The sequence below is a fragment of the Shewanella colwelliana genome (assembly GCF_001735525.1).
Lineage (GTDB): Bacteria > Pseudomonadota > Gammaproteobacteria > Enterobacterales > Shewanellaceae > Shewanella > Shewanella colwelliana.
Map to the genome: position 1 here is coordinate 1 of NZ_MCBT01000040.1, position 57,671 is coordinate 57,671.

Genomic DNA, 57,671 nt, shown 5'->3' on the forward strand with positions numbered 1-57,671 from the left:
GCGAAACCACATACCCCCGACGTCACCCCGCCGCTAAGCGGGCTCTCCAGCTTCGTAACAAGTTACTTGCGCTACTTAGCTCCTGAATGCGTTGCATACATAGCGGAGCTTCTTCGCCCCCATGTGGGTCTGCGCGAACTAGGAGAGTAGGTCATTTCCAGACGCATAATTAAGTAGAGAAGCCACCTTATTAAGGTGGCTTTTTTGCGTTTTGCGTTTTATAAGTTTTCAACGTTGCTTTCCAAAGCCAATTTCAATGTAGGTAGGTGGTTTTTCCACTTAAGCACTTACGTGTAATGTTTACTCCCGATGTCTGTGGATAAATGTTTCAGACAATGTCTACACTTCCGCCATCCTTGGCCGTCGCCCCACCGCTGAACTGGCTCCCCAGCTAGCATCAAAGCTGCTAGGCGCTACGAATCTGCAATGTACTTCGTACATTAAGCGCAATCTCTTCGCCCCATGTGTTCGCTGCGCGAACTAGGAGAGTAGGTCATTCCCAGGCTCCTAATTTCTCGTAAAGAGAGTCTATAAAACCCGCTTGTGAAATAATTACGCGAGCAATGGGGGCTATTGTGGATGTTATACAAGGCTGCTATCTGTGTGATGGGCAGTAGATAGTGTCTGCACTGACTTTACTTCCTACATTAGCTCATAGGGATAAGGCTCTGTGGTGTTAAGGCTAAACTGGATGTTGGCCTGGTCGGAAATAGTTCCCAACCTTTTCGACACTGCACATCCCCTTGTTAGTCAACACGAAGACCTTGTTCTAAGCTGATCATGCCTAGTTTCTAGTTATAGACTAGATGAGGTCAATTACTATGGTGATGGTTTCGTTCGTATTCGTTCAGCCCTATTCGCTTCATGTGTAGTGGCATAGTGAATTTGCCCACCTGATTGAGGGGGATTTAGTTTTGGTGATGAGTGTATTAACCCCTTTCAAGATAGAGGGACTAGGTGGGATCTTTACTTTATAGAACTCCAGTAGTGATTCTATAGTGAGACCAATATTAACTAGCGAGAGTGTGATAGAGGTGATGCTAGCAGGCCCACAATACTCGCTACTATATTGCAATATAAAACGTTGGATAGAATTGCTTGGTGCATTTTGAGTGTTCCATGATTTTGCGAGAAAAGAGTATATAGCGTGCGGGTTGGTAAGTTACTAAACAGAAAGCTAAGCGTGCTGCTCTCGCTTTTTTGCTTAAAATCCGTATCCACGCTGGGAATATTAACGGTCTTGCATGAAAAAGCCGCAGTTAAGCCATTTAGTCATAAAAAGTCCTTTACCTTTTAGAGTCATTTTTGCATAATGCCCCACGTCAACAGGGGTGTAGTTCCAATTGGTAGAACAGCGGTCTCCAAAACCGATGGTTGCGGGTTCGAGTCCTGCCACCCCTGCCAAACTTAAAGAAGCCGTTCAGAAATGAACGGCTTTTTGCTTTCTGTTATTGGCTGTTTCTAGCTATTGAAAAAGAACTTCAGCTATCTTGCTAACTAACCGTGACAGTGTTTACCACTAACGTTATCCTATCCATATTGATATAGGCTGCGGAGTTTACGTGGATAAACAGGCTTACCTGGATGCAATGGGAATATCTCGCTGGGTTAGACAAGAGATGCAGTTAAACCCTTGTGTTATTTTGCACGATCAAGGCGTGCAACTTAATCTTGAGCATCCTATTGTGACGAGCGTTTTGGCGCTATTAGAGGTCGATGTGAAGCAGGTTGTTACAAGCAACAATGGGGCAAAGTTATCGCAAGTATGTTGGGATATGCGTAGTGTCAAACGCCCCCAGATTGATACGCTGATTAGCTCGGCGCCTATTGCGGTATTAGAGCAGCAATCGTCCGCAAAACAAGCCTTATGGCAGTCGATATGTCAGCGAGAGATAAGCGATGCGTGAGCTTAAGTTACTGACACCTGAGGCTATAGCAGAGGTATATGAGATTGAGTTAGCATGCCATCGTTTTCCTATGTCGCTTAGAAATGTAGAAAGTTGCTTTGGCCGTTTTTACCATGTGTTAGGGGTATTTGAAGATGAACAGCTGCAGGGTTTTGCAATTGCTCATATCCTATTTGAAGATGCAACCTTAATGGATATTTGCGTGCTGCCTGCGAGCCAAGGAAAAGGGTATGGCAAGGCTCTGATGGCTGCGGTTGTGGATTTGGCGGCAGTGAATAGCGCAGAGAGATTGATGTTAGAGGTTAGAGCGTCAAGTGCTGGCGCAATTGGGTTGTATCGAGCTTATGGTTTTGAACAAACAGGTACGCGCCACGCCTATTATCAACATGAGCAAGGCAAAGAGGATGCAGTATTGATGGAGCGGTTATTGTAATCCTTGTCTAAACGATTTCTGATAAAAAAATAGCGCCGAAAGGCGCTATTTTTTTATCAAGCTAAGCTTATTTCACTTCTTTGCCTTGGGCTTGTAAATCTGCATGATAACTTGAGCGGACCATGGGGCCACAAGCGGCATGGGTAAAGCCGATTTTTTCAGCAAACACTCGCAGTTCATCAAATTCAGCTGGCGGCACGTAACGTTCAACAGGCAAATGGAACTTGGAGGGTTGGAGGTACTGGCCAAGCGTCAACATCTCAACGTTGTGAGCTCGTAGATCTTGTAAGACTTCAGCGATCTCTTCGTTGGTTTCTCCTAAGCCCATCATCAGGCCCGACTTAGTCGGTACGTTGGGGTGGCGCTCTTTGAACTTTTTAAGCAGATCCAGCGACCATTGGTAGTTGGCTCCTGGACGCGCTTTACGATAGTGCTTTGGTGCAGTCTCTAGGTTGTGGTTAAACACATCTGGTGGCTCAGTCGCCAAAATATCTAGGGCGGCGTCGATACGACCACGGAAATCAGGAACCAAAATTTCGATTTTGATTTCAGGATTTAGGATACGAATCTCTCTAATACAGTCTGCAAAATGTTGTGCGCCACCGTCACGTAAGTCGTCGCGGTCAACCGAGGTGATCACTACATACTTGAGCTTCATGTCTCGAATGGTTTGTGCCAGTTTTAGTGGCTCTTGGGCATCAGGCTTAAGCGGCCGACCGTGGGCAACATCGCAAAACGGGCAGCGACGGGTACAAATTGCCCCTAAAATCATAAAGGTTGCTGTACCATGGTTGAAACATTCTGCTAAGTTTGGGCATGAAGCCTCTTCGCAGACTGAGTGCAGTCCATTTTTTCGCAGTGCTGATTTGATATCGAGAATGCGCTGGTTTGACGCTGGCAGTTTGACTCGAAGCCAGTCAGGTTTGCGCAGCATGGTTTCGCGCTCAGAAGGCACGACCTTGACAGGAATACGAGAGACTTTGTCTGCGTCGCGTAACTTAACCCCTGGTTGTAATCTTTCAGGCCTATTCATATGACTTCGCTAACCCTTGGTGATGTGCTAAATGTTGATAGCCAAGTGTTTGGCTAAAGGTTTGTATTAATTTATCGCCGGCTTCGATAACGGTCTGCGGCCCATTAAGTGGCTTACACTGCGCCATCTCAAGCCCTGCATACCCACACGGATTGATGCGTTGAAATGGTGACATGTCCATGTCGACATTCAGTGCCAATCCATGAAAAGAGCACCCTTTGCGGATACGTAACCCTAATGAGGCAATCTTTCTTTCATTGACGTAGACGCCAGGTGCATCGGCCTTTGGATAAGCCTCTATTTCGTAGAGCGCTAACATCTTAACGATGCTTTGCTCTATGTCGGTGACCAGCTGTCTAACGCCTATTTTTAAGCGTTTGATGTCGAGTAGAGGATAGGCAACGAGTTGTCCAGGACCATGGTAGGTGACTTGACCACCTCGATCGACTTGAATTACTGGGATGTCGCCAGGATTAAGAATATGCTCGCTTTTACCTGCTTGTCCTTGGGTAAAAACTGGTGGATGTTCCACTATCCACAGCTCATCTTGGCTATTCTCATCGCGATTATCTGTGTAGTGCTGCATAGCGTGCCACACAGATTCGTAATCTTGCTGACCAAGATGACGAATGTGTAAAATCTTATCCTTCAAGGGCAACCTCTCCCCTCATCATTTGAGTGCGCTCATTATACGCTTGAAATTAAGAAATGTAAGATGGATCACACTTCTTGTTAGAGCCGTTCTAGGCTAAAGCACTCGTTTCACGCCTTCGATTGCGGCGAGGTCAATATAGAGCTGCTCAATTTGCTCTTTACCGTTAACGATGACATTAATGGTTATTGAGTTATAAGTCCCTTTGCTCGACGCTTTGGTGGTTGGCATATAGTCGCCAGGCACAATCTGCTGCACAACGGCGACGACATCATCGGCTAGCGTGGGTCTAGCGTCACCAACAACTTTGTATGGAAAAGAAGCTGGGAACTCCATGAGTTCGTGGAATTTGGTATCTAACATTTGCGTGGTCTCTTGCCGAATCTGATGGCTTATAAAGTGGGGGGTATTATACCTAATTCAACCCTAGGAGGCTAAAAACAAAAAAAGCCACCCTAAGGTGACTTTTTTTCAATTTGATAAAATTAACTAAACCAACCAGCAAACAGTTGCTTAAAGTAGTCCATCAACTTGCTAAACCAACTTCCTTCATTAACTTCTTGTAGTGTCACCAGTGGGAACTGAGCGATATCTTTGCCATTGAGTTGGAAATAGATACGTCCTACCGTTTCGCCTTTAGCGATAGGAGCGGTCAGTTCTTTGTTTAGCTCGAAGTTAGCTTGCAGGTTTTTAGCTTGTCCGCGACTGATAGTGATAGGAGTGTCAGTGGTCACACCTAAATCGACAGACTCTCTATCGCCATACCAAATCTTTTGGGTGACAAAACTATCGCCAGCTTTGTAAGGAGTGATGGTTTCGAAGAAACGGAAGCCATAGTTAAGCAACTTCTTACTTTCTGCTTTACGCGCGCTTTCGCTTGCAGTGCCCATGACGACAGATACGAGTCGCATGCCATCTTTTGTGCCTGAAGTAACTAGGTTATAACCAGCGCCTGATGTATGGCCTGTTTTGATGCCATCGACATTTAAGCTCTTATCCCACAACAATCCGTTACGGTTATATTGTTTAATGCCATTGTAGGTAAACTCTTTTTCCGAGTAGACGCGGTATTCCTCTGGGACGTCACGAATGAGGGCAGCACCAAGAATCGCCATGTCATAAGCGGTGGTTTTATGATTATCAGAATCTAAACCATGGGAGTTCTCAAAGTAGCTGTCACGCATGCCAAGTTGTTTGGCCCAAGAGTTCATTAGGTCAACGAAACCATCTTCGGTGCCCGCAATGTGTTCAGCCATAGCAACACAGGCATCATTACCCGATTGAATGATGATGCCGCGATTAAGATCTTCTACAGATACTTGCTTACCCACTTCGATAAACATTTTTGATGAGTCTGGAAAGTTCTTAGACCAGGCTTTTTTGCTGATAGTAACTTGATCTTCTGGTGAGATATTTCCCACCTTAATTTCATGACCAATAACATAACTGGTCATCATTTTTGTCAGGCTGGCAGGATTCAAACTTTCGTAGGCATTTTCTTCGGCAATAATCTGCCCTGAATTGTAATCCATCAAGATAAACGCTTTGGCAGCAACTTTGGGGGCATCTGGTGTGACGACTGGCGCAGCAGATGCAGCAGTTGCAGATAACGAGGTCACAAGGAATAGGGTTTTCAAACCATTATTTAAAAATTTCATATTAACAAGGCACGTCTTATGGTTGAATGCAAAAAGATGATATTCGCGAGAGTATAACATTAGTCGACAAGGGAATTCAGTGAAGGTTCATTAATCTGCGGTAAATTAATGGACTAAATTCCCTCGTCGTTACTATTCGGTGATCAGATAACTTTGTGGATAGCCATTTTGTTGCAAGGTTTCGCTTAGCTGCGCCGCGATAGGCTGTCTGCCAATGGGGCCCAGTTGCAGTTTATATAGGTTTCCAGTTTGTTGAATACGGGTGCTAACTTGATATTGAGTCGCTAACTGAGTTGCGAGCGTGTCGATACGGCTTCGATCTGATGAGGCTACCACTTGCACATAGTGCAGGTTGGTATCTTTGAGCTTGGCAAGCGCTATCGATTCAGGGCTTTCAATGTAGATCACTTCAAGTTGTACGTTAGCGGTGCCAGTTTTGAGCATGTCAAGACGATGAGCCGCAGCGTAGGAAAGATCGATTATCCGGTTGTCGTGAAACGGACCTCTATCATTAACGCGAACGATGACCGTTTTGTTATTGCTTAAATTGGTGACCTTAACATAGCTAGGCAGTGGCAATGTTTTATGGGCCGCAGACATAGAGTACATGTCATAGGTTTCGCCATTAGACGTGAGGTGGCCATGAAACTTCGCGCCGTACCAAGATGCAACACCGGTCTTTGTATAACCTTTTCCAGTGTCGAGCACCTGATATTCTTTACCTAAGACAGTGTAGTTTTTGCGATTTCCCCCACGGCTGTAGGGTTCATATTTGGGGTGTGCATCTTCCACAATCGACACATCTGGTGCATCGGTTGGGGCAACATCATCACGTATATGATAACGGCTGTCAGGTTGAGACGAACACGCACTCAAGATGAGGGCAATGGCTAAAATAACCCATAAAGTGATGGTTTTACTGTTTAGCATAAGCGTCTTTTAGTTGTTGGCTAAATTGATAAACCGCCATCGCATATAGCGGGCTGCGGTTATAGCGGGTGATCACATAAAAGTTTTTCAGGCCCAGCCAATAATCTGTTTGCTCAGCTTGAACCAATTCAACAATCATCGCCGGCTGACTAATATCGAGATCGCTGTTTTTGGCTAAGGCTATGTCGGGAGATAAAATATCAGCCACTTGGTAATGAAGCTTTTCACCTTTCCACACTTTGAGATGCTCTGGCAGCTGATGGGTGGTCAGTGGCAAAGTGACTAATGCGCCTTTTTGCCAACCATGTTGATGGAAGTAGTTGGCGACGCTGCCGATGGCATCGATAGGGTTACCAACAAGGTCACGTTTACCATCATGATCAAAATCAACCGCATAATGGCGGTAGCTAGATGGAATGAATTGACCATAGCCCATGGCACCAGCATAGGAGCCTTTTAGGTTATCGACATCAAGTTGTTCCTCTTTCGCTAACGTCTGCAGGTTAGCCAGCTCTTTCCTAAAGAATGTTGCCCTTGGAGTGTAGTGAAAGCCTAACGTATAGAGCGCGTCAATCACAGGGTAGGTGCCCATATATCCACCATAAAAGGTTTCGATTCCTATAATGGCGACAATGATCTCTGGGTCCACCTGGAACTGCTGCGCGGCGTTAGCGATGGTTTCGTGGTGAGTTTGCCAAAAGGTGAGCCCTTTTTCTAAGCGTTTATCCGTTAAGAAAATGGGTTGATAAAGGTGCCAGGGCTTGGCTTCCCAAGGCGTGGTGATAGCGTCAATCACTTTCTGGTTGTAGTTGGCTTTATCAAGGAAGTTCCCGATCTCTTGGTCGCTAAAGCCTGCTTGTTTTTGGCTGGCGATAAACTGCGCCGTGAGCGCGCTAATATCGCCATCTTGGGGAATGATATTGCTGTCAGCCAAGACTGTTAGACTAGATAAACCTAGCGTCAGCGAGGTGATTAAGCGGGTAAGATTGTTCAATCTTAAGTCCTCTATCTATCGATAAATCGCCTGTGGGTATGGATACTCATTAAGATGCCAAACCCGGTCATGAGCGTCAGCATTGAGGTTCCCCCGTAACTGATCAAGGGCAGTGGTACACCAACCACTGGCAACAGACCAGACACCATACCTATGTTGACAAAAATATACACAAAGAAGGTTAAAGTAATACTGCCAGCGAGTAAACGGGCAAAACTGGTTTGTGCGCGAGAAGCAATGACCAAACCGCGGCCGATGACATACAGATAGAGTGCCAGCAAGACCAGACTGCCGATTAAACCAAACTCTTCACCTATCACTGCAAAAATAAAGTCAGTGTGACGTTCAGGTAGAAACTCCAGTTGAGATTGCGTGCCATCTAGCCAGCCTTTGCCCCATAATCCGCCGGAGCCGATAGCAATTTTTGATTGAATAATATGATATCCCGCCCCTAAGGGATCCTTCTCGGGGTCGAGTAGAGTTAACACTCGGGTTTTTTGATAGTCATGCATCAAGAAAAACCACAGGACGGGTAACATAGCTAATACGCCACCGACCACACTGCCGACGATAGCCCAGCTCATGCCAGATAGAAACAGCACGAAAATACCTGAAGCGGCAACTAGGATTGAGGTGCCTAAATCCGGTTGTTTTGCGATCAATAAAGTGGGGATCAACAAGATAATACCGCCCCCCGCAAGGTAACGCTTTTTTGGGGGCAGTGGAAATTTACTGATATACCACGCCATAGTAATGGGGAAGGCCAGCTTAATGAGCTCCGAAGGCTGAAATTCCATAAAGCCTAAGTTAAGCCAACGCTGGGCGCCTTTATTGATCTCACCAAAAAAGTGTACCCCGAGTAGCAGCATTATGCCGGCGATATAGATGGGGAAGGCCCATCGGCGCAGTACCTCTGGATTGATCTGCGCGACAAATAGCATAATGGCGAGGGATAACCCCATGCGCACCAGTTGTCGTTCCATCAGCGCAAGATCTTCGCCACCGGCAGAGTAGATGACGAATAGGCCGTAGCCCATGAGCGCCATTATACCGAGGAGCAGTGGTAGGTCGATATGCAATCGCTGCCAGATATTAGGGCGGTGGTTATGAGCGCTCATTAATTAGGCTCCCAGTTATCTCTAAGGATATATTCATCGAGTAAGGCTCTTGCGACAGGACCAGCATTCACGCCACCCCAGCCTGCATTTTCTAATACTACGGCTAAGACGATGGTGGGGGCCTCATAGGGCGCATACGCAACAATTAGTGCGTTATCGCGCAGATGCTCATCAATGGTGTCAGCATCATATTTTTCATCTTCGGCGACACTAAATACCTGTGCAGTACCCGTTTTCATGGCGGCGTTGTAGCCAGCATCAATAAAGCGAGACTTGTGGGCGGTATCTTTCATTGCCTCATTGATGATGTCCCAGTTTTTGGGATCTTTAATCACGACAGGTGGCATCTTATCGATGGGCGAATTGACCTGCACTGTGTCATTCTTAATGGTCTTTAACAGATGCGGCACGAACCGTTCGCCTTTATTCGCTAAAATGGCGGTCGCGTTGGCTAACTGCAATGGTGTCGTGGTCCAGTAGCCTTGACCAATCCCCACTGAGATAGTATCACCGATATACCATGGCTGGTTGTAGCGTAAGCGCTTCCAGTCTCGCGAAGGCATGTTTCCTGCTGACTCTTCAAAGATGTCCACGCCAGTGCGCTCACCAAAACCAAATTGGGTCATAAAATTGCTGATTTTATCTATGCCCGTTTTGTAGGCGAGATCATAAAAGTAGGTGTCACAAGAGTGCACGATAGCGCCGTTAACATCGACCCAACCATGTCCCCAACGTTTCCAGTCGCGATATTTACGCTCGACACCTGGGATTTGCCAAAAACCAGGATCCCATACACGGGTTTTAGGTGTCACGACCTTGTCATCCAATCCCAGTAAGGCGATATGCGGTTTGACTGTCGACGCTGGTGCATATTGCCCCTGCGTTGCACGGTTAATCAGCGGTCTCGAGCGTGAGTTAAGTAGCTCGCTGTACGCTTTAGAGCTAATACCGTGGACAAACTGGTTCGGGTCGTAGGTTGGACTCGATACCATGGCCAATATGCCGCCGTCACGAGGATCGATGGCGACAATGGAGCCGCGACGACCTGCCAGTAGCTCCATCGCCTTTTTTTGTAGTTGGAGGTCGAGGGTTAAATAGATATCTTGTCCAGGTTCTGGCGCGACCGATTTTAGGGTACGAATAGTGCGCCCGCGGTTGTTGACCTCTTCTTCTAAGTGGCCAGGTTTGCCATGAAGCAGGCTTTCATAGAACTTCTCGATACCTTGTTTGCCAATATCCTTTGTTGCTGCGTAATTTGGCCATTCGCCATTGGCTTGTAAGGCCAGCTGGTCGCGGTTGTTGATCCGTCCGACATAGCCTAAAACGTGAGTTAGTAACCCTGCATGAGGGTAATAGCGTTTCAGGCCTGCATCAATCGAAAAGCCAGGGAATCTATGCTGATTAACACTAAATTCAGCGACTTGTGTTTCGCTGAGGCGGTTTTTTATGGTGATAGGTTTAAATCGGCGATGATATTTGAGCGACTCAAGTAATTTTTCACGCTCATCGGTGCTGATGTCGATGACTTTACTCAGCTCATCTAATGCGGCTGAGATATCTTTGACTTTTTCAGGGATCAGCTCTAAGGAGTAAAATGGTTGATTTTCAGCAAGCAACTGTCCGTGTCGGTCATAGATAAGACCGCGGCTGGGCGCGACTGGGACAACACGAATGCGATTGTCGTTAGAGCGAATTTGATAATCTTTAAATGATAAGATTTGTAGCTGATAAAGGTTGCCGAGTAAAATTCCGAGCAAAATTACCACGCACACAAAGGTGAAAATAGCTCTACGCTTGAACAGCGAAGCTTCGGCGGCGTGGTCATGCATTGCCATCCGCTTACGTGGCGCCAATTACATTGTCTCCGGCGATGTGATTTGGCTCAGCGTCATGAGCAGATCCTTGGTTTTACGCAGGGAACAGTTGGATTAACAACTACTCTCTATGATAGGGATGGTTATTGTTGACGCTCCATGCGCGGTAAAGGCTCTCAGCAACGAGCACTCTAACGAGCGGGTGCGGCATGGTTAATGCGGATAAGCACCAACTCTGAGATGCTGCTTGCTTACAGGCTGGGGCGAGTCCCTCTGGACCACCAATCAGTAAGCTCACATCTCGACCGTCAAGTTGCCAGCGACTTAATTGTGTCGCTAACTCTGGCGTGGTCCAGTTTTTACCCGGTAAATCTAAACTGACAATGTGATTCCCTTTAGGGATCGCGGCCAGCATGAGTTCACCTTCTTTATGTAAGATGCGCGCGATATCGGCATTTTTCCCACGCTTACCCGCTGGGATCTCAGTTAATTCGAAAGGCATATCGCGGGGGAAACGCCGCTGGTACTCTTCAAATCCTGTGGTAACCCAACTGGGCATGCGGGTGCCTACGGCAACTAACTGTAACTTCATTACTCTGGCTTTTCAGACCACAGCTTTTCAAGCTGATAAAATTCACGGGTCTGATCTTGCATCACATGTACAATCACATCGCCTAAGTCAACTAAGACCCATTCGCTGCTATCACGGCCTTCAACACCATGGATATGCAGATCAGCGCGTTTGGCTTCAAGCACAACGTTTTCAGCAATAGCTTTAACGTGAGTTTTTGATGTACCAGAACAAACGACCATGTAATCAGTAATATTTGACTGCTCGCTAACTTCTAATACGGCAATATCTCTGGCTTTAAGATCTTCGACTTTATCGATGACAAACTGTTTTAACTCGGCGCTTTGCACGCGGCTTTCCTCATTCATTTTTGACAGCGAAGTAGTATAGCAGGTTCTCTTTGGCAAAGTAATTGCCAAAACAGTAAAGGCACTAGGTTTTGGGGACCGAGTAAGCAAAAGGTTGGCTTGGGTCGATGAAGAGTGCTATCGGTAGAGCTGATGCTGCTGAATATATTGGGAAACTTCGTCCGGTAACCCCGCAATAGTTAACTCGCCTGTAAGCAGTTGAGCGCGAATCGCTGTAGACGAGTATGGTTGTGGGGTGATCGCGACAGGTAAAATCAGTCCTGCTTGCTGGCCTTGAGCCACTGCGCTATCCAGTTGGGACTTATCAGCCTGACGCGCGGCTAAGATTGTGTTCATCTCGCTGCGATTGTCCAGGCTCCAGCCCGGTCGTTGGCATAGTACGATATGGCAAAGCGAAAATAGGCGTTGCCAATGGTACCAACTGGGTAATGAAGCAAAGGAGTCCATCCCCATGATAAACAGAAAATGATTGTTTGGGTGAGCGCGCCTTAGTGTCGCGAGTGTTTCAACTGAGTATGACGGTGTTTGTCGTTGAGTCTCAATATCACACAGTTCTAGCCAGTCGTATTGCTCACACACCAAACGTGCCATGGCTAATCGGTCTGCAGTACTGCTATTAGGTTGTTGTTTATGAGGAGGAATATGGTTAGGCATTAACCAAACCTTATCGAGGGCCAATGCTTCTTTTACCTCTTGCAATGGCTGGATATGCCCCAAGTGGATGGGGTCAAATGTGCCGCCGAGTATGCCTATCTTCATGTTAATCAATATCTATGTGTGCAAGCGTATGATGGGCTTTAGGATCGTACAGTAAACAAAGGTGGCTGAGTGAAGTCCAATCTTCAATACCTTGCTGTTTTAGCTTTAGCTCCAATTTGGAGGCACAGGCCAACATCACCTCAATCTGCTTGAGGCTTAAACGGGACAGTGCGTTTTGGTAGAGGTTTTTACGTTTATCCCAAATCCTCAGTTTGCCCCATAGGCTTTGTAGGCCACCCGTCTCTTGTGCTTGCTTTAGCTGAAGCAGGGTGGTGAGCTCTTTAAATTGCCCCCAGAGTAAAATAGGCATAGCAACGCCTTCAGCTTGTAGTTGGGACAAGATGTGTTGCGCTTTATCTTGTTGATTATTTAGTAAAACATCGGCGAGCTGGAACACGGTAAAGCGTGATTGATCTTCAAAATACTGCGATAGCTGTTCACTACTTATTACCTCGTTTGGATTCAACAATTGCAGCAATTGCAACGCCTGATCGGCGGCGAGGAGATTACCTTCGTACAGGTTATAAAGTAGCTGCTGTGCGTCGGGAGTCAGGTTGAGGCCAAAGTGACGAATCCGCGTTTGTAGCCAACGACTGAATTGCTGGCCTTCAGGTGTAGTGCACGGAATATAAACCCCATCGGTGTCGAGCACCTTAAACCATTTCGATTTCGTCTGTTCGCTGGCCAGTTTGGGTCCACTGATAAGCAGTAACACGTCAGGGTTAGGCGACTTCATTAACTGCTGTAGTATTGTGCTACCTTCGCTACCGGGTTTAGCTTGTGGCAGCACTAACTCAATAATACGTCGACTGGCGAACAGACTCATCGAGTTCCACTCTTCGATGAGCTCATTCCAATTAAAGCCACTTTCTTGGTTGAGCTGAACCGCCTCTTCGAACCCATCTCGTTTGGCTTGACTAACGATCAGTGTCTTAGTGGTTTCACATAACCAGGGATCGTCGCCAAACACTAAGTAACACTGTTTGAGTGGTGTAAGTTGTTTAGCAAGCTGATCTGGATATACCCGCATTAATTGGTCTCGATTGACGCCAAAATTTGAATGATCTGGTCAGCCGCTTGAATTCGCATCTCTTTGACCAGCAGTTCCATCTCTCGACTCTTGGCTAGAGCGGTCCGTGGGTCATCAAGGTAATCACGATGGATGTCGACATCGAATCGTTGCGCTTCACGTTCAGGCAGTTGTACTGCAAATGACACATGATAGTTGAGTTCATATTCAGCGACATTACCGGTAGGGTAAAGTGATAGTGTTGAGCGATCTAATGCATCATCAATAATACGTAGCGTTGGCACAGTATCACTGGGTTTAGTCACAACAATGGCATTTAGCCGCAGTCGTTCGCGAACTAAACGAGTCAGCTCACTATACTCATCTTGACTGCTAAGGTGTAAGGTTTTTAGCTCATCGGGTAGCGAATAACTGCGTTGCAGTTTAAAGCCGCAGCCGCTGGTGGCTAGGAGAGTAAGTGTCAATAAGGCGAAACACAAGCGTTTGATTAGCATAGGCTAGGCCGTCTATTTCCTAAGTTGATGATGCTCAGCCATCATGGCTTGATGGCTGAGCAAATGGCATTTAGTTTGCTACGATGTTAAGTAGCTTACCTGGTACATAAATAACTTTACGAACCGTCTTGCCTTCGGTGTGTTTAATGACGCCTTCTTCGGCCATTCCTTGTGCTTCAACAGTCTCTTTATCTGCATCAGCTGGAACAGTGATTTTAGCGCGGACTTTGCCGTTCACAGAGACGACGATCAGCTTACTGTCTTCAACGAGTGCCGATTCATCGACTTCTGGCCATAGCACTTCCTCAATCGCCTGTTCGTGACCTAAGGCTTGCCATAGGCTAAAACAGGTGTGAGGAATGATTGGATACAGAAGACGAACAACAGCACATAGTGCTTCTTGCATTAACGCACGATCTTGCTCTGTTTCCATTGGGGCTTTCTGCAGGCGATTCATCAGCTCCATCACTGAAGCAATGGCGGTGTTGAACATCTGACGACGTTCAACATCATCGCCGACTTTGGCAATCGTCTTGTGCAATTCGCGGCGCAGCTCTTTCTGTGCAGGGTTGAGCGATGCAAGATCTAGTGCACTGGTTGCACCTAAAGCAACGTGGTCATGGGCCAGTTTCCACAAACGCTTAATAAAGCGGTGTGCACCTTCAACACTAGATTCTTGCCACTCAAGTGTAAGCTCTGGTGGTGCGGCGAACATCATAAATAGACGCACTGTGTCAGCGCCATACTTGTCCACCATCTCTTGCGGATCGATACCATTGTTTTTCGACTTAGACATCTTGCTCATGCCGGTATAAACAAGCTCATGACCTTGGCTGTCTACTGCTTTAACAATGCGTCCTTTGTCGTCGGTTTCGGTGACAGTTGCATCACTTGGTGATACCCAAACGCGTGCGCCTTTCTCGTCGCTATAGTAGAAAGCATCAGCTAATACCATACCTTGAGTCAGTAGACGTTTAGCTGGCTCATCGCTGTTAACTAAGCCGATATCACGTAGCAATTTGTGGAAGAAGCGGAAATAAAGCAGGTGCATACATGCATGCTCAATACCACCGATATATTGATCCACTGGTAGCCAATAGTTCGCTTTTGCGGGATCTAACATCTGATCGGCGTGTGGACTACAGTAGCGCGCATAATACCAAGATGACTCCATAAAGGTGTCGAAGGTATCGGTTTCTTTAAATGCTTCTTGGCCGTTTATTTTGGTTTTTGCCCACTCTTTATCGGCTTTGATCGGGCTTTGGATACCATCCATTACCACATCTTCTGGCAAAATAACCGGTAGCTGATCTTCTGGTGTTGGCATGACGGTGCCGTCTGCCAAGGTCACCATAGGAATAGGAGCCCCCCAATAACGCTGACGTGAAACACCCCAATCGCGAAGACGGAAGTTCACCTGACGCTTGCCTTTGCCTTCGCTTGACAGTTTTGCATCGATGGCGTCGAACGCAGCTTGGAAATCAAGGCCGTCCAGCTCTGGGAATGAGTCGCCAGAATTAAATAGCACACCCTTTTCAGTGTAAGCTTCTTCACTAATGTCTAAATCGCCGTCAACTGGCTTAATAACCCCCTCAATCGCTAAACCATATTTGGTCGCAAACTCGTAATCACGCTGGTCGTGACCAGGTACAGACATTACCGCACCGGTGCCGTAATTCATCAACACAAAATTAGCTGCCCAAATTGGCACTAACTTACCCGTTAATGGGTGAATTGCTTTTAGGCCCGTATCGACACCTTTTTTCTCCATTGCTGCCATAGCGGCCTCAGTGGTATCGGCGTTTTTACACTCTTCGATAAAATCGGTGAGTGTTGGGTTGTTTACAGCAGCTTGTGCAGCGAGTGGGTGACCCGCAGCAATCGCAACATACGTAACCCCCATCACGGTGTCTGGGCGTGTGGTATAAATATCGAAGCTCTGGTCACTGTTGGCGACTTGGAAGGTCATTTCTATACCTTCACTGCGACCAATCCAGTTGCGCTGCATGGTTTTAACTTGCTCAGGCCATTCATCGAGCTGGTCGATATCGTTTAACAGCTCTTCAGCATAGTCGGTGATCTTAATAAACCACTGTGGAATCTCTTTTTGGATCACTTGCGTGTCACAGCGCCAGCAGCAACCGTCTTGAACCTGTTCATTCGCTAACACGGTTTCATCATTTGGACACCAGTTAACAGAAGCCGTTTTTTTGTAGACTAAGCCTTTTTCGTACAGCTTAGTGAAGAACCACTGTTCCCAGCGGTAATATTCGGGCGTGCAGGTGGCGATCTCACGACTCCAGTCATAACCAAAACCCAACATTTTGAGCTGGTTTTTCATGTAATCGATGTTCTCGTAGGTCCAAGGCGCAGGTGCGGTCTTATTGTTAATTGCCGCATTTTCAGCTGGTAAGCCAAAAGAGTCCCAACCTATGGGCTGTAATACGTTTTTGCCTTGCAGACGCTGGTAACGAGCCACTACATCGCCTATGGTGTAGTTACGGACATGGCCCATATGCAGTCGACCAGAAGGGTAAGGGAACATGGAGAGACAGTAAAATTTCTCTTTGCTCTCATCTTCGGTTACTTCAAATGTTTTAGTGTCTTGCCAGTGCTGCTGCACCTTAGCTTCAATCTCTGAAGGTAGATATTGCTCTTGCATTGATGATTCCCGGCCGTGCCGCTTATTATTTGATCTTGCGCACATTGCGCGCGAGTTAGATCTGCATAGAATAAACTAGAAGTGAGTCATTAAAAAGGTTCGCATGAAGGAGTATTGAACATGAGTGAACGAAGCAGTGCGTTACTATCGCTTTATGAGGCCCTGATCACGCAGGTGAAGTCAGATTTTTCTGATGATAACAGTATGACTGTAAAGGAGTTATATAAAGTAGTTACCACTAGCAAGCAGTTCTTAACTCTTAAAGATCAAACCAAAGAGGATGAACTCGCTTTAGTCGAACAATTTTTAAAACGTGACATTGCTAGTTACCTGCAAGAGAAAAACGCGACCGACTTGAGCCATAGTCCGACCATGATAGCGGTTGAAAATACGCTTTGGCATTGGCTGAGTGAAATTACCGACCGTAGTCAGGTTGAATGGCATGAGGTTTCACAAGATTTTAAACATCATGGTTATTATCAAAGTGGTGAAATTGTTGGGCAAGGAACTATGGTTTGTACCAATTGTGGCCATGAAATGCGTATCGAGTTTCCAGGTGTGATCCCTGACTGCCCAGAATGTGATAGCGAACAATTTACCCGAGAAGCACTAGCACCATAACTCGTTCTAGGCTGAATCACGCCTCGTATAACGGCAGCGGGGTGTTGCAGGTTATTGGGGGAACTCTACTATTTGGGGGATGTCTCCCAAGTAAAACTCGCTTTTTAATTTTGTGCTGACAGATACAATTTATGCTGTTTAGCTATTTCTATTGCAGCGGCAGGTAATTAGTCGCTGTTTGTCCTATATTTAATTCATTAACTCGATAGCTGAGTTTGCTCCTTGGTAGTCAGTGTTATTGACGCCAATATCTGTTTCTATCTATCTCTGTTTTGCTGTTGCAGTGTGGCCTAAGTAGCATCAATACGATGTTAGATTGTTATCTCGTTTAAGCGTAGGAATTTTGATTGCTGCGCTATTTAGATATTAGAAAGGAAGTCTGAATGAAATTTGTTCATAAGATCGTTATTGCCGTAAGCCTTATCTTACTAGTGTCCCTAGGTTTTTTGTCTGGTTATCAATATTTTCAGGTGAAGGAGCAAATCGAACAGCAGGTTAACAGCAGCGTTCAAGAGTTAGCAGGCTCTATGAACAGTAATATTCAGGCTGTGATGGCAGAGAAGTCTGATCTGACGACTTACGCTGTTTCAATGCTTGGTAACGACTTAAGTGACAGTCATTTTGTAGAAGTGCTCTCTAAGCCGATAATCAAAAAGCATTTCTTACTGGCGGGAATGGGTTTAGAGAATGGTCACTTTATCGGGAACGACCCTAATTGGAACCCCGGTGCAAGCTACGATCCCCGTAAACGTATGTGGTATCAAGAAGCAAAAAAACAGGGCAAGCAACTATTTACAGAGCCTTACGCCGATGCGTCGAGTGGTGAGATTTTAGTGTCGACGGCTGCGCCTTTATACGATGGTGGTCAGTTTGTTGGGGCCCTATTTACAGATATTAGCCTAAAGAGTCTTGCTGAAATCAGTAATCAAGCGAGTTTGTTCGGTGCTGGTTATGCCTTTATTGTGGGCAAAAATGGCGACTTTATTGCTCATCCTAAAGCGGAGCAAAATGGTCGCTCCATGGCACAATTCTTTGGCGGGAATTTAGATACCAATGCTCAAATGAGTGAAATCGATATAGATGGGGAGCCACATATTATTATTTTCAGTCCGTTAAAAGGGCTTGATTGGAACCTCGGCATTGTGTTGGACGAGAGTATCATTTTTTCTGCTGCCACGGATTTACGCAGCGATGCGATACTCTATCTAGTGTTATCTTTGGTGATCGCCACGCTAGTGATGAGTGGCATCATTAAACGTTTGATGCGTCCTCTTGATGTACTCAATGAGGCGATGGCAGATGTTGCGACGGGTGAAGGGGATCTCACGCGGCGATTAAGTACCGATTCGGATATAGAGTTCGCGACACTTGCGGGTAATTTCAATAGTTTTGTAGTTAAACTGCAGAATCTGATTCAACAGGTTAAGTTAATTGGTGTTGAAGTTACCGCGGGTACTGAGTCGACGGCGAGAGGGGCCAGTGAAGCTACTGAGTCGATGGGGTTGCAAACGCAAGAGGTTGAGCAGTTAGCCACGGCGATGCATGAGATGGCAACCACGGCTTCGGACGTTGCAAACAATGCACAAGGGGCTGCTTATGCGGTCCAACAGGCCGACAATGCGGTAAGTGAAGGTGCGAGTGCGGTGCAGATGACTACCGAATCCATTGCGCATTTGTCTGAGCAGATTGTCCAAGCGGTGACAGTGGTCAAGGAGCTCGAAGAGGATACAGTGAGTATCGAATCTATTTTAAGTGTGATTAATGAGATTGCTGGGCAGACAAACCTGCTGGCGCTGAATGCTGCAATCGAAGCGGCGAGAGCAGGCGAGTCCGGACGGGGTTTTGCTGTTGTTGCCGACGAAGTACGTAGTTTGGCAGCGAGAACTCAAGAGTCAACATCAGAGATTAAACAAAAAATCGATAAATTACAGCAAGGTGTAGCGGCGGTGGTGAATGTGATGGATGATAGCCGCACAACTACAGAGAGCACGGTGACTAAAGCGAATGCAGCCAACGAAACCTTGAGCGACATTCGTCGCAGTATTGAAGAGATCACAGATATGAACTTGCAGATCGCTAGTGCGGCTGAAGAGCAGAGTCAAGTGGCTGAGGAGATGAATAAGAATACCTCCAATATTCGCGACCTTTCTATGCAGGTGGCTGAAAATGCCCAGCTCACCAACGAAGCGATGAGTGAACAGCTCGAGCATGTTAAAGAGCAAGAAAAACTGCTGAATCAGTTTATTGTTTAGCTTTAGTTGTAGAGTGTAAAAAAATACCCGCCTTAGCGGGTATTTTTATCTCTTGTGATCAGCTATCGAGTCGTTGCGCTAGCAACCAGCGTCTATGATGAGATAAACCGGTTGAGCCACTGCGGTTGCTTGGCGATAACTAAAATAACATTGGTCATCGGTGACGCGGCCGTCTTGGTTGTCGTCATAACCAATGTAGGTAAAATTTGGATTGTTATATTGAATAACAAATATTTCGTCCAGATCTAACCATTTTTCAATATCAGTATTATCCAAATAGCCAGATAGTAGGCGGGTATCGATATTGCCATCGCCGTCAATATCGACGTCCAGCAGATCATCGCGGCCAGAAACGCCTTGTGAGACTAAACTTGGCATTTGGGATTTGGCGTAAACAAGGCTGTTTGCCGCTTTAGTGCTGGCTTGTATCTGGGTAATGGCTTGCGCTCTTGCTTCCGTTGACAGCCCGATAAACTTTGGTGCTGCAACCACGGCCAGAATGCCGAGAATAATAATGACAACAACGAGTTCTATAAGCGTGAAGCCTTGATCACTCTTCAATGTGTTTGTTTCCTTTTATCTTAAATCTTTTTCTTACCAGACTAATAAATATGCTGAAGAAGCTCAGCAGCAAAACTGGCCACTGCCCCCATTTAGCAAACACCGTTTCGCCCTCAACGAGTGGGATACTGACATGCAAAACGGCGGTTTCAAATTGGGGTAATTTATCGGTGATCTGACCTTGAGGATTAACTGCTGCCGTGACCCCATTGTTGGTGGCTCTGACCAAAGGGCGACCAAGTTCAATTGCGCGCATTTGCGCGATTTCCATATGTTGCAGTGGGCCATTTGAGCTGCCAAACCACGCATCGTTAGAGACAGTTAGGAGTAGTTCTGTATCGGCATTAACATTGGCGCGTAATTGTTCAGGGAAGGCTATTTCATAGCAGATTGCCGGGGCAACTTGGTGACCTGCCGCATTTAAGTTAGCTTGCTGATAGTCACCTCGGGCAAATGAGGACATAGGTAGATTAAAGAGTGGTGCGAGTGGACGTAGCAGCGCTTCTAACGGAACAAACTCACCAATTGGTAATAGATGGTGCTTTCTAAACTCATTGCTGCCATCGCCGCGATAATCGGCTTCACTTTGCATTGGACTGTTATGGTTACCAAGAACGATTAATGAGTTATAAAAATTATCCTGCTGACGGCTAATGATGCCGGTGATAATAGCACTGTCATTAAGGTTGGCGACCTTGTTGGCATTGTCGAGAAAGTCTTCAACCATATACTCAGGTGCTGGAATCGCGGCTTCTGGCCAAATAAAGATATCGGTGTTCGCAAACTCAGGACGAGACAAGTCCATATATTTGATCATGGTTGGCCACAGTGCTTCAGGTTGCCATTTCATGCTTTGAGCAATATTGCCTTGTACCAAGGTGACATTGACCTGCTTGCCTGTCTGTGAAATCGGAGATAGCACTGTGGCAACCTTGCTACCTATAAGCGCGACAACAATAATGATGACGGTGGGCGCAAATCGTCTTTGCCAGGATGCCTGGTTAGCCTGAAGTAATAGCGCAAGGCTGCCCGCTAACATTGCGAGAAGGTAGCTTAGCCCCAATGCCCCAATGGCACTAGCAAGCGGGCTAAATGGGCCACTGGTTTGGGTGTAGCCACCCCAAAGCCAAGGAAAGCCTGTTAGTACCCAGCCTCTGGCCCACTCAGTCACAACCCACAATGCAGGAAAGAGCAGTAAATAACGCAAATACTTAGATTTTGGAGACATTTTTGCTAATAGAATGCCAGCCAATGCGGGATACAGTGCAAGGTAAAGTGCTAGTAAGGCCATTAACCCTACGGAGGCGATTAAGGGGAGCCCGCCAAAGGTATCCATGCTGACATGTACCCAGCTTATTCCGACAGAGAAGCAGCCAAAACCAAAACTTAGCCAATAGGTAAAAGCTTGTTTAGGTCGGAGTAACTCGCTATGCCTCAGCGCAAAGGCTAATGCAACAAGATAAATGGGCCAAAGGCCATAGGGGGCAAAGGCAAGTGCAGTACTGGCACCCGCTAGATAAGCGAGTACCAGTCTAATCTTGGCATGATGGGCAATAGCCCTAAGTCGTAGCAGCATTAAAGCCTCATCAAGGGAAGGTCACGCGTTATGCGTTATCGTCTTCAGATGGTGGTTCGGGGAGTTTAACTCTGAGTTGAACCAATCTGCGAGTGTCAGCGCTAATCACCTTAAACTCTATATCATCGATAGTGATTTTTTCATTACGTTCAGGTAGATGCCCAAATGCATGAGAAACTAAACCGCCTACGGTATCAAACTCTTCATCACTAAATTGAGTACCAAAGGTTTCGTTGAAGTCTTCGATTGGCGTCAATGCTTTAAGCATATAGATCTGCTTACCAACTTTGCGTATCTCAGTTTCTTCTGCAGAGTCATGATCGAATTCATCTTCGATTTCACCTACGATCTCTTCAAGAATATCTTCAATGGTCACCAAGCCAGAAACACCACCATATTCATCGACTACTATAGCCATATGATAGCGTTGAGAGCGAAACTCTTTTAACAGTACATCGACACGTTTACTTTCGGGAACAACGACAGCCGGACGTATCACTTGTGCTAAGGAAAACGGCTCGTCATTGTTTTTAAAGCCGTATTGAAGCAGATCTTTGGCAAGCAAGATGCCTTCGATATGATCTTTATCTTCATTGACGACAGGGAATCGGGAGTGTGCGGAGCCGATAACGGTGGCAAGGAGTTCTTCTACCGTGTTATCTATCTTCAGCGCCACAATTTGTGCTCGTGGGATCATAATGTCACGCACGCGCAGATCGGAGACTTCTAAAACACCTTTAATCATCTCGCGAGTATCTTCGCTAATCACTTCTCTTAGCTCAGCATCGTGGATAACATCCACTAATTCATCGCGACTCTGTGGTTCGCCCTGGAATAACTGACTGAATTTTTCTAACCAGCCCTTCTTTTGGGCGTTGGTACTCGGTGGGATATCGTCACTCATAGTAGTTTCTTGACCAAATAGGTCAACTATTGTTCCTTGTATGGGTTTGGAAAGCCAATGCTTTCAATTAGTTGAGTCTCTAAAGACTCCATCTCTTCAGCTTCCGCATCATCGATATGATCATACCCTAGCAGATGCAGGCAACCATGTACAACCATGTGCGCCCAGTGTGACTCTAAGGTCTTGTTTTGCTGTAAGGCTTCGGTCTCAACAACAGGTACACAAATGACCAGATCACCTAAAAGAGGCAGCTCGACTTCAGCAGGAGATTCGAACGGAAATGATAGCACATTTGTGGGCTTGTCTTTACCACGATAGGTGTGATTGAGCATCTGGCTTTCACGTTTATCGACAAGCCTTATGGTCATCTCTGCCACCGGCATGGTATTACCCAGTGCTAGGCGCACCCAAGTCTCAAATTGTCCCTGGCTTGGCAGTCTGTCGCTATCTATGGCGATTTGTAGATCTAAGGCTAAATTAAGCGGATTAACATCATACGTCATGATGAGTGCTTTCCTCTGTTTTATACTGGCGTTCTCGTTTGGCTTTTTCGCTGGCCTCTTTCTGTTCATGGGCTTCATAGGCTTCAACGATTCGTGCGACAACGGGGTGACGTACCACATCTTTGGCTTGGAAGAAGTTAAAGCTGACTTCATCTACGCCGCTGAGCACCTCAATAGCGTGGCGCAGGCCAGACTTTTGATGTTTTGGTAGATCGATCTGCGTGATATCCCCCGTGATCACCGCCCGAGAGTTAAAGCCGATACGAGTCAAAAACATCTTCATCTGCTCAACGGTGGTGTTTTGGCTCTCATCTAAAATGATGAATGCATCATTTAGCGTTCGCCCACGCATGTAAGCTAGTGGTGCGACTTCAATGACACTGCGTTCAATGAGACGCTCGACTTTTTCAAAGCCCATCATTTCAAATAGGGCGTCATATAGTGGACGCAGATAAGGGTCGACCTTCTGGCTTAAATCACCCGGTAAGAAGCCCAATTTTTCCCCCGCTTCAACCGCTGGACGGGTCAGAAGAATACGCCTAACCTCTTGGCGTTCCAGTGCGTCAACTGCCGCAGCAACGGCAAGATAGGTTTTACCTGTACCTGCTGGGCCAATACCAAAGCTAATGTCATGGCGCACGATATTGGCGACATAGTCACTCTGGTTTGGGTTGCGTGGCTTAACAACGCCGCGCTTGGTTTTGATATAAAGTTCTTTGTCATCACGAGGGGCCTCAGCTTCTAATGCAATCGCCTCCTGAATAGCAACATGAACGGTATCGGGCTCTAGGTCGGGTGTACTCCCACGAACTGGTTGTGTTTCGACGTAAAGCTCTTTGAGCAAATTATTAACGGTAAGGCAGTTTCTGGCTTGGCCGACAATTTGGAAGTGATTGTTTCGGTAATTAATCTCAACACCAATGCGGCGCTCAAGTTGTTTAATATTATCGTCAAAAGGTCCGCAAAGTGATGCAAGTCTGCGGTTATCAGAAGGCTCTAAGTAGAGGTTTAGGGTGGTTAATTTATTTGACAAAAATAGCTCCAAATGATGTTTGTCTTATCCACGACTTGGGTCAATAGATGATATTGACAGTTTACGAGGCATTAGTTGGAAATGCTAACCCATTTTTAGATTATTCGCATCGGCATCTGAGACGCTTGTGCTGCCGAGTATCGATAAAAAAAGCGGCTAATGAATCAGCCGCTTTTTATTGATTTCTGTCCCGACTTAGGGGATATATTGGGTCACGCCTAAGTCATCATCTTTCTTATGTTTGGCTAAGATGTCAGACGGGCGAAGGTTACGGCGTAAGTCCATCTCATCCTCACCGCGGATAAAGGTGCCGCGAAGCGAGTTGGTGTAGACATCGACAATTTCCACATCAACAAAGCTACCAATATGCTTCGGATCGGCTTCGAAGTTAACTACTCGGCTATTTTCGGTACGGCCGCGAAGTTCCATTGGGTTTTTCACCGATGGGCCTTCAACCAAAATGCGCTGAACAGTACCTAGCATTTGACGGCTGTAACGCATCGCTTGTTGAGTAATGCGATCTTGCAAAATAGCAAGACGCTCTTTCTTCTCTTCAAGTGATACATCATCGGGTAGATCTGCCGCAGGTGTACCTGGACGTGCACTATAGATAAAGCTGAAGCTGTGGTCGAACTGTACATCTTCAATGAGCTTCATCGTATCTGCAAAATCTTGCTTAGATTCACCAGGGAAACCTATGATGAAGTCGGAGCTAATCTGGATATCTGGACGAGCCTTACGCAGGCGACGGATGATTGACTTATATTCAATCGCCATGTGGCCACGTTTCATCTGGGTCAAAATCAGGTCTGAACCCGACTGAACTGGTAGATGTAAAAAGCTCACTAACTCTGGCGTGTCTTCATATACATCGATGATGTCTTGGGTAAACTCTATCGGATGGCTGGTCGTAAAACGAATGCGATCGATACCATCGATGGCCGCAACATAACGTAATAGTTCCGCAAAAGTACAGATATCATCATCATGGGTCGCACCGCGGAAAGCGTTAACATTTTGGCCAAGCAGATTGACTTCACGTACACCTTGGGCCGCGAGTTGCGCGACCTCTAAGATCACATCATCAACGGGACGACTGACCTCTTCACCGCGGGTATAGGGGACTACGCAGAAAGAGCAGTACTTGCTACAACCTTCCATAATCGATACAAACGCGCTTGGACCCTCGGCACGCGGCTCAGGTAGACGGTCGAACTTCTCAATCTCAGGGAAGCTCACGTCAATAACAGCCTTACCACCTTGTTGAATTTGATCGATCATTTCTGGCAGGCGATGCAAGGTTTGCGGACCAAAAATAAGGTCAACGCATTGCGCACGCTCTTTGATTGCCTTGCCTTCTTGAGAGGCAACGCAGCCACCGACACCAATGATCAGGTTCGGATTTTTGTCTTTTAAGGTTTTCCAGCGACCAAGCTGGTGAAACACTTTCTCTTGTGCTTTTTCACGAATAGAGCAGGTATTAAGCAAAAGTACGTCTGCTTCTTCAGCTTCTTCGGTTAAGGTGTAACCTTGATATTCGTCTAATAGGTCGGCCATCTTTGATGAGTCATACTCATTCATCTGACAGCCCCAAGTTTTAATATGGAGTTTCTTACTCATCAGTTTTGCGCCGTGGTTGCAACTACAGGGAAAAATAGCGCGACATTTTACCCTTTGAGCGCAACGCTGGCTAGCTTTTGCACCGACTATCTTAGAAATTACTCTGGGCTAAGGCTTTTTTCTGTTGGCATAGCCGCTATCTCAGTCATTTTGTGCGTTTGTGAGCGATTAAAGGCCTTAGCCATAGCATGGCTATTGTGTTTAGCCTGATGGTAAATACTCGATTGAATTTCGCTACGGTAGTGGCCGAGTAATTCAATAGTATATTGATATAGGGCATAATCTAGCGGTGCACGGTAGGTTATAGTCATTTTTTCCATTTCAGGATTGGTTTGCGCTGACGCTGCTGCAGGAAAAAGTGACGCCGCTAAAATAACTGTTGCTGTGATAATCGTTTTCATAGGGTACTCCGTTACGCGGTTTAGGGTGGTTGACCGATAGTCGGTGTAGCGTTTAGATGCAGTGTAAAGTAGAAAAACGTACTTAATTCGCATGCTTTGTAACCGATTGTGAGTGTTTCCTGTGCCAGCAACATTTGTATACGCAATCGACGATGCAGACATATTTAGACATAGAACCATGGAGCAAATATTGGTGAGCCAGAACGACAAGCAGCAGTTTGATAAGGATGTGGTGATCTTAGGTGGCGGAATGGTGGGGGCTGCGACGGCGATAGGCTTGGCTCAGCTGGGGCTTTCCGTTGCCGTCATTGAGGCTTACGCACCGCAGGAATATGCTGCTGAACAGCCTTTAGATCTTCGCGTGTCAGCAATTAGTGTGGCTTCCGAGCAGCTACTAAAACGCTTAGGGGCGATAGAAGCGATAGCCGCTATGCGCCAGGTCGCTTATAAAGGATTGGAGACATGGGAACTTGATGGCTGTATCACGCAATTTCATAGTGATCAGGTTGGCGCTTCACACCTTGGGCATATCGTTGAAAATAGAGTAGTACAGTTGGCCTTATGGCAGGCATTTACCCAGCATGGCAACCTTGAGTTACTTTGCCCTATAAAAGTAGAGAGTTTTGCTCGAATAGACGACGGTGTTGCGTTGAGTCTAAGTAATGGTTCACAAATGACAACGCGGTTGTTGATTGGCGCTGATGGAGCTAACTCTCAAGTTCGTCAGTGGGCTGGAATAGGTTTGACTGGCTGGGATTATGCCCAGTCGGCGATGCTTATCAATATTGCCACTGACACAGCAGAGCAAGACGTTACGTGGCAACAATTTACCCCAACAGGGCCGCGCTCATTATTACCGTTGCCTGGCAATAATGCTTCATTAGTTTGGTATGACGATGCTAACCGTATTACGCAGTTGTCATCTTTAAGTAACGAGGCATTAGCCCAACAGATTAAACGCTGTTTTCCCGAGCGTCTCGACAGAGGCTTTAAGGTATTGTCGAAAGGGTGCTTTAAATTAACCCGTCGACACGCTCAGCGTTACTACCATGAACATGTTGTCATTCTTGGTGATGCGGCGCACACGATTAACCCGCTAGCGGGGCAAGGTGTTAACCTTGGGTTTAAAGATGTCAATGCGCTGATAGATACCTTTGCAACCGCTATTGCCAATAATCGATGCTGGTGGACAACAGAGGTGTTAGCCGACTATCAATCAAAGCGTTACATCGACAATCAATTGATGATGACAACAATGGATCTGTTTTACGCAAGCTTTAGCAACAATCTATTGCCATTAAAATTACTACGCAATGGTGCCTTGAAGATGGCGAACTTAGATACGCCAATTAAGCATAAAGTACTAAAGTACGCCATGGGGTTATGAGTTTAGGGTAACCCGTTTTTTGAAGCCACTTAAATGACGATATGATTAAGTGGCTTTATTGTTTTATTAGCCTCCAGCTTAGTGCGAACATCTTTCTATTTGCGAAATCCCCTCTATGAGATAACAAATTTGTTGCTGGCCCGATTGAGTGCTAAAATGCCGCGTTTTTATTTACGCGCTTGCGAGATAGGCAAAGATTCTATGGGCAATATAAAACTGATTGTTGGGCTTGCTAATCCCGGTGATAAATATGAGCAAACTCGGCACAACGCAGGCGCTTGGTATGTCAATGAGTTAGCAAGAGTGTGTGGTGTTAGCCTTGTGCCAGATAGCAAATATTATGGATTGACTGCTAGAGCAACACTTTATGGTAAGGATGTTAGATTACTTATCCCAACGACTTTCATGAATTTGAGCGGGAAATCAGTGGGTGCATTGGCGAATTTTTTTCGTATTGAACCTGAGGAGATCCTTGTGGCGCATGATGAGCTTGATATGCCCCCAGGTGTTGCTAAGTTTAAATTAGGTGGTGGTCATGGTGGTCATAATGGCCTTAAAGATATCATCGCTAAGCTTGCTAATGATAAAGGTTTCTACCGATTAAGAATCGGTATCGGTCACCCAGGAGACAAGAGTCTCGTGAGTAACTATGTATTAGGTAAAGCACCACAAGCAGAGCAGCGTTTGATCGAAGAGGTTATCGATGAAGCGGTTCGCGCTACAGAAGTGTTGTTTAAAGAAGATATGAGTAAGGCGATGCACAGGTTGCATTCTTACAAGGCTGGCTAAGCGATAACAAGCTAAATGTTTAATTATTGGGACAACCGATAATATTAATTGGATAAAGGTAAAGATATGGGTTTTAAATGTGGCATCGTTGGTCTTCCTAACGTAGGTAAATCGACATTGTTCAATGCGTTGACCAAGGCGGGTATCGAAGCGTCAAACTTCCCGTTTTGTACGATTGAACCGAATACTGGTGTTGTGCCTGTGCCGGACCTTCGTCTAGAAGCATTGGCTGCAATCGTTAATCCGGAACGCGTCTTACCAACAACCATGGAGTTTGTTGATATTGCGGGTCTTGTGGCTGGCGCATCGAAAGGTGAAGGTTTAGGTAATAAGTTCCTGGCTAATATTCGCGAAACTGATGCAATCGGTCACGTTGTTCGTTGTTTCGAAGATGACAACATAGTGCACGTTGCTAACAAAGTATCACCAGCCAGTGATATTGAAGTGATCAACACTGAGCTAGCGCTTGCTGATCTCGACTCATGTGAGCGCGCGATTACCCGCCAACAGAAGCGTGCAAAAGGCGGCGATCAAGAAGCTAAGTTTGAAGTGAGCGTCCTTGAAAAAATGCGCCCAGTGTTGGATGAAGGCCATATGCTGCGCTCGATGGATTTAAGTAAAGAGGAGTTAGCTGCGGTTGCTTACCTTAACTTCCTTACGCTTAAACCGACTATGTATATTGCTAACGTGTCTGAAGATGGTTTTGAAAACAACCCACATCTCGACACGGTTCGTGACATTGCAGCAAAAGAGAACGCTGTAGTTGTTGCGGTATGTGCGGCTATCGAATCTGAATTGGCTGAAATGGATGCCGAAGATCGCCAAGAGTTTATGGCTGATTTAGGACTAGAAGAGCCCGGTCTTGATCGCGTGATCCGCGCTGGTTACGAGCTACTTGATCTACACACTTATTTTACAGCAGGTGTTAAAGAGGTTCGTGCATGGACAGTACGTGTTGGTGCGAGTGCACCGCAGGCTGCTGGTGTTATTCATACTGACTTTGAGCGGGGTTTCATTCGCGCGCAAGTGATGTCTTATGATGATTTCATTGCCTATAAAGGCGAAGCCGGTGCAAAAGAAGCGGGTAAGCTGCGCGTTGAGGGTAAAACCTACGTGGTGAAAGATGGCGACGTGATGCATTTCTTATTTAACGTCTGATTTTTTCTCGCATTAAGCGAGAAAATTGTGCAGCGAGATAACAGGTCCAATCATCTTATTGGGCCTTTTTTGTATTTAATGAATAAGCGGAATCGCTGAAAAACGCGGTTTCATGGCATTTTTTGGATAACTGCTGCTCACTTTGGCGAGTTTATAGGCGAACAACCTAGATAGTTTAATATTGCGAAAAAAAGCTGTTGACCTGCCTACGCTGAATAAGCATAATACGCCCCGTTCCTCAGCAAGAGGGACATGTAAGAAAAGATGGCAATGTAGCTCAGCTGGTTAGAGCACAGCACTCATAATGCTGGGGTCGCAGGTTCAAGTCCCGCCATTGCTACCATCTTCTCTAAGATGTAAAACTAGAGATTAGCCGACTAGTTGATAAATTTAATTTATTTAAATTATCAGAAATAGGGTTGGCAACATCTTAATCAAGATGTAAAACTAGATGCAGTGCGGGAGTGGTGGAATTGGTAGACACGCCAGATTTAGGTTCTGGTGCCGTAAGGTGTGAGAGTTCAAGTCTCTCTTCCCGTACCATTTATTTTTAGTTAGAGATTGTATAGTCTTTAACATGAAGCAAGATTGATTGGGGTATCGCCAAGCGGTAAGGCACCGGGTTTTGATCTCGGCATTCCCAGGTTCGAATCCTGGTACCCCAGCCATTTTCTATTGCTTCAAAAGTTTTGGGGTATCGCCAAGCGGTAAGGCACCGGGTTTTGATCTCGGCATTCCCAGGTTCGAATCCTGGTACCCCAGCCATTTATCTTTAAGATAAATGTGGCAATGTAGCTCAGCTGGTTAGAGCACAGCACTCATAATGCTGGGGTCGCAGGTTCAAGTCCCGCCATTGCTACCATCTTCTTCATGATGTAAAAAGGAAGATGTAGCGGTAAGGACTCTGTCCCGATTATGGCTACCATCTTAATCGAGATGTAAAACTAGATGCAGTGCGGGAGTGGTGGAATTGGTAGACACGCCAGATTTAGGTTCTGGTGCCGTAAGGTGTGAGAGTTCAAGTCTCTCTTCCCGTACCATTATTAAAAACAAAAAAGCCCATCTTTGATGGGCTTTTTTGTGCCTGCAATTTAACAAAAACTGATGAGGAGCCAATCATTTTGCCACCTCTATTCAGTGATACTTTAAACAAGATCTATCTTGCTGCTTTTGCTCGTAACGTATTGCCATGGGGTCAGCGCAACAAGGGACTCATATTGATGAGTTCGCGACTATTACCAAATTAATACCAATCAGTATAAGTATGTGATCGACTCAGCGTGTCTTTTTGCAACGAGTGCAAGGCGAATAGAGGGTAGAGTGGCTAATCCCTTACGAGGCTAATCGCTTACGAGGCTAATCGCTTACGAGGCTAGTCAACGCAGGAGTAGGCAGCCTAAAACATGTCTAAAAGGCGAGTTTTCTGTACCCGATGCAGTGTTAACGAGCTTAAACGCAGAAGCGGCTGTTCCCCAGGCGTTGCAAACAACAAGGTCTTGCATGCTCCCTATAAACTTAAGCCATTTTCTCCGCCTTGGAGGCCTGATGTTATGAATGCCTTAATGGGTAACTATATGGAAATAGCAGATAGAGAGAGGAGATAGAGTTAAGCTAGAGGGGCTAGTGCCGAGGGGCCATAAAGGGCCTCAGACGTGCTAAACGATCGCTTGGTACCCAAACCTTAAAGCTGATAGGTGTTAATGCTACTGTTGCGCGATGATGCTATATGGCGCAACTATTCATAAACTCACCAAGCTAAGCGCATAAAAAAACGCACTCAATGGAGTGCGTTTTTTATTTCAGCATTAAAGCTAATAGAATAAAGATTAGTGCTTAAACATTGCTGAAATTGACTCTTCGTTGCTGACGCGACGAATGGCTTCAGCCATAACCGTAGACATTGTCAACTGGGTGACTTTATCGAGTGCTGCAATTTCAGCACTTAGTGGAATGGTATCGGTAACAATAACTTCATCGATCACTGACTCTGCAATGTTTTTAGCTGCATTGCCAGAGAATACTGGGTGAGTGGCATAAGCGAAGACGCGGTTTGCACCGTGTTCTTTCAAAGCTTCAGCAGCTTTACAAAGCGTGCCACCAGTATCGATCATATCATCAACGATGATGCAGTCACGACCTTGAACATCACCAATAATATGCATTACTTGTGCAACGTTCGCTTGCGGGCGACGTTTATCGATAATCGCGAGATCTGAGTCGTCGAGCAGTTTAGCGACCGCGCGAGCACGCACAACGCCACCAATGTCTGGTGATACGACAACTGGGTTATCTAGGTTCTTCGCTAACATATCTTCTAACAGTACTGGGCTACCAAATACGTTATCTACAGGGACATCGAAGAAGCCTTGAATCTGCTCTGCGTGAAGATCACAAGTCAAGACGCGGTCTACACCTACGCTTGATAGAAAATCAGCAACAACTTTAGCGGTGATCGGTACACGCGCACTGCGTACACGGCGATCTTGACGAGCATAACCAAAGTAAGGAATTACCGCGGTAATACGGCCGGCAGATGCACGACGTAGCGCATCAACCATAACGATAAGTTCCATCAAGTTATCGTTAGTCGGCGCACAAGTAGATTGAATGATGAATACATCCGCCCCACGTACATTTTCGTTAATCTGAACACTGATTTCACCGTCGCTGAAAACGCCAACCTCAGCGTCTCCAAGTTTACAAAATAGACGATCCGCTATCTTCTTTGCGAGACTGGGTGTTGCGTTACCGGCAAATAGTTTAATGTCAGGCACTGTATGAACCTCAGGCGTATGCTTTATGATAATGATCGGGATAAATAGCCTTATCCCGCATGATTTTTAGTATTGCGCTAATCGCAGCACTAATGGTGATTTATTTGTCCCTTTGGCGATAAAACCGCTCAAATCCACTGGCATTTTAGCAAAAGCATCTTCTGCCTGCTGGCGAGTATCGAAAACCCCGAAAACACATGCTCCCGTTCCGGTCATTCTGGACGGCGCATATTCTATCAGCCACGCTAATGCTTTGGCAACTTGGGGGTAAAGATTGCTGACCAGTTGTTGGCAATCATTTCGCCAGGGGTTGCTCATTAAATCGGCTAGGTTAAGCTTGGGTGTATCGCGGGGTAATGCTGGGTCTTGGAAGATTAATGCTGTAGAAACATGTACGTTTGGCGTGATAACCAAGTACCAAGGCTCAGCGACATCTACTGCTTGAAGGTGCTCGCCAACACCTTCTGCAAAAGCGGCTAAACCATTAATAAATACAGGGACATCAGCGCCTAGAGAGAGACCAATATCAGCTAGTTTTTGGCTTGATAATCCGGTTTGCCATAAGTGATTTAACGCTACCAGTGTCGTGGCTGCATCCGATGAGCCGCCACCTATTCCACCTCCCATCGGTAAGCGTTTATCTAGCCAAATCTCAGCGCCAAGTGTCGTTTGAGTGACCTCTTGTAGCGATTTTGCAGCTTTCAGAATTAAGTTATCGCTATGTGCGACAACATCATTCATTGATGAGTGCAAGGTGAGCGTTCCTGTATCGTTAACGGCAAAGTCGAGATAATCGCAATGGTCAATGAATTGAAATAGTGTCTGCAACTCATGATAGCCATCGGCTCGGCGACCATTGATATGCAGAAATAGGTTAAGTTTTGCCGGTGCCGGCCAATGGTTGGAGCGATTGTCTTTCATAATTTATCCAGCATTGTTTGGTGTGGGAGCCAATGCTTGCCATTGGTTAATTTGTATTTTTAGTCGAACATCGTCACGTGAGAGTTGTAATAATCTAGGAAGCTGTGCACCACTTTGTACTTGCCAGCTATTAAAGGTGACTTGCCAAGGTGAGGGGGAGTTGGTGCTACGAGCACTGATTGGCCGTAATTGTTCATCTTGGCTAAGCAGTTCATCGCTAGGCGATATCTGTCCCGTGATCCATAAAGGGAGGGTTGCGACTGGAATTGACCAACCGGTTAATCGCTTTAATAGGCGTTCAGCATCTGCGTCGTGGTAGGTTTTTCCGTCCAATTCTAATGTTGACCCTGTGCTATCACTGGTCAAGGACATTACTGTGGTGCCAAGCATAGTGGTTAACCGCAGCTCATTACTTGCCTGGGTATGCAGCCAATATAGATTGGTACTAAATTTGTCATCGCTGGTGCGAACGGCGAGTTTACCTTGCATCTCCCAAGCTGAGGCTTGGTTAACATGGGTCACGTCGGTGGCGCTCAGATTGATTGGCACACGATTAGCGCAACCTGTGAGTGTTAGGAGGGTGAATCCTACTAGGGGGACAGCCATTTTTGTGAAGTAGTTCAAATTATTCATCTATAGCCTGATTAACTAGCCCATATCATACGAGGGCTGTCTCCAAATACCAATGCTAATTGCCAAATTTCCTGCTAGCCTAGGCTAGCGTTAGCAATGACTAATTTTCATTCATTGCGATTTTAGTCAGTTTTAAGGCCATCATTAATCACGAAAGCGTGTAACAACCGAGATTATTATTCGGTTTTGTTAAGCGTATTCTGTTTTTAGTTGGTTCAATTCAGTAGAATGGCACCCAATAAGTGAGATGCCTAGAGACCAGAAAGAGTCAGATGAGCCTTGTAGCAATCGGTATTAATCATAAAACAGCCACGGTAGACCTACGCGAAAAAGTAGCGTTTGCGCCTGATAGAATTCATGATGCGATGAAAAGCTTAGCCAGCCACACTAAGACTGGTGAAGCGGTGATCGTCTCTACCTGTAATCGTACCGAACTTTACTGCAATACGGGTGAAGAAGAGGCGGTGATCGCATGGCTAGAAGAGTATCACCAACTCGCTCATGAAGATGTATTGCCCTGCTTGTATAAATATCAGGGGCAAGAAGTTGTGCAGCACCTGATGCGAGTGTCAGCAGGCCTTGATTCACTCATTTTGGGTGAACCTCAGATTCTTGGCCAAGTGAAGCAGTCCTTTGTGAAGGCTAAAGAAGCTGGAACGGTAGCGGTCACTATGGACCGTTTATTTCAAAATACCTTTTCTGTTGCCAAAAAAGTCCGCACTGAAACTGAGATTGGCGCTGCAGCAGTATCCGTTGCGTTTGCGGCCGTCAGTATGGCTAAACATATCTTCTCTGCACTGAGCGCCACAAAAGTACTGCTAATTGGTGCTGGTGAAACCATAGAACTTGTTGCGCGCCATTTAAAAGACAATGGCGTTGAGACAATGACTGTTGCCAACCGTACGGTTTCACGTGCCGAAGCCATGTGTGAAGAGTTCGGTGCGACAGCAATTACACTCGAACAGATACCAGAGTATCTCCCTAAAGCCGATATCGTGATATCCTCTACCGCCAGCCCGTTACCGATCCTTGGTAAAGGCATGGTAGAAAAAGCGCTGAAGCAGCGTCGTCATCAGCCTATGTTATTGGTTGATATAGCAGTTCCTAGAGATATTGAAGCTGAAGTGGGGGATCTTGATGATGCCTTCCTGTATACGGTTGACGACCTGCAAAGTATCATTGAACAGAATATGGCCTCTCGAAGAGAGGCTGCCGAGCAAGCTGAGATAATTGTTGAAGAGGAATCTCATCTTTTCATGGAGTGGATCCGATCGTTAGAGTCGGTCGACAGCATCCGTGAGTACCGCACCCAAAGTATGGCGGTAAAAGATGAACTGGTTGAGCGAGCAATCAATAAGTTAGCCCAAGGCGGTGATAGCGAACAGCTAATACTGGAATTGGCCAATAAGCTAACCAATAAATTGATCCATGCCCCAACTCAGGCTCTGACTGCTGCAAGCCGCCGAGGCGACTTAAACAGCATAGGACAATTGCGCACAGCACTTGGATTAGATAAAGACTAAGGTTAGCGTTGGAATGAAGGACAGTGTTATTCGCAAGCTCGAAGGCTTGCTTGAGCGTAATGAAGAAGTGTTGGCGCTGCTGAGCGATCCGAGCATCATTGCCGATCAGGAGCGTTTTCGCGCTCTGTCCAAAGAGTACTCTCAACTTGAAGATGTGGTAAGAACGTTCAAAGCCTATCAGCAAGCTGAAGAAGATATTGAATCAGCTAAAGAGATGTTAAGCGAAGATGATGCTGATCTCAAAGAGATGGCGCAAGAGGAGATAAAAGAGGCTAAAGCCACTTTAGAAACCCTCGAAGCTGAGCTGCAAATTCTGCTGCTTCCTAAAGATCCTAAAGATGATAATAACGCTTTCGTTGAGATCCGAGCAGGAGCTGGTGGCGACGAAGCTGCTATTTTTGCTGGTGATCTATACCGTATGTACAGCCGCTATTGTGAAGCCAATCGTTGGCAAATCGAAGTCATGACTCTCAATGAAGGTGAGCATGGTGGCTTTAAAGAGATTATCGTTAAAGTCTCTGGTGAAGGTGTCTTCGGTAAGCTCAAGTTTGAGTCGGGTGGACACCGTGTTCAGCGTGTACCAGAAACTGAATCTCAGGGGCGTGTGCATACCTCAGCTTGTACTGTCGTCGTTATGCCTGAAGTTCCAGAAGCTGAAGCCATTTCAATTAACCCTGCTGATTTAAAGGTTGATACCTTCCGCGCTTCAGGTGCGGGTGGACAGCACGTTAACAAAACCGATTCTGCGATTCGTATTACCCATATTCCGTCGGGCATCATTGTTGAGTGCCAAGATCAACGTTCACAACACAAGAACCGTGCCCAAGCAATGAGTGTGCTTGCCGCGCGTATTCAAGCTGTTGAAGATGAGAAGCGCCGTAGCGAAGAGGAGACGACTCGCCGTAGTTTGGTGGCCAGTGGTGATCGTTCTGAGCGTGTTCGCACCTATAATTACCCACAAGGTCGCGTGAGTGAGCATCGCATAAATTTGACCCTTTACCGTCTGAATGAGGTGATGGAAGGCGATTTGAACGCGATTATTGAGCCGCTTATGCAGGAAAACCAAGCCGACATGTTAGCAGCGTTAGGCGAAGATTAATCTTCGTCAACTAACAAGGCTTTTAAGGATATTCTTTGTTTCAGACACTATCTGAAGCCCTAGATTGGGCTTCATCTCAACTCGTTGAGATCTCAGACAGTGCAAAGCTTGACGCTGAAGTCATGCTGCTGCATATCATTCATAAGCAACGTAGCTATCTCTATACCTGGCCGGATGAACGCTTGACCTCCGAGCAGGTGACGGCCTTTAAAAAGATGGTCAGCAGACGGCTTATCGGCACGCCCATTGCGCATATCGTTGGTGAGCGCGAGTTTTGGTCATTGCCATTTATGGTAAACGCTACCACGCTTATTCCACGTCCTGATACCGAGATTTTGGTTGAAACCGCCCTCAATCTGCCCTTGGCTGATAACGCTAAGGTGCTCGATTTAGGCACAGGTACTGGGGCGATTGCCCTGTCATTGGCATTTGAGCGTAACAGCTGGCAAATGACTGCCGTGGACAAGGTCGTTGAAGCGGTCGCATTGGCAAAAGCTAATCGAGACAACTTAAAACTGCCTCAGGTAAATATTTTGCAAAGCGATTGGTTTGATGCAATCACTCAGTATGATTTCAACCTAATCGTCTCAAATCCACCTTATATCGATGAAGAGGATGAACATCTCTCTCAAGGTGATGTGAGGTTTGAGCCGCAGAGTGCATTAACCGCGGGTGAGCATGGATATGCCGACCTGTTTCATATTGCCGATTGCGCGCGAGACTATTTGGCGCCAGGCGGTTATTTGGTGCTGGAGCATGGCTTTGGCCAGGCGCTTACAGTGCGCGCCAAGATGATTGAGCTTGGGTATGAGGCTGTGGCAACAGTGAGAGACTTTGGCAGCAATGACCGTTGCACTTTAGGCCGCTGGCCGAGATAGTGGCACATTAATACACCATTTAGCTTGGTTGTATTAGATAAATTGATAAGCTTTCAACAACTGAAAGTATGCCAGTCGTTTATACCTGAAGGTAGAAGTGTGTCTTCTACCTTCAGAATATCGTTAGGGGATGAAAATAATCTCTTTCTCAAGCAACTCGTATATTAACTCGATGGCTGAGTTTTTATCTGCGCCATTCTGACTCAACACACTGATTATCTCGCTACCCGTGAAACATGTTGTCTGTTCAGCAAGAAGCAATATTATTTGTGCTAGTAGAGGATCGGTTACCGACTGACTTTTGCTATGCCTAATCTTATAGCTCAAGCTCTCAATTCTTTGAGACTGGTTTAAGTTCCGCTTTTCCACTGAAAATGAAGCTTCAGGGTTTACCGCAAATTGACTGGACTCTAACTCAGCTATATCCACCTTCTCAGCAGCAGTATTATCAGCTTTACATATAATAAGCTCTAACTTTGGGATTTCGAATAATCTTTCAATTACTTGATATTGTTCAAACTCGCTCAATTCCCTAAGTCTTGCTAATAGCATAGGGTTGTTAAAACGTCTATCTACTGACCAGACATCAGGATCGATCCAACGAACAAACTTCATTTTCGCACTATCAATGAACTTCCATAGAGAAGCGACATCGTAGCTCACTTCGTTGACATTTAGGCAAGTATCGACAAACTCAACATCGGGGTTTCTATAGGTACCTTGCCAATAGTTGCCTTTAAAAATTGTGTTATCAGCCTCCTCTGTCAATACTCTCGCAAGTGGTAATCTATCTTCAATTTCGTCTTTATTAGAGGAGACTATATCGATTCCTTCAATTAGTCGGTATAGAGCTTGTCGACCGAAACTACCATAGAGCATTAAAGAGATAACTCCGTGTGGCGCAAGAATATTGGCTAGGTTATTAAGGCCGATTTGAGGGGTTGCCAAATGGTGTAATACGCCGGACGAATAGATAACATCAAACCCACCTGGAGGAACGTCAACTCCCTCCAGTGTCATCAGGTCTGCCTGTACAAAATTCACATTGGTGAGCCCTCGAGCTTCCGCATTGGCTTTTGCTTGCGCTAAACCAACACTATTAATATCTATAGCCGTGAAGTTTACATTTGGTTGAAGAGAAGCTGCGCCAAGAACTCCTGGGCCACGTCCGCACCCAGCGTCTAAAACATGTAGTGGTGTATCGGTATCTTTTTTCTTTGCCACATAACTTAAAAGTAATCTTGCATCAAAACCTGCTCTTATGGACGGATTCCCAGATGGATAGGGATATCTTTCATACATACTTTTTACTTTTTTAGTTGTTTGATCCACGGTCCATCTCCTCATAAGGCACAATTGGTTATGCTAAAGGGTAAAGAAGTTTGTTGCTATCCAAAACAAGCCTGATGGCATCAAATTAGCGAAATAGCTGGATAATCAAAATTCGAGGTAAATTGATAATAGTGTTAATAGCTTAATGTTATTTAATCTATGTTACTTTAACCCCATTAGCAAAAACCTATGTCACAGCTAAGCGTTTACCCGATAGCTTACCAATGGTGAAATTGATTGTTGAGTCTCCCTATTATTTATGCTTATGGGCGGTCATCCAATTTCGCCTTAATCAGCATCTTTTAGTTTAAACGTACATTGGGGAGTTAGCTTATCTACTCTAGAACTGTAATGGTTAAATGTTAGTTTGAACACTTGATAATGTCTTTGTCATAAAATACTTGCAGCCCGTTTTAGGGTACTGCTCTTGGGTCCATTGTAGTTGATAGCCGCGGGCTTCATAGAAGGGCTTAGCCTGAAAGTTGAGGGTATCTAAAACGGCGTAAATACAACCGCGCTCTTTGGCTGTTTTCTCAGCCTCGTCGAGCAACTGACTACCGACCCGCTGACCGCGTAGTGCATCACTTACCCAAAGATTATCAATCATTAACCAATTGCCGAAGGTACGTGCGGACAGGCCTGCAAGCAATACACCTTGTTCATTCTCTAACTTCAGGCCTAGAGGTAAGCGCTCACTGACCTCCCAATGTTGCCAATTAAACTCGGCAATTTTTTGTTTTATGGCGTCGGCGAATGTGTCTGAATTGTCGTGTGCAAAAGTTAGCGGCATAGTTTGGCTCTTCATCGGACTGTGGCTTTAGATGTTTGGGTACAGTTTATCGCGGATATTCGTTTGATGATATTGGTTATGGTGCATTGGATCAGGTACACTAGCGCCTTTGCGAGCAACGAAAGAACTTATAATGGACAGTTTATACCCAGCTATTAAGCATATTCACCTTACGTTTATTGCCCTCAGTGTGTTGTTTTTTATTGTACGTTTTGTACTGCACATCAGACAGTCGCCGATTATGGATAAGAAGTTCGTAAAAATAGCGCCTCATGTCATCGATACTTTGCTGCTGCTATCAGGTTTGACTTTATGTTTCATCATCAAACAGTATCCGTTTCAAGATGCATGGCTTACCGAAAAAATCGGTGCTGTTGTGGCGTACATATTCTTAGCGACTATCGCACTTAAAGCCAATCGAAATACCCTTTTCAAAGTGTTTGCAGCGCTTGGTGCTATTGCTTGGATCGTTTATGCGGCCAAGATTGCAATGTTTAAGCAAGCAGTATTAATGGGTTAATCAGAGCAATGATCCTTAATGATGAGCTCTCACTGCCCGAGAGTGCGTTTGACATTACCGAACATTTAGGTTTTTCGAAGAAAGACAGCGCTAAATGGGCTTGGCTTGAATTAGCAGGCGCAGTACTTAGCCATTATGTTGTCGATCGCAACGATAGATTGAATGCGCTGCTACATTGGTTTTATCAGGATTTGGGCTTTTGCGCCAGAGACTCATATTTCAGTGTAGAAGCCGCAGATTTGGCCAGTTGTATCACGACACGCCAGGGAAACAGCACCACGTTATCAGCGGTATTAATGTTGCTGGCTAAACAACTCGATTTAGTCTTAGAACCTTTGTTGTTGCCGGGGAACACAGTGTTGTGTAGCCGAATCGACAAGCAGGTGCGCTATATTGATCCGTTGACGGGGAAAGATATCACTAAGCATCAACTGCATGTGTTAGTGCGTGGTGAGTTAGGTAATGGCGCACCATTTAAGCCTCGTTACTTAAAGCCTGCTAGTCTCAAACGCGTATTGTCACGGATGATTCATGAATTAAAAGCTGGGGCTATTTTGTCCCATCAGTTTGAGAGCGCTATGGAGTGCTGTAATCTGTTGTTGCAGTGGCATAGTGATGATCTTAATTTGAATCGTGAACGGGCGTTTATAGCTCAGCAGTTAGGCTGTATCAATGTCGCAGCAGCTGACTTACAGCATTTTGTTGATAATAGTCCCCATGATCCTGTCACCGAACTGGTTAAGCTGCAATTAAAAGAGCTCAACGATGAGGTTGAGATCTATCACTAGTGTTTTAGAGGCTGAATGACGGATGGTTACAGCCTCTATTTCTTTGTTTGCTAGACGTTGACACAACACATCATAACTAAAAATAATAAATTGAATGATATCAAAGGGAGTTAATATGAGCGGTACCGCATTAGTCACCAATGATGCCACTGGCTTAGGCCTGCTAGCGGTGATCTTAGGGTTTGTTTTTTACACCAATAGCAGCAGCCATCCATTTTGGGTTAAGTTTTATCGTTTTATTCCGGCGCTATTGCTCTGTTACTTCCTACCATCCTTACTTAACTCCTTTAACATTCTTGATGGTGATACCTCAAAACTCTATTTTGTGGCGTCACGCTACTTATTACCTGCCTGCTTAGTGCTGCTAATTTTAAGTGTCGACCTTAAGGCGATCATGAGCCTTGGGCCGAAAGCGATTGTCATGTTTTTAACCGGTACCGTGGGGATCGTCATTGGTGGCCCTATTGCGTTACTCATTATCTCGGCTATTAATCCCGATGTTTTAGGTGTTACTGGCCCTGAAGCGATTTGGCGTGGTATGACAACCCTAGCCGGTAGTTGGATTGGCGGCGGCGCTAACCAAGCGGCGATGAAAGAGATTTATGAAGTAGGTGGTGACATCTTCTCAATAATGGTCACCGTGGATGTGATTGTGGCTAATATCTGGATGGCAGTATTGCTGTTTATGGCCTCAAAAGCGAAACAGATTGATGCGAAAACCGGGGCTGATACTTCCGCGATTGAACGCTTAAAAGAGAAGGTTGAAAAGTATCACGCAGAAAACGCACGTATTCCGAGTTTGCGTGATTTAATGATGATCGTCGCGGTTGGTTTTGGCATCACGGGTCTTGCACACATGATTGCCGATTTCTTAGGTCCGTTCTTTGAGGCCAATTATCCTTGGACCCGTGATTACAGTCTGACTTCTAAGTTTTTCTGGTTGATTGTTACCGTGACCACGATAGGCTTGGCGATGTCCTTTAGCCCTGTGCGTCATTTAGAAGCCGCTGGTGCGTCCAAAGTGGCGTCGGCGTTTCTCTATATCTTAGTTGCGACCATTGGTCTGCATATGGATGTATTTAAACTCTTTGACCCTGCTAACTTGTGGTATTTCGCTATTGGTATTATTTGGATGCTGGTTCATGCTGGCTTTATGCTACTGGTGGCTAAGCTGATTCGTGCACCGCTGTTTTATATGGCGGTTGGCAGCCAAGCAAACGTTGGTGGCGCGGCATCTGCACCAGTGGTTGCAGCGGCTTTTCACCCCGCATTAGCGCCCGTAGGTGTACTCTTAGCGGTACTGGGCTATGCTGTAGGCACTTATATGGCATGGTTATGTGGTCAGGTTTTACAAGTTGTCGCTTCTTAAAATCTGAGTAAAGAGTTTGATTAATGCCGAGGTTTTGCCTCGGCTCTTTGAGAGAGAAATTACTGATGAGTAATAAAACTATTACACTAGGCGCCATTGAGATCGCCAATGATAAGCCGTTTGTTCTTTTTGGCGGTATGAACGTGCTCGAGTCGCGTGATCTTGCCATGAAGATTGCTGAAACTTATGCTGAAGTGACGCAGAAGTTAGGTATTCCTTATGTATTTAAGGCGTCATTTGATAAGGCTAATCGCTCATCGGTCAACTCTTACCGTGGCCCTGGCATGGAAGAGGGGTTAAAGATTTTTGAAGAGATAAAGTCAACCTTCAATCTGCCACTCATTACCGACGTGCATGAAACCTATCAGTGTGCTCCGGTTGCAGAGGTTGTTGATATTATTCAGCTCCCCGCTTTCCTTGCGCGTCAAACCGACCTAGTGGTCGCGATGGCAAAAACTGGCGCTATCATCAATGTGAAGAAGCCGCAGTTTCTAGCACCGCATGAGATGCGCCATATTATTACCAAGTTTAACGAAGCCGGTAATGATGAGATCATCTTATGTGAGCGTGGTTCAAGCTTTGGTTACAATAATCTTGTTGTCGACATGCTGGGCATGGATGAGATGAAACAGTCTGGCTACCCAGTTATCTTTGATGCGACCCATGCATTGCAACGTCCAGGTGGACGCGCCGACAGTGCTGGTGGACGCCGTGCTCAAGCAACCGAATTGGCCCGCAGTGGTATGGCGTTAGGCTTGGCTGGCTTATTCATTGAAGCACATCCAGACCCTGATAATGCTAAATGCGATGGCCCATGTGCATTACCACTGCATCAGCTTGAGAACTACTTGGTACAAATGAAGGCAATCGATGATTTAGTTAAGTCATTTGATCCTATCGATACCAGTAAGTAATGACTTAACATCAATCCATAGAGCCTCGCATTCGCGGGGCTTTGTTTTATCTGGTATATGAGCATTTTTAAGGTTGGTTACAGTCTGCCTATGTATCCTGCTGCTATATTAAAAAACGCTGAGGTAGAAGATGCTCGGCAATAAAAAATAAGAGGGATGAGATGATGTCGAATGAAACTCAGGCGCCGGGGCTGCTGGGCCGTGCACTGGATGGGATTGAACGGGTGGGCAATAAACTGCCTGATCCGGCTATGCTGTTTCTAATCTTGCTGTTTTCCGTGTGGGGGCTATCAGCATTACTCTCTGGAATGAGCTTTGATGCAATAGACCCAAGAACTGACGCGCCTATTGAGGTGACTAACTTACTGAGTGCCGAAGCGCTGACTCACTTCCTAACCACCATGGTGTCGACCTTTACCGCATTTGCGCCCCTGGGCGTGGTTTTAGTGGCAATGTTGGGTGTCGGGGTTGCAGAACACTCGGGGTACATCAATACAGCATTAAAACAGATGCTCAAGGTTACCCCCGCAAAACTGCTGACGCCTGCGGTTGTATTGGTTGGGATTATCTCTCATACCGCAACCGATGCTGGTTATGTGGTAGTTATTCCTCTTGCTGGAGTCATTTTCTTTACGGTCGGTCGTCATCCACTTGCCGGTATCGCTGCGGCATTTGCCGGCGTATCGGGTGGCTTTTGCGCTAACTTTATTCCATCAGGTATTGATCCCTTACTGCAAAGTTTTACCCAATCGGCAGCGCAAATAGTTGATCCAACTATTCAAGTTAATCCTCTCAATAATTGGTTTTTTGCTGCCTCGTCATGTATTCCTATTACGCTGCTTATTTGGTACCTCACAGATAAAGTGCTTGAGCCGCGCTTAAATCGTACCCATAAGGTTAACCGTGAAGCGGTCGATATTCCTGTGATGGAGCAAACTACCGTCGCTGAGATGAAGGCGTTTCGCATTGCCAGTTTAGTGATGCTGGTTGCTATTCTTGGTTTCTTTTCACTGACTATCTCAGAGAGTTCTACCTTGCGTGATGCCAATGGCTCGCTGACCAGTTTTAGTGCCCCATTGATGAAATCGATAGTGCCATTGATTTTCATCTTCTTTATGTTGCCAGGTTTGGTCTACGGCTACTTAACAAAGACATTTACTAACTCATCTGATGTCGTGCAAGCCATGTCAAAATCGATGAGCGGCATGGCACACTATATTGTGATGGCGTTTTTCTGTGCCCAGTTTGTTGCTGCGTTTTCAGCCTCTAATCTAGGTGCCTTGATTGCGGTTGAAGGAGCCGGTGCGCTGAAGGCGATGAACCTCTCTGCCGAAATTACCATTGTCGGCATGATTCTGCTGGTGGGGTTTGTGAACCTATTTGTCGGTTCATCATCGGCAAAATGGGCCTTGATAGGTCCGGTATTAGTGCCGATGTTAATGCAGCTCAATATTAGTCCAGATCTATCTCAGGCAGCTTATCGAGTGGGTGATTCAAGCTCTAACATCATTACCCCGTTGATGCCCTATTTCCCATTAGTTGTGGTTTACTGTCAGCGGTATGTGAAAGGGATTGGCATCGGCACACTTATTTCGATGATGTTGCCATTTAGCTTAGCCTTGATTTCGATTTGGAGTGCGTGGTTATTGCTCTACTGGTCGCTGGGGATCCCGTTAGGGCTAGGCGCGAGCTACACATACTAGTAATTAAAATAGAGTCTCCTTTGGAGGCTCTATTTTTTTGGCTATAAGCTTGGGCAATTGAAGAATGCTCAGCTTATCAGTTTCTGCTCGAAGTCCTCTATCGTTGCACGTATCATCGATGGCTAACAAGATTGGGATAAGTTGATATGTGGGTATTTTTCACACTGCTTGCGGCCTTTATGCAGGCATGGCGTAATGCGTTTCAAAGCCAGTTAAGTGCTGATGTTAAGGTGGCGGGTGTGACTTTGGCGCGCTTTATTTGGGCTGGACCGTTTGCAGCACTCTATCTCTATGGCTTGTCTCTTTGGCAACCGATAACCACACCGATCACTTTTGAGTTGTTTACTGCACCGTTCTGGGCTTATGTTATCGGTGCGTCTGCGATGCAGATCCTCGCCACCGCATTAATGGTGCAACTGTTTAAGATGCGTGACTTTGCCATTGGAGCGGGGCTTGCTAAGAGTGAGGCGATTGTAGCCGCCATTTTTGGCGTGTTGTTTTTTGGTACCGATCTCAGTGTCTTGGGCTGGATTGGGGTGATTGTCGGTGCAACCGCCATATTTATGATGAGTACTCGCGAAGGCATTAAACACCTTTCTCTCGCGACGCTGCTAATTGGTTTAGCCTGTGGCAGTGCATTTGCATTGACCTCTTTGTGGGTGAGGGAGGCAAGTTTATGTCTAGATATACCATTTCCACATCGGGCTGCTTGGGTGCTGTTGTGGGTAATTGGTATACAAACCCTCAGTTTATTGCTGTTTCTTGCTATTAAAGATAGAGCGACGCTATTGGCGCTTTGGCAACGGCCTAGGTTGACACTACTTATCAGTCTTTCTAGCTGTATGGGGTCAATTGGCTGGTTCAGCGCAATGTCATTGCAGGCCGTGCCTTATGTGAAAACATTGGGTCAGGTTGAAGTGTTTTTTACCATTTTAATTTCTACGTTATTTTTACAAAAGAAGGTAAAAATTAAGGATGTCGCAGCCTTGGTGTTAATTGGTATTGCGGCGGTATTAGTGATGTGGAGCTAATTCTCATTTGACAATGCCACCTTGCGGTTAACGGCAAGGTGACATTGTCGCATAGCGTTTAAGCGGTTTGATACCTAGCTAAGATTTTACCTAAGCTTTCTGAGGCTTGAGATAGTTGACTCACCCCGTGTGAAGATTGGTTGGCGAGATCTTTAATCGTATTGGCTTTCTGTCTTATCTCACTCAATTCAGAGGCAATACCATTGGCCACTTCACTCTGCTCTTGTGAGGAGGCCGCAATTTGAAAGCTCATGTCGATAACGCTTTGCGATGACTCGGTGATTGAACTGACATCGGTACCAATCTCGGTGATCAGGGCTTGGCTTGATTGCGCCTGCTTCACCGTATTTTGAGTGATGCTGTCAATGTTGTTGGTCTCTAATTGCAAGTTCTCAATCATGCTCTGAATTTCGACGGTTGCAGCCTGGGTGCGGCTGGCAAGGGTTCGTACTTCATCTGCCACGACGGCAAAGCCACGCCCCATCTCTCCGGCACGTGCCGCTTCAATTGCCGCATTGAGTGCTAAGAGGTTGGTCTGCTCAGAGATACCATTAATGGTGGTGATCACCTCATTAATTTTGGTCGCGTTGGTTTTTAGGGTGCTAACAGAATCTGAGGTTTGTTCAATAAACCCTGACAGCTGCTCTATATCCTCAATGGCACGCTGAACTCGTTGATAGCTCTGACGGATAGAGGCGGAGTTTTGCTCCACTTGCTGTACTGAGTTGGTGGAGATACTTGATACTTCTGCCGCAGAGGCCGTCATCTCCTCCATTGCCGTTGCTACTGAGTCGAGTGACAGATATTGCTGCTGAATCTGCTCTTCACTCTCTCTATTCTCATTAGCGAAGGAAGAGGCGGTACCATGTAACGTATTAGCGTTGTCTTTAACGGTTACCACTAGTTCGGTCAATGTATCCATTGCCTTATCCAATGCACAGCCGATTGTGCCAAACTCATCACGCCCAGGATGAAAGCCCAGGCGTGAAGTAAGGTCGCCCTTTCCTATGTTTTCAGTGGTTGTCCAGAGCACCCAGAGTGCGCCGCCGATGAAGGTCGCATTCCAATAAAGTAAAACGCTAAATGGCAGTAACCAGAGGTAGGTTAGCAATAGGCTAGAGAAAGCGCTGCTTTTAGCAGACTTTTCGGCATTACCGACATTTTCTGTCATGCTGAGGTTTTGTCCGGCTTGATTACGCACAACGGCTGTAATGGCATCACCGCTGCGAGATGATTTGGGTGCACTGGCTTGCTGAATGTTAAGCATGGCTAATTTGTCGCTTTGACCACTTACATCCAAGGCTCGCACAGCCCCAGAGAGTTTAGCCTCAAGAGTGCTAAGAGACTCTTGTTCTATTTGTGCAATGTTATCTTGATACCGCAACACTGCGACACTGGTGAGTGCGATAAAAAACAAGCCCCAAATGACCCAGAACTTATCATTGATGGACATTTTGATGAATAACTTGTCTATGGAGCGAAAATTGACTTCTTTCATAGTCTCTTCCAAATGGTGCGTAATATTTAAAGATTTATGCCGATAACAGCTTTAAGTTAACCTACGCTGTTTTTATTAATAAATACAGTACGTATCTATAATAGCTGCATGTAGAAGCATTAGTGTCAATTGATTCACATCTGTTGTATTTATTTACCTATTTTGTTGTGGCTGCCATGCGATTTTTGCTGTTAGCAGCATAGCGCAGTGACTCACCAGTAATCCAAAGCTTACTCCAGCGATCAAGTCACCAAGAAAGTGATAGTTCATCCCCAGTTGTCCGGCAATCGCGATGAGCATAAGTCCTGTCCATAACGGCCAGAGCTTGGGGAATTGTCGCCAAAAGGTGAGTGCCAGTGCGCTGGTAAATAACGCATGGCCTGATGGAAACGAATTATAAGAAAGACCATGGGCGAAAGGATGGAATGCTTCTATACCGTCGGCGATCCACGAAGGATTGTGGCCAGTCGGTAAGGTTATCCAGCTCTCAGGCCAAGTGCGGCCAAAAATAAATTTGGCAGTAAGTCGCACGATGAACGCCAGCATCAGAGTTACTAATAGAGCAATGGCTAAGTGTAAATAGGTAGCCCTAAATTGTTTAACGATGCAGGCGATTATCACTAACGCGGCCATCAATTCGAGTAATACGGGGGTATAGCTAAACAGCTTAAACCATTCGCGATTTAGCGAGTGGGTGTGCATGAGTGATGATAGATCTCGGTCGAAGTAGCTGATACTCACCAGACATAAAGACGCGAGCAGGATATAAAGTAGGCTAAAGCCTTTAAGTGTCTTGGGAAACAAGAACTGTGGCATAGAGAGGTAATTGGCTCTGAGTTATCTGTTGGCTTCATACTTTACGCCAGTTACCTAGATTATCAAAATGCCGTCTTCGGACGGCATTTTTAAGTCGTTAGGAACTTAGTGGCGTAGGCTATCAATTAAATAGTTTAGGCTAGGGTTTTGTTCAAAATTCTGGACTGGGGTGACATTGAATTTTGGGGCGATTAGCCAATTTCGATGGACAAGTTCATCTAGAAGGCTCAAATACTGCACGCTGGTCTTGCCAACCAAAAGGTTGCTGAGATCGCGCGTTTTCGACAAATGAAGCATCTCCAGGAAGCCACTTAAGTAGAGATGATCTTTAGTAAAACCACCGCCGCGATAGACACGCGCAGTGGTCACAAATGCACTGTCCTTATCCATACCTACTTCATCAACCAGATAATTAAAGGTGAGATAGAAGTCTTGTTCTCTTAACATGGAATCGACGGCCAAAACTCGACAGGCGAGAGTATTAAGTCGCGCGTGCGCCATAAACCCGGCGTGAAGTTCGGCTAAAATGGCTAAGCCTTCTTGCGTATGGGTAGCACCTGGCAGACCAAGCCTGAGCACTTTAAGCGGCTGTTGCTTAGCATTTAGGGTCGTGGCCATGTGGATGCCGAGCTCATGTTGAATAAGGCGTTGTACTTCGGCGTGACTAAACTCCGCTTGGCTATTGACGGTTAGCTGTGCAGGCAAGGAGCTGACCATAGCTCTGGCCACTATAGCGCTGCTGGTCGCCACTTTGCATTGCATGCCCCATTGTTCTGCTTGCTGCTTCATCATTTCGCAAGCCGCTTTGGCATCATAACGCTCGCCGTCGGCTTCAGGGATCTCTTTGGCATAAAGTAGGAATTTGGCGTTACTGATCGCACTGCGATCAGGGCGGCCATGGTAACGCAATGCGTTATAAACAAAGCTTTCCTGGCCAACACTGGTAAGTAGGTCAACTTGTTCACTTAACTTATTTACCACGTCGCTGTACATCTGTTTAAGCGCTGGATCGGAGATATTGTCTATCGGTAGGCGGTAGATTCTATATTTAAACTCGTTGGCGTCGATAGGCAGTTGCCGATATTTAAACGCAGGCTTAAAGCGGTTCAGTTCTCTAAAGAAACGTTTTTTTTCCGAGGCTAAATTGGTTGGGTTAACATACTTTAGGGTATCGACTTTTTGCGCCAGCCTGTAGAGACTTGCATCAATTTCCAGTACCGCGGGTTCAATGGCACTGCTAAGCATATCTGCACGGCGAATTTTGCTACGGCGGTTAAATTTACGTTGAAAATAAGCACTCGTGATACTGAATGCGTGCTTAAGACCCAGTTTAAGGTCATCAAGCACGATGGGATAAACCTCACCTGTTAGCTCATCCATAAACACTTTCTTTATCGCCAGTGGCAGCACTAAGGTGCGGTCAAAGTGAGCATTGGTATGAGTGATCAGATAGCCTTGCTTGTCTTCTGAAATTAAGGTGTCGGCATCGACATCCATATGTGGCAAGGTGATGTGAGTGAGCTCGGCTTGGAATTTCTTTACTACATCCCCCCAGCGCTCAATGTCAATGCCAGCGGTTCTAATATTGAATGTTGGTGTACGTACCTCTTCGCGTTTGTAGTTGTACGCATGTAGGTCAAACACCATGACCATGCCAAACATTGATTCCAATTTGGCAATGAGTGCTTGGTAGAGTATATAAAAGTCATTGTGTTTGGCTTGGCTAATAGCGCGTTGCTTATCGCTCAGTGGTTTACGCCATACTTGTTTTTGCCATGCTGACTTGTAATAAGTACTCAGGCTTTTAGGTTTATTGAGGTCGTACTCAAATCGAGAATCTGTGCAGGCTAATGTGATCGGCTGCGAGGCAAGTAGCTCGTCCGTATAGGGGTTCTCTTCTAAATAGCGCTCTTCAGCGTTTAATTGACACAGTTTTACCAGATCATTTCTAACTTGATGGCCGGCATGAATTGCGGTACTGACTACGGGAAGGTATTCCTCTATCTTAATGATGCATCCTGAGGACTCTAATTGACCTGCAAACACTTCTCCGCGTTTGATTAACGCTAACATCTGTTCGAGCGTATAAGATTGAATATTCATATGCACTGTGCTGGTTTCTTATTATTAACGATAAACGTTATTACGTTGATGGGGATTACGCAAGCCAGATGTGGCCATTGCACGGAATGCAATAAATCATAGGACTAATTGGGATTAATCCTCTGTATCGAGCACAGTAGGGCGTGCAAGGTGAACCTAAATAAATTAATTAGGTTTTTGCCTGCGCCTAATGAGGTAAGCGCAGACAAAAAGTTACGTTATTTAAGCAACTTCTTCGTTGTAGCTTTCGCTGTAGGTGACGCTCTCAACGCGCTTATTGCTGGTGCTATTGAGGGTGTGGAATTTTTTAGGCTCACGAGTGAGTTTAGTGTACTTCACCCACACGTGTTCTAATTTGGTGTTAGCCTTGTTAGGGTGTTTTAAAACCTTAATGAAATGCTTCTCTTCTGCCGTTTCCGGCTCTAACTGGCCAGCTTCAAACGCTAGCATGGTATCACCATAAAGGCTTAAAATTTCAGCTTCAGACAGCGTAAACTCTCCTGATTTGCTAAAGCCTCTAGGGAAGTTTTTATCATCAAAAAAACGCTTTTGACCAAAACGGAATGACTCTTCAGACATAACAGCCTCGACAATGTAAAGGAAACGCTTTTACTACGGGTTTATTTAATCGCGAAATTATGACGTTTGGATGAAAAAGAGAAGCAAAATTTTTTTATCGTCACTATAACGATAAATTGTTATTCTCTGCGTGAATTTTACAGAGGCTGATTTATGGATGTAAAAGTTTTTAAAACCTTTTTAGAGGTGGCACAAACTCGTCATTTTGGGCGTGCAGCGGAGAACCTTTACATTACTCAGGCGGCGGTTAGTGCGCGGATTAAACAGCTTGAAGCCTTTTTTGACTCGCCACTGTTTATTCGAGACCGCAATAGCATCAAGCTGACCTCCTCTGGTGAGCGTTTGGTGGCTTACGCTGAAGTGATGGTTAATACCTTGGAGCAGGCTAAAAACGAGCTGGCATTGGCTAACCATAAAGCGTTGCAATTGATGATGGCTGGCACACCAAATATCTGGGATGCCTACCTTCAACATTGTTTGAGCAAAGTCACTGAGGAGTTTCAAGGGTATGGGTTTCAAGCAGAAGCATTAAGCCGCGAGCAGCTCCATCGAAATTTGATTGAGCGAACCTTGGATATGGCCTTCAGTTTTGATCCTCTAAAGTCTGATGAACTGGTATCTAAGCAGGTCGCAGATTTGGTGCTGGTATTGGTTGCCACAGAAGCCTGCAATGAGGGAGATGCTCTGTCAAAGCAATATGTTTATGTGGACTGGGGAACAAAGTTTGCCTCAGAACATGCAGAACGACACCATAGTCACAGTGCACCCTACTTGAGAACCTCTACTGGTCGAATAGCATTGGATTTCATACTCGATAAATCGGGTGCTGCTTATTTACCGTACTCAATAGTGGCGCCATTTATTGCCGCGAAGCAGTTATTTCTAGTAGACAATGTTGAGGCGTGGAGTCGCCCCATCTATCTTAACTACCGAAAAGACAGCACAGCATTGGATGCCATCACAAAAATAGAGGCGTTGGTGGCAAAAATTGATCCGTCGACTGCCTATACCCTGCAGCAGGCTGGCCAGCAAAACTAATGTTCAGGGGCGGCGGTGTTTGTTTTTCGCTTCATGGCGATAGCAATACAAATGCCTGCACCGCCCCAAGTGATTAGTAGAGTGAGTAACATCATAATCATGGCGCTGTAACTCATGGGTCGTCCTTATTTATATTCATCTGTGGGAAAACTATCTTTTTTACCGACAGCGTTAATGAGAATGGCGAAGAACAGCATGGTGCCGATTAGCCCCCAGCCTAAGAAAAGTTGATCGGCAATTGGATAGTCGCCATAGCCTTCAACTAGGGTGATATAGAGGTTTTTCAACAAAATAGCACACAAGATAGTAGGGCTGATAAAGCGTAAGCAGATTTCCCACCAAGCCCCAATCTTAAACTCTGAACGCTGATTAGCGTGCTGGCGCAATATGGCAATCTTTAATAGCCAAGCAATCACTAATAATTCAATCAAGCAGCTCAGAAGCAGCGCGATGTTATTGATAAAGTAATCGACTAGATCTAACAGCAATAGACCACCATTGGTCGCAAATGCCATCGATACTAAGTAACCCGTCCCGCAAACTATTGCGCCTGCCATCTTCCTAGATATGTTTAATTTGTCGATAACGGCGCTGGTTACCGCTTCTATAATGGAAATATGCGAACTAAGCCCTGCTATCACTAGTGCGGTAAAAAACAACGGGCCAAGAATATAGGGAGCGGGCATCAAGTTGATGGCCGTTGGAATGGTGACAAACGCTAAGCCAATGCCAGATGAAACTACCTCAGTTAGCGGTTTCATCTGTTGCTCGGCCATATAACCCAGTACACCAAATACCAAGATGCCAGCTAATATGGAGAAACCACAGTTAATCAACACTGTCATAAAGGCATTGTTATTGATGTCTGCTTTGCTGGGCAGATAACTTGAATAGGCCAACATGATGGCAAATCCCACACTGAGGGTAAAAAATATTTGGCCATATGCGGCAGACCAGACGCTGGTATCGAGTAAGCGACTGAAGTCTGGTTCAAACAAGTAATTAAGCCCAGAGAGGGCGCCAGGTAGCATGAGTACACGAACAATTAGTACCAAAACCATAATAAACAGTAATGGCATCATTATCTTGCTGGCGCGTTCTATACCGCTTTTGACACCTGACAGAATGGCGATGCTGGTCATTGTCCATGCTAATGTCATGGATATAGCGATACCCGCTTGAAAATCGCCTAGGCTCGAAGGCGAGTTGTTGCCGAGCTTTAAGTAATCTTGAAAGAAAAATTGGTTGGGATTGTCGCCCCAGCTTTGGCTAAACGAAAATCCTAAATAGGAGATGGTCCAACCGATAATTGCCACGTAGTAAACGGCTATTACCGCCGCGATAAAAACTTGGAACCAGCCAAGCCACTCAAGTTTGATACCGATACTGTTGCCCAGTTTGGCGAATATTTGTGGAGACGTTTGGCGGAATTTATGCCCTAAGCTGAACTCCATGATCATAAAGGGGATGCCCGCAGTCAGCATGGCAAATAGGTAGGGAATAAAAAATGCACCGCCGCCGTTATCGTAGGCCATATAGGGGAAGCGCCAAATGTTACCCAAGCCGATGGCTGAACCTACAGCTGCAAGGATAAAACCGACTCGTGAATTCCATTGCTCTCTTTTCATCCTCATCCTCTGCGCTGACGAATGCTTTGGGCATAGAGGTATTTTAGTCGCTAATAGCGGTAGAGGTCGGAAATATTTGGAAAAAACCTTACTTAAGCGTCGAGATATTTTTGCTCTAACTGTTTCAGTTGCTCATAAAGGGCTTGGTTAGTGGCAGCGGTAATACCATGACTTTCGGCTCGGGTAAGTAGATACCCAGTAATCGCATCTATCTCAGTTTTTCGCTGGTGATGAACGTCTTGATGCATTGAGGAGTAGTTAGTTTGGGTCAGTGCTATGACGTTAAATACCCGATCGGACAAGGCCGACTTATCAAGTGCTATGCCATCAGCTTGAGCTACTGTGACCACCTCTTTTAAGAGTGCATCGATGGTGGATTTGTATTGTGGTTCGGCAAGCTGCCCATTGCGACAGTGATGAATTGCACTAAGGGGGTTAATGGCGATGTTTACGGCCAGTTTCTCCCATAACATAGGCAAAATAGGATCGCACCACTGGCTATTGGGTAGCGTCCCTCGTAGCAGTGCTTGTAAATCGGGGGCGAGAACTGGTCCTTGAAAAGGCCCCAATTGGCTAATCCCAGCCCCCGTTTGAGTCACATGCCATGGCGTGTTTTTAAGTGCACCCTGTGAGGTGGTGCCTAGGGTCAACCCATGATGTTTTAACTGACTGGATAATGCGATATGTGGTCCAAGCCCATTGTGGAGCAATAAAATATGACAATCGTCAGCGAGTTTGGGTAAAAGCGCCGATACCGCATCGACCACTTGGTAGGCCTTAGTGCAGACGATAAGTAGATTGATATCGCTCAGTGGTTGCACTAATTTATCGACACATATCATTTGCGCCGTTCGAATCGAGGTCTGTCCGTCTAACGTCGTAATTGTCAGTTTTTTTTCAGTGTTTTCTGAGCGTCTGACGAGTAGTTTAGCGGCAACACCTTGGTCAGCTAATTGATGGAAAATCAACTGACCTATGGCTCCAGCGCCAAGAATTGCGATGTTATTGGCTGTTGTTTGCTCAGGACTTGAGTGCATCTTCAGTTCGCCTTGATTTGTCATTCACTTTTAATCGCGCTGGCTTTGACGTAGCGACGATAGAGCCAAAGACCAAAATAAAACAGCAGTACACCCAACATGTCAGCGACAAAGTCGGCAAAAGACGCGCTGCGATAAGGCAATCTTGATTGCACCAATTCAATAAACATTGCATAGCCGGCAAGTACCACGGCTAAAGTGTGCCATCTGGGCTCAAACGCTAGGTGTGTTAGCAGGGCTAATGAGAAGAAGCTACCTAAATGGCCAAGCTTATCCATATTGGGGATCACTTGAGGGTAATTGGGTCGAGAGAAAACGAGGTAACTAATCACAATTAACGCGAAGAGCAGAGCTAATTTAAAAAGGCTTTTTCTTGTTATCACGGAATCTGTTGAGTCGAGTTGTTTTATCAATCATAAAAAAATGTCATCTTAAAGTCATTAATAATTACTTTGTTGTGCTGGTTAACTTTTTTTGCTCCAAGGGTGAGCGAGCAGGTAAACTAACGTCAATAAAATTGTTATTGGTAGGAGTAAAGATATGCCTTCAATGGATATTGTCTCAGAAGTGAATGAAGTTGAACTGCGTAATGCGGTCGATAATACGCGTCGCGAACTGGATAGTCGTTTCGATTTTAGGGGCGTAGAGTGCGAAATTACCTATAAAGATCATCAGGTGACTTTGGCCTCAGAGTCAGACTTCCAGTGTCAGCAGCTGGTGGATATGCTACGAAATCAACTGAGTAAACGTAATGTCGATCCTGCATCGATGGATGTGGCTGAAAAAGCTATTCATAGCGGTAAAACCTTTTCGCTTAAAGTGACTTTCAAAGAGGGTATAGAAAGCCTTGTGGCGAAAAAGTTGGTGAAACAGATTAAAGACAGCAAGCTAAAGGTTCAGGCGGCTATTCAAGGCGACTCCGTTCGTGTGACAGGAAAAAAACGTGATGACCTACAAGCTGTGATGGCGTTGGCCAGAGAGTCTGATTTAGGTCAACCATTCCAGTTTAATAACTTCAGGGATTAAGCTTAATCTGAATGAAAAAAGCCCCGCGATGCGGGGCTTTTTGTTATCTAAATTCAATACTGATAAGTATTACTCTGGTTTTGCTTGGTGCTGTTTTTCGCTCGATTCAGTTTGTGCATCGAGACGATTGTCATGGCTTGGGTGCGGCGCATATTTCTCCACCAGTATAATGAGCCCCAATACTGGGAAGCCGATCAAGCTGGCGGCAACGAAAAAATTGACATAGCCAAAGGCGTCGATATAGGCACCGGAGAATCCGGCGATGAATTTAGGAAAAAGTAACATAATGGAGGAGAGCAGGGCATATTGCGTTGCGCTGTAGCCGCTACTGGTGAGGCTGGATAGATAAGCAATAAAGGCGGCGGTTGCAATACCTGCACTGAAGTTGTCAATAGAGATTACCGCAGTAAGTAGGGGCACGTTGTAGCCAATGATTGCTTGGTAGGCAAACAGTAAATTGGTGATGGCAACCATGAAAGCGCCTAGGAAAAGGATTTTCATCGTGCCATAGCGTGCAAGTAAAATTCCGCCCGCTCCAGCGCCGACTAAGGTCATTATCAAACCATATACCTTACTAATGGCAGCGATTTCAGCCTTGGCAAAGCCCATGTCGACATAAAAAACATTGGCCATAATGCCCATGACAATATCGGAGATGCGATAGCAGGAGATAAGTAACAGGATCAATAACGCACTTTTGCCGTACCGTTTGAAGAAATCAATAAAGGGCAGAACGCTGGCGGTGTAGAGCCAAGATAGACCGCCTGCAACAATAGGGGGATACTTGGCCGATAGCTGCGCTTTTACCTCTGCCTCTTTGTCATCCGCTTCTTTGGTTTCTACCGTGGGTTCACTGCTCATAAGCGTGGTAATGATGCCCACAGCCATTAAGCCTGCCATCACTAAATAAGCGGTCTGCCATGAGGCGAGATCATACACTTCGCTATTGGGATCGACCCAGGCGGCAATGGTTAATGCCCCCGCTGTGGCAACAATCATGGCACTTCGGTAGCCGACTTGATAGGCCGCAGCCAGAGCCGCTTGCATCTTCTCTGGGGCTGATTCGATACGAAAAGCATCGATCACGATATCTTGAGTGGCCGAGGCAAAGGCGACCATTAGCGCAAATAGTGCGAGACGCTCTAAATCTTGCACCGGATCACTTTGACTCATGCCTAAAATGGCAATCACTAGCAGCGATTGAGCCAATAGCATCCAACCTCTGCGGCGACCGAGGAAACGAGTGAGAAACGGCAGTGATAGCCGATCGACCAATGGCGACCAGGCCCACTTAAAACCATAAGCCAGTGCTATCCAGCTAAAGTAACCAATTGCGGTTCGATCGATACCGGCTTCTCTGAGCCAAAAAGAGAGCGTGGAGAAAACCAGCATCAAGGGTAACCCTGCGGAGAACCCAAGGAGCAATAAGACTAAGACACGTTTGTGACAGTAGATGGAGAGTGCCTCTTTGAGGCGTGAAAAAGAAGCGGTCACAGAAACTCTTATATTTGCAATAAAGATGGCGTTAGCTTAAACGCTAAGCGCCGAAATAAAAAGGGGATGTCAGACACAAAAAAGCTCAGTCTAAACGACTGAGCTTGGCTTTTGCTTATTCTACATAGAGCTTGGTCTATGGCCGATACATCCTGAAGGGCATTGACCGCCAATACTGAGGTATTCGCAGCAATCATCAATTTGTTTACGTAAAAATTGATTACCGCGGATCATCCAGTCGGGCCATTTATCTAAAGCATGTAAGAGGTGCCAAAACACACGCTCCATATCACTTTGCGCATCACCTTGATGATTGAACTGTTGCCACTCTTCTAAGGTGTCCCATAAATAAAGCTGGATCTCATTGAAATCGAGTTGATTATTCAAAAACGCTTTCCCATATTGAGCCAGCTGGGGCGCTTTATTATCGATGAACTCATTGGGTGTCATCGTTCGCCTCCTTGCTACTGCGCAGATAAGTATAGTCAGAGCATTTGACCAATGTTCAAAATTTACAATTCCAATCTGTGCCCTTGCGATACATGTCTTGTTAGACTACTTGGCGGCATTTTATACTGATTTTTGTGTCACTATCTTCTTATCGTGGCAGTAATGTCGCTTTTTTTAGAATGATGTCGTTTACTGGAAAGTCTGGCCAGCCGAGCTTAGTATTTATTTGTGTTTCCACGAGTGACATCGCTTCGAGTATTTCCATTCCTTCAACCACTTCTCCGAACACCGCATAGCCCCAACGGCGCTTAGAGGGGTCTAGGCGTTTATTATCGCCAACATTAAAATAGAACTGCGCGGTGGCGGAGTGGGGGTCGTCTTCCCGTGCCATGGCAATAGTACCCAAGCCATTACTGAGGCCATTTCCGGATTCATTGATAATAGGTTCACCAAATGGCTTCTCTTCCAATTTAGGGTTGAGTCCACCGCCTTGTACCAC

55 protein-coding genes and 7 tRNA genes (1 of these 62 running past the window's edge) are annotated in these 57,671 nt (G+C 45.8%); 25 read left to right on the top strand and 37 right to left on the bottom strand.

All coding sequences use genetic code 11. The features are described 5' to 3' along the window. Positions 1-1,327 precede the first annotated feature (1,327 nt). The 3 genes from BEL05_RS12020 to rimI all read left to right on the top strand — a co-directional run bounded on the left by BEL05_RS12020 (position 1,328) and on the right by rimI (position 2,340). A tRNA-Trp gene (locus tag BEL05_RS12020) sits at positions 1,328-1,404 on the top strand. 158 nt (positions 1,405-1,562) lie between these two features. Next, positions 1,563-1,907: a hypothetical protein gene (locus BEL05_RS12025; protein WP_069671319.1), complete on the top strand. Its 345-nt coding sequence runs from the start codon at positions 1,563-1,565 to the stop codon at positions 1,905-1,907. After that, the gene (gene rimI, locus BEL05_RS12030; RefSeq protein ID WP_028763997.1) at positions 1,900-2,340 is read left to right on the top strand and encodes a ribosomal protein S18-alanine N-acetyltransferase; all 441 of its coding nucleotides are present in this window, start codon (positions 1,900-1,902) and stop codon (positions 2,338-2,340) included. The genes BEL05_RS12025 and rimI overlap by 8 nt, the downstream gene beginning before the upstream one ends. Positions 2,341-2,407: 67 nt before the next feature. Here the strand turns inward: rimI and lipA are convergent, their stop codons facing one another. The 14 genes from lipA to leuS form a co-directional block, all read right to left on the bottom strand. Then, a complete protein-coding gene (gene lipA / locus BEL05_RS12035; protein ID WP_069671320.1) occupies positions 2,408-3,373 on the bottom strand; it encodes a lipoyl synthase in 966 nt (321 codons plus the stop codon). Beyond that, positions 3,366-4,025, bottom strand: coding sequence for a lipoyl(octanoyl) transferase LipB (gene lipB / locus BEL05_RS12040; RefSeq protein ID WP_028763995.1), 660 nt, complete (start codon positions 4,023-4,025; stop codon positions 3,366-3,368). Before lipB ends, lipA begins: the two co-directional genes overlap by 8 nt. Before the next feature lie 96 nt (positions 4,026-4,121). Then, a complete protein-coding gene (ybeD, locus tag BEL05_RS12045) occupies positions 4,122-4,388 on the bottom strand; it encodes a DUF493 family protein YbeD (protein ID WP_028763994.1) in 267 nt (88 codons plus the stop codon). A 122-nt stretch (positions 4,389-4,510) separates the two neighbouring features. After that, positions 4,511-5,683, bottom strand: coding sequence for a serine hydrolase (locus BEL05_RS12050; protein ID WP_028763993.1), 1,173 nt, complete (start codon positions 5,681-5,683; stop codon positions 4,511-4,513). 132 nt (positions 5,684-5,815) lie between these two features. Then, positions 5,816-6,613, bottom strand: coding sequence for a septal ring lytic transglycosylase RlpA family protein (locus BEL05_RS12055; protein WP_069671321.1), 798 nt, complete (start codon positions 6,611-6,613; stop codon positions 5,816-5,818). Further along, positions 6,600-7,547 (bottom strand): lytic murein transglycosylase B, encoded by a 948-nt coding sequence (gene mltB / locus BEL05_RS12060; protein WP_245686988.1) that lies wholly within the window; start codon positions 7,545-7,547, stop codon positions 6,600-6,602. The genes BEL05_RS12055 and mltB overlap by 14 nt, the downstream gene beginning before the upstream one ends. A 71-nt stretch (positions 7,548-7,618) precedes the next feature. Next, positions 7,619-8,725 carry a rod shape-determining protein RodA gene (gene rodA / locus BEL05_RS12065; protein ID WP_069671322.1) on the bottom strand — a complete coding sequence of 369 codons (1,107 nt, stop codon included), beginning with the start codon at positions 8,723-8,725 and terminating at the stop codon, positions 7,619-7,621. Further along, complete coding sequence (gene mrdA / locus BEL05_RS12070; RefSeq protein WP_069671323.1) at positions 8,725-10,578, bottom strand: penicillin-binding protein 2; 1,854 nt, start codon at positions 10,576-10,578, stop codon at positions 8,725-8,727. Before mrdA ends, rodA begins: the two co-directional genes overlap by 1 nt. An 82-nt stretch (positions 10,579-10,660) precedes the next feature. Beyond that, the gene (rlmH, locus tag BEL05_RS12075; RefSeq protein WP_069671324.1) at positions 10,661-11,131 is read right to left on the bottom strand and encodes a 23S rRNA (pseudouridine(1915)-N(3))-methyltransferase RlmH; all 471 of its coding nucleotides are present in this window, start codon (positions 11,129-11,131) and stop codon (positions 10,661-10,663) included. Continuing rightward, the gene (gene rsfS, locus BEL05_RS12080; protein ID WP_069671351.1) at positions 11,131-11,460 is read right to left on the bottom strand and encodes a ribosome silencing factor; all 330 of its coding nucleotides are present in this window, start codon (positions 11,458-11,460) and stop codon (positions 11,131-11,133) included. The genes rlmH and rsfS overlap by 1 nt, the downstream gene beginning before the upstream one ends. Before the next feature lie 135 nt (positions 11,461-11,595). Further along, a complete protein-coding gene (nadD, locus tag BEL05_RS12085) occupies positions 11,596-12,237 on the bottom strand; it encodes a nicotinate-nucleotide adenylyltransferase (protein ID WP_069671325.1) in 642 nt (213 codons plus the stop codon). Between the two features lies 1 nt (position 12,238). Beyond that, positions 12,239-13,267, bottom strand: a complete 1,029-nt coding sequence (gene holA, locus BEL05_RS12090) for a DNA polymerase III subunit delta (RefSeq protein WP_069671326.1) — start codon at positions 13,265-13,267, stop codon at positions 12,239-12,241. Next, positions 13,267-13,761, bottom strand: coding sequence for an LPS-assembly lipoprotein LptE (locus BEL05_RS12095; RefSeq protein WP_028763984.1), 495 nt, complete (start codon positions 13,759-13,761; stop codon positions 13,267-13,269). Before BEL05_RS12095 ends, holA begins: the two co-directional genes overlap by 1 nt. Positions 13,762-13,831: 70 nt before the next feature. Further along, a complete protein-coding gene (gene leuS, locus BEL05_RS12100; RefSeq protein ID WP_069671327.1) occupies positions 13,832-16,423 on the bottom strand; it encodes a leucine--tRNA ligase in 2,592 nt (863 codons plus the stop codon). Between the two features lie 120 nt (positions 16,424-16,543). Here leuS and BEL05_RS12105 point away from each other — a divergent pair, with 120 nt between their 5' ends. Then, positions 16,544-17,044, top strand: a complete 501-nt coding sequence (locus BEL05_RS12105; RefSeq protein ID WP_069671328.1) for a zinc ribbon-containing protein — start codon at positions 16,544-16,546, stop codon at positions 17,042-17,044. Positions 17,045-17,427: 383 nt separating this feature from the next. Next, positions 17,428-19,296: a methyl-accepting chemotaxis protein gene (locus tag BEL05_RS12110; RefSeq protein WP_069671329.1), complete on the top strand. Its 1,869-nt coding sequence runs from the start codon at positions 17,428-17,430 to the stop codon at positions 19,294-19,296. A 78-nt stretch (positions 19,297-19,374) separates the two neighbouring features. On the opposite strand, the gene BEL05_RS12115 is transcribed toward BEL05_RS12110, so the two are convergent. The 7 genes from BEL05_RS12115 to BEL05_RS12145 form a co-directional block, all read right to left on the bottom strand. Next, positions 19,375-19,857, bottom strand: coding sequence for a type II secretion system protein (locus tag BEL05_RS12115; RefSeq protein WP_028763980.1), 483 nt, complete (start codon positions 19,855-19,857; stop codon positions 19,375-19,377). Further along, positions 19,847-21,433, bottom strand: a complete 1,587-nt coding sequence (lnt, locus tag BEL05_RS12120) for an apolipoprotein N-acyltransferase (RefSeq protein ID WP_069671330.1) — start codon at positions 21,431-21,433, stop codon at positions 19,847-19,849. The genes BEL05_RS12115 and lnt overlap by 11 nt, the downstream gene beginning before the upstream one ends. A 28-nt stretch (positions 21,434-21,461) precedes the next feature. Further along, on the bottom strand, positions 21,462-22,337 hold the full coding sequence (corC, locus tag BEL05_RS12125) for a CNNM family magnesium/cobalt transport protein CorC (protein WP_028763978.1): 876 nt from the start codon (positions 22,335-22,337) through the stop codon (positions 21,462-21,464). A gap of 26 nt (positions 22,338-22,363) precedes the next feature. Continuing rightward, positions 22,364-22,840 (bottom strand): rRNA maturation RNase YbeY, encoded by a 477-nt coding sequence (ybeY, locus tag BEL05_RS12130; RefSeq protein WP_028763977.1) that lies wholly within the window; start codon positions 22,838-22,840, stop codon positions 22,364-22,366. After that, complete coding sequence (locus BEL05_RS12135) at positions 22,830-23,873, bottom strand: PhoH family protein (RefSeq protein WP_028763976.1); 1,044 nt, start codon at positions 23,871-23,873, stop codon at positions 22,830-22,832. The genes ybeY and BEL05_RS12135 overlap by 11 nt, the downstream gene beginning before the upstream one ends. A gap of 195 nt (positions 23,874-24,068) precedes the next feature. After that, positions 24,069-25,493 carry a tRNA (N6-isopentenyl adenosine(37)-C2)-methylthiotransferase MiaB gene (miaB, locus tag BEL05_RS12140; protein ID WP_028763975.1) on the bottom strand — a complete coding sequence of 475 codons (1,425 nt, stop codon included), beginning with the start codon at positions 25,491-25,493 and terminating at the stop codon, positions 24,069-24,071. A 98-nt stretch (positions 25,494-25,591) separates the two neighbouring features. Beyond that, entirely contained in the window at positions 25,592-25,894 is a 303-nt protein-coding gene (locus BEL05_RS12145) for a hypothetical protein (protein WP_069671331.1), read from the bottom strand. A 178-nt stretch (positions 25,895-26,072) separates the two neighbouring features. Here BEL05_RS12145 and BEL05_RS12150 point away from each other — a divergent pair, with 178 nt between their 5' ends. From BEL05_RS12150 to BEL05_RS12190, 9 genes are all read left to right on the top strand, one after another. Beyond that, entirely contained in the window at positions 26,073-27,281 is a 1,209-nt protein-coding gene (locus BEL05_RS12150; RefSeq protein WP_175427343.1) for an FAD-dependent monooxygenase, read from the top strand. A 201-nt stretch (positions 27,282-27,482) separates the two neighbouring features. Further along, positions 27,483-28,070 carry an aminoacyl-tRNA hydrolase gene (pth, locus tag BEL05_RS12155; RefSeq protein ID WP_028763973.1) on the top strand — a complete coding sequence of 196 codons (588 nt, stop codon included), beginning with the start codon at positions 27,483-27,485 and terminating at the stop codon, positions 28,068-28,070. Between the two features lie 66 nt (positions 28,071-28,136). Then, the gene (gene ychF / locus BEL05_RS12160) at positions 28,137-29,228 is read left to right on the top strand and encodes a redox-regulated ATPase YchF (RefSeq protein WP_069671332.1); all 1,092 of its coding nucleotides are present in this window, start codon (positions 28,137-28,139) and stop codon (positions 29,226-29,228) included. Positions 29,229-29,494: 266 nt separating this feature from the next. Continuing rightward, positions 29,495-29,571: transfer RNA gene (locus BEL05_RS12165), tRNA-Met, on the top strand. Between the two features lie 115 nt (positions 29,572-29,686). Further along, positions 29,687-29,771: transfer RNA gene (locus BEL05_RS12170), tRNA-Leu, on the top strand. 50 nt (positions 29,772-29,821) lie between these two features. After that, positions 29,822-29,896: transfer RNA gene (locus BEL05_RS12175), tRNA-Gln, on the top strand. Positions 29,897-29,918: 22 nt separating this feature from the next. Continuing rightward, positions 29,919-29,993 (top strand) — tRNA-Gln (locus tag BEL05_RS12180). Positions 29,994-30,013: 20 nt separating this feature from the next. Continuing rightward, positions 30,014-30,090, top strand: a tRNA-Met gene (locus tag BEL05_RS12185). A gap of 93 nt (positions 30,091-30,183) precedes the next feature. Then, positions 30,184-30,268 (top strand) — tRNA-Leu (locus BEL05_RS12190). A 786-nt stretch (positions 30,269-31,054) separates the two neighbouring features. Here BEL05_RS12190 and BEL05_RS12195 read toward each other — a convergent pair. From BEL05_RS12195 to lolB, 3 genes are all read right to left on the bottom strand, one after another. Further along, entirely contained in the window at positions 31,055-32,002 is a 948-nt protein-coding gene (locus BEL05_RS12195; RefSeq protein WP_069671333.1) for a ribose-phosphate pyrophosphokinase, read from the bottom strand. Between the two features lie 66 nt (positions 32,003-32,068). Then, a complete protein-coding gene (gene ispE / locus BEL05_RS12200; RefSeq protein ID WP_028763968.1) occupies positions 32,069-32,923 on the bottom strand; it encodes a 4-(cytidine 5'-diphospho)-2-C-methyl-D-erythritol kinase in 855 nt (284 codons plus the stop codon). 3 nt (positions 32,924-32,926) lie between these two features. After that, positions 32,927-33,556, bottom strand: a complete 630-nt coding sequence (gene lolB, locus BEL05_RS12205) for a lipoprotein insertase outer membrane protein LolB (protein WP_069671334.1) — start codon at positions 33,554-33,556, stop codon at positions 32,927-32,929. A gap of 272 nt (positions 33,557-33,828) precedes the next feature. Here lolB and hemA point away from each other — a divergent pair, with 272 nt between their 5' ends. Genes hemA through prmC form a run of 3 tightly spaced genes read left to right on the top strand, consistent with a single transcriptional unit; the run spans position 33,829 to position 37,056 of the window. Next, positions 33,829-35,079 (top strand): glutamyl-tRNA reductase, encoded by a 1,251-nt coding sequence (gene hemA, locus BEL05_RS12210; protein WP_028763966.1) that lies wholly within the window; start codon positions 33,829-33,831, stop codon positions 35,077-35,079. A gap of 13 nt (positions 35,080-35,092) precedes the next feature. Further along, positions 35,093-36,178, top strand: a complete 1,086-nt coding sequence (gene prfA / locus BEL05_RS12215) for a peptide chain release factor 1 (protein ID WP_028763965.1) — start codon at positions 35,093-35,095, stop codon at positions 36,176-36,178. Between the two features lie 35 nt (positions 36,179-36,213). Continuing rightward, positions 36,214-37,056, top strand: coding sequence for a peptide chain release factor N(5)-glutamine methyltransferase (gene prmC, locus BEL05_RS12220; protein ID WP_069671335.1), 843 nt, complete (start codon positions 36,214-36,216; stop codon positions 37,054-37,056). A 123-nt stretch (positions 37,057-37,179) separates the two neighbouring features. Here the strand turns inward: prmC and BEL05_RS12225 are convergent, their stop codons facing one another. After that, positions 37,180-38,388: a class I SAM-dependent methyltransferase gene (locus tag BEL05_RS12225; RefSeq protein WP_069671336.1), complete on the bottom strand. Its 1,209-nt coding sequence runs from the start codon at positions 38,386-38,388 to the stop codon at positions 37,180-37,182. 355 nt (positions 38,389-38,743) lie between these two features. Next, positions 38,744-39,178, bottom strand: a complete 435-nt coding sequence (locus tag BEL05_RS12230; protein ID WP_069671337.1) for a GNAT family N-acetyltransferase — start codon at positions 39,176-39,178, stop codon at positions 38,744-38,746. Between the two features lie 133 nt (positions 39,179-39,311). Here BEL05_RS12230 and BEL05_RS12235 point away from each other — a divergent pair, with 133 nt between their 5' ends. The 6 genes from BEL05_RS12235 to BEL05_RS12260 all read left to right on the top strand — a co-directional run bounded on the left by BEL05_RS12235 (position 39,312) and on the right by BEL05_RS12260 (position 45,503). After that, positions 39,312-39,698 (top strand): SirB2 family protein, encoded by a 387-nt coding sequence (locus tag BEL05_RS12235; RefSeq protein ID WP_028763961.1) that lies wholly within the window; start codon positions 39,312-39,314, stop codon positions 39,696-39,698. A gap of 8 nt (positions 39,699-39,706) precedes the next feature. Further along, a complete protein-coding gene (locus BEL05_RS12240) occupies positions 39,707-40,486 on the top strand; it encodes a transglutaminase family protein (RefSeq protein ID WP_037428555.1) in 780 nt (259 codons plus the stop codon). A 115-nt stretch (positions 40,487-40,601) separates the two neighbouring features. Further along, positions 40,602-41,855, top strand: a complete 1,254-nt coding sequence (locus BEL05_RS12245; RefSeq protein WP_028763959.1) for a DUF819 family protein — start codon at positions 40,602-40,604, stop codon at positions 41,853-41,855. A gap of 65 nt (positions 41,856-41,920) precedes the next feature. Continuing rightward, positions 41,921-42,769, top strand: coding sequence for a 3-deoxy-8-phosphooctulonate synthase (kdsA, locus tag BEL05_RS12250; RefSeq protein ID WP_028763958.1), 849 nt, complete (start codon positions 41,921-41,923; stop codon positions 42,767-42,769). A gap of 161 nt (positions 42,770-42,930) precedes the next feature. Next, positions 42,931-44,472 carry an AbgT family transporter gene (locus BEL05_RS12255; RefSeq protein ID WP_069671338.1) on the top strand — a complete coding sequence of 514 codons (1,542 nt, stop codon included), beginning with the start codon at positions 42,931-42,933 and terminating at the stop codon, positions 44,470-44,472. Positions 44,473-44,618: 146 nt separating this feature from the next. Continuing rightward, positions 44,619-45,503 (top strand): DMT family transporter, encoded by an 885-nt coding sequence (locus tag BEL05_RS12260; protein WP_028763956.1) that lies wholly within the window; start codon positions 44,619-44,621, stop codon positions 45,501-45,503. 58 nt (positions 45,504-45,561) lie between these two features. Here BEL05_RS12260 and BEL05_RS12265 read toward each other — a convergent pair whose 3' ends face one another. From BEL05_RS12265 to BEL05_RS12280, 4 genes are all read right to left on the bottom strand, one after another. After that, entirely contained in the window at positions 45,562-47,001 is a 1,440-nt protein-coding gene (locus tag BEL05_RS12265; protein WP_069671339.1) for a methyl-accepting chemotaxis protein, read from the bottom strand. A 153-nt stretch (positions 47,002-47,154) separates the two neighbouring features. Then, positions 47,155-47,817 carry a phosphatase PAP2 family protein gene (locus BEL05_RS12270; RefSeq protein WP_069671340.1) on the bottom strand — a complete coding sequence of 221 codons (663 nt, stop codon included), beginning with the start codon at positions 47,815-47,817 and terminating at the stop codon, positions 47,155-47,157. Positions 47,818-47,922: 105 nt separating this feature from the next. Further along, on the bottom strand, positions 47,923-49,920 hold the full coding sequence (locus BEL05_RS12275; protein ID WP_069671341.1) for a flavohemoglobin expression-modulating QEGLA motif protein: 1,998 nt from the start codon (positions 49,918-49,920) through the stop codon (positions 47,923-47,925). Positions 49,921-50,142: 222 nt separating this feature from the next. Further along, the gene (locus tag BEL05_RS12280; RefSeq protein WP_028763953.1) at positions 50,143-50,499 is read right to left on the bottom strand and encodes a MaoP family protein; all 357 of its coding nucleotides are present in this window, start codon (positions 50,497-50,499) and stop codon (positions 50,143-50,145) included. Positions 50,500-50,652: 153 nt separating this feature from the next. Here BEL05_RS12280 and BEL05_RS12285 point away from each other — a divergent pair, with 153 nt between their 5' ends. After that, positions 50,653-51,537, top strand: coding sequence for a LysR family transcriptional regulator (locus BEL05_RS12285; protein ID WP_028763952.1), 885 nt, complete (start codon positions 50,653-50,655; stop codon positions 51,535-51,537). Here BEL05_RS12285 and BEL05_RS20935 read toward each other — a convergent pair. The 4 genes from BEL05_RS20935 to BEL05_RS12300 all read right to left on the bottom strand — a co-directional run bounded on the left by BEL05_RS20935 (position 51,534) and on the right by BEL05_RS12300 (position 54,585). Beyond that, the gene (locus BEL05_RS20935) at positions 51,534-51,653 is read right to left on the bottom strand and encodes a MetS family NSS transporter small subunit (protein WP_139151878.1); all 120 of its coding nucleotides are present in this window, start codon (positions 51,651-51,653) and stop codon (positions 51,534-51,536) included. The two genes, BEL05_RS12285 and BEL05_RS20935, sit on opposite strands and share 4 nt — an antisense overlap. A 9-nt stretch (positions 51,654-51,662) precedes the next feature. After that, complete coding sequence (locus tag BEL05_RS12290) at positions 51,663-53,165, bottom strand: sodium-dependent transporter (protein WP_069671342.1); 1,503 nt, start codon at positions 53,163-53,165, stop codon at positions 51,663-51,665. 92 nt (positions 53,166-53,257) lie between these two features. After that, positions 53,258-54,202, bottom strand: coding sequence for a ketopantoate reductase family protein (locus BEL05_RS12295; protein WP_051413095.1), 945 nt, complete (start codon positions 54,200-54,202; stop codon positions 53,258-53,260). A 20-nt stretch (positions 54,203-54,222) separates the two neighbouring features. Continuing rightward, entirely contained in the window at positions 54,223-54,585 is a 363-nt protein-coding gene (locus BEL05_RS12300; RefSeq protein ID WP_028763950.1) for a VanZ family protein, read from the bottom strand. Between the two features lie 157 nt (positions 54,586-54,742). Here BEL05_RS12300 and BEL05_RS12305 point away from each other — a divergent pair, with 157 nt between their 5' ends. Beyond that, positions 54,743-55,228, top strand: coding sequence for a YajQ family cyclic di-GMP-binding protein (locus BEL05_RS12305; protein WP_028763949.1), 486 nt, complete (start codon positions 54,743-54,745; stop codon positions 55,226-55,228). A gap of 69 nt (positions 55,229-55,297) precedes the next feature. Here the strand turns inward: BEL05_RS12305 and BEL05_RS12310 are convergent, their stop codons facing one another. The 3 genes from BEL05_RS12310 to BEL05_RS12320 form a co-directional block, all read right to left on the bottom strand. Then, positions 55,298-56,722 (bottom strand): AmpG family muropeptide MFS transporter, encoded by a 1,425-nt coding sequence (locus BEL05_RS12310; RefSeq protein WP_028763948.1) that lies wholly within the window; start codon positions 56,720-56,722, stop codon positions 55,298-55,300. A gap of 120 nt (positions 56,723-56,842) precedes the next feature. Continuing rightward, positions 56,843-57,172: a hypothetical protein gene (locus BEL05_RS12315; RefSeq protein ID WP_028763947.1), complete on the bottom strand. Its 330-nt coding sequence runs from the start codon at positions 57,170-57,172 to the stop codon at positions 56,843-56,845. Between the two features lie 148 nt (positions 57,173-57,320). After that, positions 57,321-57,671 carry the 3' portion of a peptidylprolyl isomerase gene (locus BEL05_RS12320; RefSeq protein ID WP_028763946.1) on the bottom strand. It continues 231 nt past the right edge of the window, so the window shows 351 of its 582 coding nt (coding positions 232-582); the start codon falls outside the window, past its right edge; its stop codon occupies positions 57,321-57,323.

What these genes read in the sequence shown, in the direction of transcription:
- rimI (WP_028763997.1), top strand. Translation starts at nt 1,900, where the DNA reads ATGCGTGAGCTTAAGTTACTGACACCTGAGGCTATAGCAGAGGTATAT.
- lipA (WP_069671320.1), bottom strand. Translation starts at nt 3,373, where the DNA reads ATGAATAGGCCTGAAAGATTACAACCAGGGGTTAAGTTACGCGACGCA.
- ybeD (WP_028763994.1), bottom strand. Translation starts at nt 4,388, where the DNA reads ATGTTAGATACCAAATTCCACGAACTCATGGAGTTCCCAGCTTCTTTT.
- BEL05_RS12050 (WP_028763993.1), bottom strand. Translation starts at nt 5,683, where the DNA reads ATGAAATTTTTAAATAATGGTTTGAAAACCCTATTCCTTGTGACCTCG.
- BEL05_RS12055 (WP_069671321.1), bottom strand. Translation starts at nt 6,613, where the DNA reads ATGCTAAACAGTAAAACCATCACTTTATGGGTTATTTTAGCCATTGCC.
- rodA (WP_069671322.1), bottom strand. Translation starts at nt 8,725, where the DNA reads ATGAGCGCTCATAACCACCGCCCTAATATCTGGCAGCGATTGCATATC.
- rlmH (WP_069671324.1), bottom strand. Translation starts at nt 11,131, where the DNA reads ATGAAGTTACAGTTAGTTGCCGTAGGCACCCGCATGCCCAGTTGGGTT.
- nadD (WP_069671325.1), bottom strand. Translation starts at nt 12,237, where the DNA reads ATGAAGATAGGCATACTCGGCGGCACATTTGACCCCATCCACTTGGGG.
- holA (WP_069671326.1), bottom strand. Translation starts at nt 13,267, where the DNA reads ATGCGGGTATATCCAGATCAGCTTGCTAAACAACTTACACCACTCAAA.
- BEL05_RS12095 (WP_028763984.1), bottom strand. Translation starts at nt 13,761, where the DNA reads ATGCTAATCAAACGCTTGTGTTTCGCCTTATTGACACTTACTCTCCTA.
- leuS (WP_069671327.1), bottom strand. Translation starts at nt 16,423, where the DNA reads ATGCAAGAGCAATATCTACCTTCAGAGATTGAAGCTAAGGTGCAGCAG.
- BEL05_RS12105 (WP_069671328.1), top strand. Translation starts at nt 16,544, where the DNA reads ATGAGTGAACGAAGCAGTGCGTTACTATCGCTTTATGAGGCCCTGATC.
- BEL05_RS12110 (WP_069671329.1), top strand. Translation starts at nt 17,428, where the DNA reads ATGAAATTTGTTCATAAGATCGTTATTGCCGTAAGCCTTATCTTACTA.
- lnt (WP_069671330.1), bottom strand. Translation starts at nt 21,433, where the DNA reads ATGCTGCTACGACTTAGGGCTATTGCCCATCATGCCAAGATTAGACTG.
- corC (WP_028763978.1), bottom strand. Translation starts at nt 22,337, where the DNA reads ATGAGTGACGATATCCCACCGAGTACCAACGCCCAAAAGAAGGGCTGG.
- ybeY (WP_028763977.1), bottom strand. Translation starts at nt 22,840, where the DNA reads ATGACGTATGATGTTAATCCGCTTAATTTAGCCTTAGATCTACAAATC.
- miaB (WP_028763975.1), bottom strand. Translation starts at nt 25,493, where the DNA reads ATGAGTAAGAAACTCCATATTAAAACTTGGGGCTGTCAGATGAATGAG.
- BEL05_RS12145 (WP_069671331.1), bottom strand. Translation starts at nt 25,894, where the DNA reads ATGAAAACGATTATCACAGCAACAGTTATTTTAGCGGCGTCACTTTTT.
- BEL05_RS12150 (WP_175427343.1), top strand. Translation starts at nt 26,073, where the DNA reads ATGGAGCAAATATTGGTGAGCCAGAACGACAAGCAGCAGTTTGATAAG.
- pth (WP_028763973.1), top strand. Translation starts at nt 27,483, where the DNA reads ATGGGCAATATAAAACTGATTGTTGGGCTTGCTAATCCCGGTGATAAA.
- ychF (WP_069671332.1), top strand. Translation starts at nt 28,137, where the DNA reads ATGGGTTTTAAATGTGGCATCGTTGGTCTTCCTAACGTAGGTAAATCG.
- ispE (WP_028763968.1), bottom strand. Translation starts at nt 32,923, where the DNA reads ATGAAAGACAATCGCTCCAACCATTGGCCGGCACCGGCAAAACTTAAC.
- lolB (WP_069671334.1), bottom strand. Translation starts at nt 33,556, where the DNA reads ATGAATAATTTGAACTACTTCACAAAAATGGCTGTCCCCCTAGTAGGA.
- hemA (WP_028763966.1), top strand. Translation starts at nt 33,829, where the DNA reads ATGAGCCTTGTAGCAATCGGTATTAATCATAAAACAGCCACGGTAGAC.
- prfA (WP_028763965.1), top strand. Translation starts at nt 35,093, where the DNA reads ATGAAGGACAGTGTTATTCGCAAGCTCGAAGGCTTGCTTGAGCGTAAT.
- BEL05_RS12230 (WP_069671337.1), bottom strand. Translation starts at nt 39,178, where the DNA reads ATGCCGCTAACTTTTGCACACGACAATTCAGACACATTCGCCGACGCC.
- BEL05_RS12235 (WP_028763961.1), top strand. Translation starts at nt 39,312, where the DNA reads ATGGACAGTTTATACCCAGCTATTAAGCATATTCACCTTACGTTTATT.
- BEL05_RS12240 (WP_037428555.1), top strand. Translation starts at nt 39,707, where the DNA reads ATGATCCTTAATGATGAGCTCTCACTGCCCGAGAGTGCGTTTGACATT.
- BEL05_RS12245 (WP_028763959.1), top strand. Translation starts at nt 40,602, where the DNA reads ATGAGCGGTACCGCATTAGTCACCAATGATGCCACTGGCTTAGGCCTG.
- kdsA (WP_028763958.1), top strand. Translation starts at nt 41,921, where the DNA reads ATGAGTAATAAAACTATTACACTAGGCGCCATTGAGATCGCCAATGAT.
- BEL05_RS12255 (WP_069671338.1), top strand. Translation starts at nt 42,931, where the DNA reads ATGATGTCGAATGAAACTCAGGCGCCGGGGCTGCTGGGCCGTGCACTG.
- BEL05_RS12260 (WP_028763956.1), top strand. Translation starts at nt 44,619, where the DNA reads ATGTGGGTATTTTTCACACTGCTTGCGGCCTTTATGCAGGCATGGCGT.
- BEL05_RS12265 (WP_069671339.1), bottom strand. Translation starts at nt 47,001, where the DNA reads ATGAAAGAAGTCAATTTTCGCTCCATAGACAAGTTATTCATCAAAATG.
- BEL05_RS12270 (WP_069671340.1), bottom strand. Translation starts at nt 47,817, where the DNA reads ATGCCACAGTTCTTGTTTCCCAAGACACTTAAAGGCTTTAGCCTACTT.
- BEL05_RS12275 (WP_069671341.1), bottom strand. Translation starts at nt 49,920, where the DNA reads ATGAATATTCAATCTTATACGCTCGAACAGATGTTAGCGTTAATCAAA.
- BEL05_RS12280 (WP_028763953.1), bottom strand. Translation starts at nt 50,499, where the DNA reads ATGTCTGAAGAGTCATTCCGTTTTGGTCAAAAGCGTTTTTTTGATGAT.
- BEL05_RS12285 (WP_028763952.1), top strand. Translation starts at nt 50,653, where the DNA reads ATGGATGTAAAAGTTTTTAAAACCTTTTTAGAGGTGGCACAAACTCGT.
- BEL05_RS20935 (WP_139151878.1), bottom strand. Translation starts at nt 51,653, where the DNA reads ATGAGTTACAGCGCCATGATTATGATGTTACTCACTCTACTAATCACT.
- BEL05_RS12290 (WP_069671342.1), bottom strand. Translation starts at nt 53,165, where the DNA reads ATGAAAAGAGAGCAATGGAATTCACGAGTCGGTTTTATCCTTGCAGCT.
- BEL05_RS12295 (WP_051413095.1), bottom strand. Translation starts at nt 54,202, where the DNA reads ATGCACTCAAGTCCTGAGCAAACAACAGCCAATAACATCGCAATTCTT.
- BEL05_RS12305 (WP_028763949.1), top strand. Translation starts at nt 54,743, where the DNA reads ATGCCTTCAATGGATATTGTCTCAGAAGTGAATGAAGTTGAACTGCGT.
- BEL05_RS12315 (WP_028763947.1), bottom strand. Translation starts at nt 57,172, where the DNA reads ATGACACCCAATGAGTTCATCGATAATAAAGCGCCCCAGCTGGCTCAA.